Annotated in this window: 49 protein-coding genes (1 of these 49 running past the window's edge); 45 read left to right on the forward strand and 4 right to left on the reverse strand. The window is 35.2% G+C overall.

The features are described from left to right. The 10 genes from essC to BMW29_RS05985 form a co-directional block, all read left to right on the forward strand. A partial coding sequence (gene essC / locus BMW29_RS05940) for a type VII secretion protein EssC (RefSeq protein ID WP_143047337.1) occupies positions 1 to 2,315 on the forward strand: 2,315 nt, incomplete at its 5' end. Positions 2,316 to 2,398: 83 nt separating this feature from the next. Further along, complete coding sequence (locus tag BMW29_RS05945) at positions 2,399 to 3,247, forward strand: DUF1672 family protein (protein ID WP_177165693.1); 849 nt, start codon at positions 2,399 to 2,401, stop codon at positions 3,245 to 3,247. Positions 3,248 to 3,249: 2 nt separating this feature from the next. Next, on the forward strand, positions 3,250 to 5,280 hold the full coding sequence (locus tag BMW29_RS05950) for an SA1320 family protein (protein ID WP_092651383.1): 2,031 nt from the start codon (positions 3,250 to 3,252) through the stop codon (positions 5,278 to 5,280). Positions 5,281 to 5,615: 335 nt separating this feature from the next. Next, positions 5,616 to 6,218, forward strand: coding sequence for a hypothetical protein (locus BMW29_RS05955; RefSeq protein ID WP_092651385.1), 603 nt, complete (start codon positions 5,616 to 5,618; stop codon positions 6,216 to 6,218). Positions 6,219 to 6,230: 12 nt separating this feature from the next. Next, a complete protein-coding gene (locus BMW29_RS05960; protein WP_092651387.1) occupies positions 6,231 to 6,626 on the forward strand; it encodes a hypothetical protein in 396 nt (131 codons plus the stop codon). A 312-nt stretch (positions 6,627 to 6,938) separates the two neighbouring features. Next, complete coding sequence (locus tag BMW29_RS05965) at positions 6,939 to 7,643, forward strand: DUF1672 family protein (protein ID WP_092651390.1); 705 nt, start codon at positions 6,939 to 6,941, stop codon at positions 7,641 to 7,643. A gap of 178 nt (positions 7,644 to 7,821) precedes the next feature. Next, positions 7,822 to 8,451, forward strand: coding sequence for a hypothetical protein (locus BMW29_RS05970; RefSeq protein ID WP_092651393.1), 630 nt, complete (start codon positions 7,822 to 7,824; stop codon positions 8,449 to 8,451). Positions 8,452 to 8,549: 98 nt separating this feature from the next. Further along, positions 8,550 to 8,927: a hypothetical protein gene (locus BMW29_RS05975; protein ID WP_092651395.1), complete on the forward strand. Its 378-nt coding sequence runs from the start codon at positions 8,550 to 8,552 to the stop codon at positions 8,925 to 8,927. A 130-nt stretch (positions 8,928 to 9,057) separates the two neighbouring features. Continuing rightward, positions 9,058 to 9,417, forward strand: coding sequence for a hypothetical protein (locus BMW29_RS05980; protein WP_092651398.1), 360 nt, complete (start codon positions 9,058 to 9,060; stop codon positions 9,415 to 9,417). A 29-nt stretch (positions 9,418 to 9,446) separates the two neighbouring features. Beyond that, positions 9,447 to 10,142, forward strand: coding sequence for a DUF6612 family protein (locus BMW29_RS05985; RefSeq protein WP_092651401.1), 696 nt, complete (start codon positions 9,447 to 9,449; stop codon positions 10,140 to 10,142). A gap of 63 nt (positions 10,143 to 10,205) precedes the next feature. Here the strand turns inward: BMW29_RS05985 and BMW29_RS05990 are convergent, their stop codons facing one another. Next, a complete protein-coding gene (locus tag BMW29_RS05990) occupies positions 10,206 to 10,991 on the reverse strand; it encodes a helix-turn-helix domain-containing protein (RefSeq protein ID WP_092651404.1) in 786 nt (261 codons plus the stop codon). A 422-nt stretch (positions 10,992 to 11,413) separates the two neighbouring features. Here BMW29_RS05990 and rpsB point away from each other — a divergent pair, with 422 nt between their 5' ends. From rpsB to BMW29_RS06110, 24 genes are all read left to right on the forward strand, one after another. After that, positions 11,414 to 12,208 carry a 30S ribosomal protein S2 gene (gene rpsB / locus BMW29_RS05995; protein WP_092651407.1) on the forward strand — a complete coding sequence of 265 codons (795 nt, stop codon included), beginning with the start codon at positions 11,414 to 11,416 and terminating at the stop codon, positions 12,206 to 12,208. Positions 12,209 to 12,340: 132 nt separating this feature from the next. After that, on the forward strand, positions 12,341 to 13,225 hold the full coding sequence (tsf, locus tag BMW29_RS06000; RefSeq protein WP_092651410.1) for a translation elongation factor Ts: 885 nt from the start codon (positions 12,341 to 12,343) through the stop codon (positions 13,223 to 13,225). 92 nt (positions 13,226 to 13,317) lie between these two features. Next, on the forward strand, positions 13,318 to 14,124 hold the full coding sequence (locus BMW29_RS06005) for a hypothetical protein (RefSeq protein ID WP_092651413.1): 807 nt from the start codon (positions 13,318 to 13,320) through the stop codon (positions 14,122 to 14,124). Between the two features lie 115 nt (positions 14,125 to 14,239). Next, the gene (pyrH, locus tag BMW29_RS06010) at positions 14,240 to 14,962 is read left to right on the forward strand and encodes a UMP kinase (protein ID WP_092651416.1); all 723 of its coding nucleotides are present in this window, start codon (positions 14,240 to 14,242) and stop codon (positions 14,960 to 14,962) included. Position 14,963: 1 nt separating this feature from the next. After that, complete coding sequence (frr, locus tag BMW29_RS06015) at positions 14,964 to 15,521, forward strand: ribosome recycling factor (protein WP_092651419.1); 558 nt, start codon at positions 14,964 to 14,966, stop codon at positions 15,519 to 15,521. A 51-nt stretch (positions 15,522 to 15,572) separates the two neighbouring features. Continuing rightward, entirely contained in the window at positions 15,573 to 15,896 is a 324-nt protein-coding gene (locus BMW29_RS06020; protein ID WP_092651422.1) for a CHY zinc finger protein, read from the forward strand. A 234-nt stretch (positions 15,897 to 16,130) separates the two neighbouring features. Further along, the gene (locus tag BMW29_RS06025) at positions 16,131 to 16,913 is read left to right on the forward strand and encodes an undecaprenyl pyrophosphate synthase (protein WP_281241506.1); all 783 of its coding nucleotides are present in this window, start codon (positions 16,131 to 16,133) and stop codon (positions 16,911 to 16,913) included. A 13-nt stretch (positions 16,914 to 16,926) separates the two neighbouring features. Further along, positions 16,927 to 17,715: a phosphatidate cytidylyltransferase gene (locus tag BMW29_RS06030; RefSeq protein ID WP_092651427.1), complete on the forward strand. Its 789-nt coding sequence runs from the start codon at positions 16,927 to 16,929 to the stop codon at positions 17,713 to 17,715. A 104-nt stretch (positions 17,716 to 17,819) separates the two neighbouring features. Then, the gene (gene dxr / locus BMW29_RS06035) at positions 17,820 to 18,971 is read left to right on the forward strand and encodes a 1-deoxy-D-xylulose-5-phosphate reductoisomerase (protein WP_092651430.1); all 1,152 of its coding nucleotides are present in this window, start codon (positions 17,820 to 17,822) and stop codon (positions 18,969 to 18,971) included. A 20-nt stretch (positions 18,972 to 18,991) separates the two neighbouring features. Continuing rightward, a complete protein-coding gene (gene rseP, locus BMW29_RS06040) occupies positions 18,992 to 20,263 on the forward strand; it encodes an RIP metalloprotease RseP (protein ID WP_092651433.1) in 1,272 nt (423 codons plus the stop codon). Between the two features lie 104 nt (positions 20,264 to 20,367). Next, a complete protein-coding gene (locus BMW29_RS06045) occupies positions 20,368 to 22,083 on the forward strand; it encodes a proline--tRNA ligase (protein ID WP_092651435.1) in 1,716 nt (571 codons plus the stop codon). An 83-nt stretch (positions 22,084 to 22,166) separates the two neighbouring features. Next, positions 22,167 to 26,510 (forward strand): PolC-type DNA polymerase III, encoded by a 4,344-nt coding sequence (locus BMW29_RS06050; protein WP_092651438.1) that lies wholly within the window; start codon positions 22,167 to 22,169, stop codon positions 26,508 to 26,510. A 260-nt stretch (positions 26,511 to 26,770) separates the two neighbouring features. Further along, positions 26,771 to 29,215 (forward strand): MucBP domain-containing protein, encoded by a 2,445-nt coding sequence (locus tag BMW29_RS06055; RefSeq protein WP_092651440.1) that lies wholly within the window; start codon positions 26,771 to 26,773, stop codon positions 29,213 to 29,215. A gap of 231 nt (positions 29,216 to 29,446) precedes the next feature. Next, positions 29,447 to 29,920: a ribosome maturation factor RimP gene (gene rimP / locus BMW29_RS06060; protein ID WP_092651443.1), complete on the forward strand. Its 474-nt coding sequence runs from the start codon at positions 29,447 to 29,449 to the stop codon at positions 29,918 to 29,920. Positions 29,921 to 29,948: 28 nt separating this feature from the next. After that, the gene (gene nusA, locus BMW29_RS06065) at positions 29,949 to 31,064 is read left to right on the forward strand and encodes a transcription termination factor NusA (RefSeq protein WP_092651446.1); all 1,116 of its coding nucleotides are present in this window, start codon (positions 29,949 to 29,951) and stop codon (positions 31,062 to 31,064) included. A 12-nt stretch (positions 31,065 to 31,076) separates the two neighbouring features. Further along, on the forward strand, positions 31,077 to 31,364 hold the full coding sequence (gene rnpM, locus BMW29_RS06070) for an RNase P modulator RnpM (RefSeq protein WP_092651449.1): 288 nt from the start codon (positions 31,077 to 31,079) through the stop codon (positions 31,362 to 31,364). After that, positions 31,361 to 31,663 (forward strand): YlxQ-related RNA-binding protein, encoded by a 303-nt coding sequence (locus tag BMW29_RS06075; protein WP_092651452.1) that lies wholly within the window; start codon positions 31,361 to 31,363, stop codon positions 31,661 to 31,663. Before rnpM ends, BMW29_RS06075 begins: the two co-directional genes overlap by 4 nt. 18 nt (positions 31,664 to 31,681) lie before the next feature. Further along, positions 31,682 to 34,141, forward strand: coding sequence for a translation initiation factor IF-2 (infB, locus tag BMW29_RS06080; RefSeq protein ID WP_092651455.1), 2,460 nt, complete (start codon positions 31,682 to 31,684; stop codon positions 34,139 to 34,141). A 37-nt stretch (positions 34,142 to 34,178) separates the two neighbouring features. Continuing rightward, positions 34,179 to 34,526 carry a 30S ribosome-binding factor RbfA gene (gene rbfA / locus BMW29_RS06085; RefSeq protein ID WP_092651458.1) on the forward strand — a complete coding sequence of 116 codons (348 nt, stop codon included), beginning with the start codon at positions 34,179 to 34,181 and terminating at the stop codon, positions 34,524 to 34,526. A gap of 103 nt (positions 34,527 to 34,629) precedes the next feature. Beyond that, positions 34,630 to 35,232, forward strand: coding sequence for a histidine phosphatase family protein (locus BMW29_RS06090; protein WP_092651461.1), 603 nt, complete (start codon positions 34,630 to 34,632; stop codon positions 35,230 to 35,232). Between the two features lie 63 nt (positions 35,233 to 35,295). Next, positions 35,296 to 35,589, forward strand: coding sequence for a putative quinol monooxygenase (locus BMW29_RS06095; RefSeq protein ID WP_177165694.1), 294 nt, complete (start codon positions 35,296 to 35,298; stop codon positions 35,587 to 35,589). Between the two features lie 41 nt (positions 35,590 to 35,630). Next, complete coding sequence (locus tag BMW29_RS06100; RefSeq protein ID WP_143047338.1) at positions 35,631 to 35,930, forward strand: hypothetical protein; 300 nt, start codon at positions 35,631 to 35,633, stop codon at positions 35,928 to 35,930. A 45-nt stretch (positions 35,931 to 35,975) separates the two neighbouring features. Continuing rightward, positions 35,976 to 37,037, forward strand: coding sequence for a leucine-rich repeat domain-containing protein (locus tag BMW29_RS06105; protein WP_092651470.1), 1,062 nt, complete (start codon positions 35,976 to 35,978; stop codon positions 37,035 to 37,037). Positions 37,038 to 37,072: 35 nt separating this feature from the next. After that, on the forward strand, positions 37,073 to 37,408 hold the full coding sequence (locus BMW29_RS06110) for a hypothetical protein (protein WP_092651473.1): 336 nt from the start codon (positions 37,073 to 37,075) through the stop codon (positions 37,406 to 37,408). A 129-nt stretch (positions 37,409 to 37,537) separates the two neighbouring features. On the opposite strand, the gene trhO is transcribed toward BMW29_RS06110, so the two are convergent. Beyond that, complete coding sequence (gene trhO, locus BMW29_RS06115; protein ID WP_092651476.1) at positions 37,538 to 38,503, reverse strand: oxygen-dependent tRNA uridine(34) hydroxylase TrhO; 966 nt, start codon at positions 38,501 to 38,503, stop codon at positions 37,538 to 37,540. Positions 38,504 to 38,651: 148 nt separating this feature from the next. Between trhO and BMW29_RS06120 the strand changes: the two genes are divergently transcribed. After that, a complete protein-coding gene (locus tag BMW29_RS06120) occupies positions 38,652 to 39,200 on the forward strand; it encodes a DNA-3-methyladenine glycosylase I (RefSeq protein ID WP_092651479.1) in 549 nt (182 codons plus the stop codon). A gap of 73 nt (positions 39,201 to 39,273) precedes the next feature. Here BMW29_RS06120 and BMW29_RS06125 read toward each other — a convergent pair whose 3' ends face one another. After that, a complete protein-coding gene (locus BMW29_RS06125; protein WP_092651482.1) occupies positions 39,274 to 39,624 on the reverse strand; it encodes a hypothetical protein in 351 nt (116 codons plus the stop codon). A gap of 244 nt (positions 39,625 to 39,868) precedes the next feature. Between BMW29_RS06125 and BMW29_RS06130 the strand changes: the two genes are divergently transcribed. From BMW29_RS06130 to BMW29_RS06160, 7 genes are all read left to right on the forward strand, one after another. Then, positions 39,869 to 40,222 carry a DUF6176 family protein gene (locus tag BMW29_RS06130; RefSeq protein ID WP_092651484.1) on the forward strand — a complete coding sequence of 118 codons (354 nt, stop codon included), beginning with the start codon at positions 39,869 to 39,871 and terminating at the stop codon, positions 40,220 to 40,222. 108 nt (positions 40,223 to 40,330) lie between these two features. Next, positions 40,331 to 42,325, forward strand: coding sequence for a transketolase (gene tkt / locus BMW29_RS06135; protein WP_092651486.1), 1,995 nt, complete (start codon positions 40,331 to 40,333; stop codon positions 42,323 to 42,325). A gap of 548 nt (positions 42,326 to 42,873) precedes the next feature. Next, positions 42,874 to 44,064: a quaternary amine ABC transporter ATP-binding protein gene (locus tag BMW29_RS06140; protein WP_218139650.1), complete on the forward strand. Its 1,191-nt coding sequence runs from the start codon at positions 42,874 to 42,876 to the stop codon at positions 44,062 to 44,064. Continuing rightward, on the forward strand, positions 44,057 to 45,772 hold the full coding sequence (locus BMW29_RS06145; protein ID WP_092651488.1) for an ABC transporter permease/substrate binding protein: 1,716 nt from the start codon (positions 44,057 to 44,059) through the stop codon (positions 45,770 to 45,772). The genes BMW29_RS06140 and BMW29_RS06145 overlap by 8 nt, the downstream gene beginning before the upstream one ends. A 246-nt stretch (positions 45,773 to 46,018) precedes the next feature. After that, positions 46,019 to 46,243 (forward strand): YneF family protein, encoded by a 225-nt coding sequence (locus tag BMW29_RS06150; RefSeq protein ID WP_092651490.1) that lies wholly within the window; start codon positions 46,019 to 46,021, stop codon positions 46,241 to 46,243. Positions 46,244 to 46,431: 188 nt separating this feature from the next. Continuing rightward, positions 46,432 to 48,183: an ABC transporter ATP-binding protein gene (locus BMW29_RS06155; RefSeq protein ID WP_092651492.1), complete on the forward strand. Its 1,752-nt coding sequence runs from the start codon at positions 46,432 to 46,434 to the stop codon at positions 48,181 to 48,183. Beyond that, the gene (locus BMW29_RS06160) at positions 48,183 to 49,964 is read left to right on the forward strand and encodes an ABC transporter ATP-binding protein (RefSeq protein ID WP_092651494.1); all 1,782 of its coding nucleotides are present in this window, start codon (positions 48,183 to 48,185) and stop codon (positions 49,962 to 49,964) included. The genes BMW29_RS06155 and BMW29_RS06160 overlap by 1 nt, the downstream gene beginning before the upstream one ends. A 206-nt stretch (positions 49,965 to 50,170) precedes the next feature. Here the strand turns inward: BMW29_RS06160 and BMW29_RS06165 are convergent, their stop codons facing one another. Beyond that, a complete protein-coding gene (locus BMW29_RS06165; RefSeq protein WP_092651496.1) occupies positions 50,171 to 50,803 on the reverse strand; it encodes a lysophospholipid acyltransferase family protein in 633 nt (210 codons plus the stop codon). A gap of 260 nt (positions 50,804 to 51,063) precedes the next feature. Between BMW29_RS06165 and BMW29_RS06170 the strand changes: the two genes are divergently transcribed. The 3 genes from BMW29_RS06170 to BMW29_RS06180 all read left to right on the forward strand — a co-directional run. After that, entirely contained in the window at positions 51,064 to 52,350 is a 1,287-nt protein-coding gene (locus tag BMW29_RS06170; RefSeq protein WP_092651498.1) for a DUF2130 domain-containing protein, read from the forward strand. A gap of 191 nt (positions 52,351 to 52,541) precedes the next feature. Continuing rightward, positions 52,542 to 55,766: an SNF2 helicase associated domain-containing protein gene (locus tag BMW29_RS06175; protein ID WP_092651500.1), complete on the forward strand. Its 3,225-nt coding sequence runs from the start codon at positions 52,542 to 52,544 to the stop codon at positions 55,764 to 55,766. 466 nt (positions 55,767 to 56,232) lie between these two features. Continuing rightward, positions 56,233 to 57,671: the 5' portion of a MucBP domain-containing protein gene (locus BMW29_RS06180; RefSeq protein ID WP_092651502.1), read on the forward strand. 658 nt of this gene lie beyond the right edge of the window; 1,439 of the gene's 2,097 nt are visible here — the first part of the coding sequence; it begins with the start codon at positions 56,233 to 56,235; its stop codon lies off the right edge, out of view.

Below are 57,671 nucleotides of genomic sequence, written 5' to 3' on the forward strand. Positions count from 1 at the left end.
CTCATTTATTAGGTAGTATTACCAACTTAGATGGTGCTCAAAGTATGCGTGCCTTAATTTCGATTAATGCCGAATTAAAGCGTCGCCAGCGCTTATTCTCAGAAAACAATGTGAATCACATTAACCAATATCAAAAGCTTTATAAAGATGGCGATGTGAGTGAACCAATGCCACATTTATTCTTGATTAGTGATGAGTTTGCGGAGTTAAAATCTGAGCAACCAGAATTTATGAAAGAGCTCGTTTCAACGGCTCGTATTGGACGTTCACTAGGTATTCACTTGATTTTAGCAACTCAAAAACCAAGTGGTGTCGTAGATGACCAAATTTGGAGTAACTCAAAGTTCAAATTGGCCTTAAAAGTAGCGGATAAATCAGATTCAATGGAAATGCTCAAAACCCCAGATGCGGCGGAAATTACCCAACCAGGACGTGCTTATTTACAAGTTGGGAACAATGAAATTTATGAGCTGTTCCAAAGTGCTTGGAGTGGGGCAGATTACCTTCCAGATCAGTCTGATCAAGAAGAAGTGGATAATACAATTTATGCGATTAATGACTTAGGTCAATATGAAATTTTAAGTGAAGATTTAAGTGGCTTATCCGATGGCAAAGAAGTCAAAACGGTGCCAACTGAATTGGATGCGGTGATTGATGGCATTCATGCGATTACTGAAGAAGCAGGGATTGCACCATTACCAAGACCATGGTTGCCACCACTTGCAGAGCGTGTGTATTTACCTGAGTTGGATACGGTAGATTATAAGGTGGCTTGGCAAGAGAAGTCGGAGCTTGAGCCAATGCTAGGGATTGCAGATATTCCAAGTATGCAGGCGCAGGAAAGCTTTAGAATTAATCTGTCGAAGGATGGGCATATTGCCTTGTATTCAAGTCCAGGTTATGGGAAGTCGACTTTCTTACAAAGTATTTTAATGGGCTTAGCAAGACAGCATAATCCAGAACGATTACACGCTTACCTGCTTGATTTTGGGACAAACGGTTTGCTTCCACTAAGAGGATTGCCTCATGTGGCGGATACGATGAATATTGATGAAGAAGAGAAGATTGGGAAGTTTATGCGTCGCATGATGACGGAAATGAAGCGTCGTAAGAAGCTGTTGAGTAATTTTGCGGTGGCGAGTCTTGAAATGTATGAGAAGGCTAGTGGTGAGGAAGAGCCACGTATTTTAGTGATGATTGATGGTTTTGAAGGATTCAAGAATGCAAAATTTGAATCAGATTTAGAATTAGTCTTCAATCAAATTGCTAGAGAAGGTGCAGGAATTGGGATGCACTTGATTGTGACCGCAGGTCGCCAAGCAAGTATGAAAGCAAATCTTCAAAGTAATATTAAGGTTCAGATTGCATTGAAAATGATTGATGATAATGAAGCGCGTGGGATTGTTGGGCGTACGACATTGTCGATTGAAGATCTGCAAGGTCGTGGGATGATTAAGTTTGATGAACCGACAATCTTCCAAAGTGCCTTACCAACGATGGGTGAGGGAACATTGGAGATTATTGAGGGGATTCAGAGAGAAGCGAGAGAGATGGATGAGGCTTGGGATGGTAAGAGACCTATAGCATTGCCAATGGCACCTGATGAGTATAGTATCTCTGACTTAATGAATTGGGATGGTATGGCAATAATCAAGGAAGAAAAACAATTACCATTGGGAATTGATTCAGAATCAGTTGAAATTGTAACTGCGGATTTTGAAAATGAAGGAAACTTGGTCATTTCTTCTCCAATAAAAGAATCATTAGAAGCTTGTGTAACAAGTGTTGTAGCACTTGTTTCATCATTAGATTACTTTACAACATGGGTAATGGATAGTAAGAAGAAAAAACTTTCTGCATTTGAAAAAACTTCAGCAAGTTATTTCAATAACACAGATAAATTTTATGATTTCTTAGATCAAATTGAAGATGAGATTGATGCAAGAAAAGAAACGGCTACAGACGAACTTGAAAAACAAGAAACACTCGTAGTTGTAATCGCCAATATTTATGAAATAATTGCTCAAGTAGATGAAAAACAAGTGACAATTTTAGAAGAGCTATATACAACTGCAAATAAATATAAAATATACTTCATTATTGGCGCTGACTTTAGTACACTAGAAAGTAAGTATGATAGTTTCACGAAAAAACTAAAGAATACCGGAATGGTTATGTTGTTAAGAAGAACTTCAGGACAAAGTGTATTTGAAGTTAATAATAAAGATTTAACTAACACAGTGATTGAAGGAAACGAAGCAAGTTTTATCATTGGTAGAATGGGAAGCAAAATGAAATTCCCACTGTTTTCATAAGTGATACGAGGAGGGAAAGCATGGGAAAAAAACGAATAATACTAGTTTTAATGTCAATCTTAATAGTTATAGGAGGATGTACAATGAATAAAAAAGATGAAGCAACAAAAGAAGAAAAGAAAAATGATAATGCAGAAATAGTAAGTGTTCAAGACTATACAGGTGAAGGATTTCATGGCGAATATAATCAAACAACAGACCGAATTGTGAAAAGAAATTATGAAGAGTTAGAATTAATAGCAAATGAATATATGCAAGAAAATTTCAAAACAGATGTAGAAATTACAAGCTATATTCCATTAGAGAATATTGCAGTTGTGTTGTTTAAGACAAAAAAAGAACCAGTAATACACTCATCATTCTATGTGATGGTTGATCATAAAGATCGTTCATTAATCCATCAGTTTAATGCGCATGAAGGAGAAGTCGAACAGTCTATAGTATCTGGATTGTATCATTATGCTTATGAAGAAGAATTTAATAAATTTAATGAGAAAATAGAAGAATTAAAAGATAAGTATCCAGTAGTAAGTTTGACAGAAGAGGCACATGAGAAAACTTATATTTCTATGTATCGAGAGAAAAATTATTATATAAGCATGTCTAGTTTGAGTGTTCCTTCAGTATTAGATTTCTATAAAGAAACAAATGAAGTTATTTCTAAAGAAGAAGTTCGAACTATGTTTGAATTAATTGAAAGTTCAGAAGAAATAAGTAAAGGAATCGTTATTCGATTATACATGAAAGAAGCTGGAACACATTCAGATAAAAAGTTACTAAATAATCTGATAGATGATATGTCTAAGTTTAGTTTTTTATTAAAAGGGAGCTATACAATCAACTTAATGTCAAATGATGTGCTGAAAAAGAGTGGCCATGGTGTAGAAAATGAAGACTTATCTATTATTTTTGAAAATAAAGAGGAGAAATAAGAATGGCAAAACAACAAATAAGTCATGAAGACCTCATTAGACTTGGTGGAGACACAGTATATAAAGAGTTGGAAATACACGAGCGAGTTGAAATAAATGGCAAAATATTTGTCATTAAGGATATTATAAGTAATCCAAAGACTGGTTTACAAGCAATTACAGTAAGTCTTGACGGTACAGATGAATATGCAGTTATCTATCAAGGGACACAACCAGGAGACGGTGGAAATGATTATTTAACAGATGCTTCTTTGCTTACTGATAAAATCCATCCACAGTTAGATGCAGCAAGTCAGTATTATAATGATATGTATAAGAAATATGGCAATATTAAATATGTTGGTGGAAACTCATTAGGTGGAGGTCTAGCCAATTATGTTACCTATAAAAATGGCTGGTCAAATGTTCATTCAGTTGTATTGAATCCTGCAATTATTCCTGAAATTGGGGATGTAGATGATCCTGAACGCTATACAAACTATTTAACACAATATGATCCCTTGACACTTGCAGAAAAAGGGATTGGATTGAAAGACCGAATACCAGGTCATATTCATGATCTTGTTTATGGTATCCCTATATTTGGAAGGCTTGTTTCAAATCATGTTGGCTATGTTAAAGATGATGATGGTAATTTAATCGGAGTAGAAATTGAAACACCAGATGGACAAAAAGTGTGGCTTAATCTTCAAGTAGATGCATTTTTACCAGTTAGTATATTTAGTGGGAATATACTTGGGAGAGGAAATGGTGAAAAAGTTGAAATTACACCTGATATTTTAGCTCTTCTTTCAAATCAAATTACTGATAAGTTACTAGAGTGGTTTAGACAAATAAGTCGAAACAACGAAACGGTTAGTATTCTGATTGGAAATGAAAAAAATAAATTTGAAATTCGTGTTGATGAATTGAAAGGTGAAGTAGAGGCTATTTTTTCAAGTGGTGGGATGAATTTTTTTGAAACATGGGCAAATGTAAAAGAGAGTTTAGGTGTAATTGGAGATGGTTTAATTGGTGGTATGGGAATACTGTCTGAAATTCCTAAATTAGCTCCAATTAAGATTCCATTTATAACGGATGTAGCTACTGTTCTCCCTTCATTGATACAACTGATAGACACGTTATCAGATTTTTTCAATGAAATTAAAACGAAGCATGTTCCAGCCTTATTTGAAGATGTAGATAGGGGTTTTAGTGATGGAGTTGTTTCTAATTTATCCAAACATCACAGAATGCTTGAAGGCAATATAAGTACATTAGACACAAAAGTAAGAAATTATGCCTCACAGATTGATGGTGTAAGAATCACAATGGTAGAAATGGATAGGGCGTTAGCAGCAGGAATTGAACCGCAAATTATTGGTATACCAACATTTACTAATACTGTTCTTAAGGAAGAAAAATATTTAGAAGGATGGAAAGCATTAAATGAAACCTTAGATAAGAATTATAAAACTTTCACAAAGAATATAGAGGGTAGGTTTGTTTCTTTACTAACACAAATAAAAGATAAGGTAGAAGGACTTTTAGATATTGCAGAAACGATTGAGTCTTCTCTAAATACAGTAGCAAATATGATAGATATTCCTTGGTTTGAGTTCGATGATAACTTGAGAGAAAATGCCAGAGAGTTTAATTCTTTTACAGTAAGACCAATTAAAAGTTCTATAGAAGGAATCATTACTGGTATAGCAGCAATGATTGCTAATTTTCCTAACTTACTTGAAAATTTCAAACCTTATGTTAAACATGCCTTGTTTATAAATTCAAATTATGAAACTGTATTGATATTGAATGAATACAATTATGGCATATTGGAATCGATTTACTTAACATTTAATGATATGCAATACCATTTACAAGAAAATAAAGCTGAGGCTATATCAAGATTAGGGAATGTGGCAATGCATATTAGTAATGATTTTGGAACAGTCCAATATCAAATGGGACAATCAACATTAACAAAACATAATCGTCCTAAAAAAGTAAATAAACATCCAGCATTTTCAGGTGCGAGACCTATTGCTACATAATAGGGAAATAAAGATGGAGTAGAAACTATTTTTGATAGTTTCTACTTTGTTTATTTAATCGTATTTTTCTATATTAGAAAAACGTATTTATATATTTAGTTGATTTAAATAAAGCTAGATCTAAGTAATGTATAGTAGCTTCATGAAAAATTTTAAAATGTTGAAATGGTTATGCTGTTAAATAAAGTGAAGTAACCTTGGTTAAAAAAATAGTAAAGAATAATATAGAATAAAATATGGTTACACCAATATTGAATGGTATGGAAAAGAAAAATTGGAGCCTTAATTTCAATAGGTAGAGGTTTTTTATTCATATATAAAGGGGATAGACAGTTATGAAAAAGAGAATATCCATACTTTTGTTAAGTATTTTACTATTAGTAGGCTGTGCAGAAACGAAAAAACAACCAGCTCAAGAAAAAGAAAGTTCTAATCAAATGGTAAAAATTGAATCAAATATTCCTAAAATAAAAGAAACTAAAAATATTGATGTTGTTAAATTATATAAGCAAACAGATAACACTTATGAGGAAAAGGAAAAAGAACTCATTGATAGCACCTTCTCTTTGTTTAATAATACTGAACAAGTTGTTTATAGGGATTCATTAACGTTTATTCCCGCTAACACTTTTTATGAAGAGGATGGGGTAGTGTATTTTTATGGTATTTTATACAATAATACGGGAAATAGCATAAAAAGTATTAAATTTGGATGTGATGTCAACATTGTGACTAACGAAACAATCATTCAATTAGAAGGAGCATTTGAATTGAAAAGTACCTATTATCCGTTTATGAATTCTGATGAGGGATTAAATGTAGTACTAGGATTTGAAAGAAGTGAAGAAAATAATTTGGATGCACTAAACTCTAACACTGTTATAGATGATATAGAAGTAAAGCTAAAAAATATTGAATTTTTTCAAATAAACAATTAAGAAGGATAGAGTATGAAAAAAATAATAGAAAACATATTGGAACAAAATCAACTAAAAGAAGAGAATCAAATATCCGTATTTAGCATAAAAAGACCATCATATGGTTTGAGATTAATGATGTCAGTTTTTGTATCATTTTTTACAAAAAACTATATTACCTGTTTTGGTGAAAAAGGAGTTTCTATACTAAGTACAAGTAGTATGGGTGGAAAACCAGATGGAGAATATGAATTTATTCCAGCAGAAGATATCGAACATATCTTCATAGAGAAGAAAGGTTTGTATTATTTGTTGTCAATTCATCAAGAAGATGATGAAGTTTTTCATTTAGAAATACCAGCTAGATATGGTACAAAAAAATGGCATAATGAGGGATTTAAAAAGTTGCAAGACCTTTATGGAATTTAATTTTTTATCATTAGAATGAGAAAGAAGAAAAATGATGACAGTGATTGAAGGAAACGAAGCAAAATCAAATTCTTACAGTTTTCAAAAATGAGATGTATTAAGAGAGGAAAATCATGAGGAGAAAACGATTAATCTTAGTTCTAATAACAATCTTAATAGTTATAGGTGGATGCGCACCAAATAAAAAAATAAGTCAAAAGGTGAAGATAAAGAAACAAATAACTCCGAAATAGTAAGTGTTCAAGACTATACGGGTGAAGGTTTTCATGGTAAATATAATCAAACAACAGATAAAATTATGAAGAGTTAGAATTGATTGCAAATGAATATATGCAACAGAATTTCAAAACAGATGTAGAAATCACAAGCTATATTCCATTAGAAAATACCGCAGTTGTTTTGTTTAAGACAAAACAAGAGCCTGTCATTCATTCATCTTTTTATGTGATGATTAATCATCAAAGCCATTCGTTGTTTCATCAGTTTAATGCGCATGAAGGTGAGATAGAGCAATCTATAGTGTCTGGATTATATCATTATGCGTATGAAGACGAATTCAATCGATTCAATGAGAAAATTGAAGAACTAAAAGATAAGTATTCAGTAGTAAGTTTGACGGAAGAGGCGCATGAGAAAACTTATATTTCTATGTATCGAGAGAAAAATTATTATATTGGAATCTCTAGCTTAGATTTGCCATCTATATTAGAGTTTTATAAAAATAAACAAACTAATATTTCTAAAGAAGAAATATTACCATTAATTAAAGAATATGAAAATAATCCTGCTGTATACAGAGGAATTGTGATTCGTTTGTATATGAAAGAAAACGAAAGTGAAGCAGATGGTAAAATATTGAATGACATGATTAATGATATGAAAAAACTCAATATTCAATTAAAAGGAAATTATTATATAAATTTAATGTCAAATAATTTAATTAAAGATAGTGGTCATGGTGTTAAAAATATAGACTTGCCAATTATTTTTGATGACTCCTTGTCGCATAGTAGATAAAATGAATATTTACAACTGACATAAAGAGATTAGAAGGAACCAAAAGGACAAATTTAGTTGATGATGGTTATTCTGAATTGAATTGGAAAAATTACTTAAATAAAGATAATTCTTACTCAAAAGAATGGGTAAGGTAGAACATTTCAAATAAATTATAAAGATCAATGAGGGAAAGTGCATGAAAAAAATAATGACACTGATGTCACTAACAGTTTTATTTTTGACAGGATGTATTGATACTTCTAATAAAAAATCAGATGAAGAAAGAGAAAGTAGAATAGAAACAGTTAAAATAGATTCAAATATGCCAAAAATAAAAGAAACTAAAACAATTAATGTCTTTAAATTGTACGAAAGAGGAAATGGTGCTTATACAGATGCTGATAAAAAAATGATTGATCACACATTTAGTACATTTAATCATACTGAGCAGATGGTTTATGAAGAGTCTTTGACTTTCTTGATAGATAAAGATTATTCTAAAGCGATATCGCTAGAACCTGAATATGCTTCTAGTGGTATTGTCTGTGTGGTTGGTCTACTATATAACGATACATCAAATCAAATTAAAAGCATAAAGTATGAAGCAAATTTAAAACTGATAATTAACGGTGACGAAGTTGTTTTAAAGAATGCTTTTGAATTAGATTCTCCATACTATTCTTATATTAATCCTAATGAAGCTATAAACATTTTTATGGAATTCGAAGCAGGAGACTATACAGAGACGCTATCTTCCATTTCAGATATTGTAGATGAAAATACTGAAGTTAATTTAAATAATATTGAATTTTATTATAAAAAATAAAAGTTCTAGTTAGGAAAAAATTAAAGATACTAAATAACAAAATCAACTAATCAGGTAGCACAGTATAAAAAATAAATAAAAAAATTAGGAGCAATAACATGAGCAGATACAATCGCAATAATAGAACCGCAACAATGTGTTATTTAATGATCATTACCCAAATAATAGCAACCCTATTGGCTCTAACACCCAATCTTGACATTCTTTTAGCAAGTAGTACAGGTCTAATTTATAGTTTTTTCTTTACCAAACTAATGCAAGCAGGAATCAACTTGTTTTTACTCTTTAGACAACAAAAATATCCAACATTAATCAAAAGTATATTAATCATATTTGCCTCTGTAGCAATTGGTACTTTTAATTCTTCTAGTCATAGTTGGAGTGCCTATTATTCATATGTAGATATGTTATTGGTTCTTTTGAGTGTCATTTTACTAGTTATCCAAATAAAATATAGTTACGCTGGGAAAAAATGAGCTATTGCCAGAAATGAATGAATTTTAGGCATTTAAAATATCATTTATCCAAAATCTTAATTCATTTCCATAAAAAATATGCTACTATAAATCAAGCACAACAAATAAAAAGACACAGGTGTACATATTCATGAAAATTACAAGAAAAACAGGCTTCGCTGGAAAGCTAGCGAAAGTAAAAGTAAAAATAGATAATCAAGTCATCGCTATTAACAATAACGAAACGCAGCAGTTTGAAGCACAAAATAAAATTGTCACATTTAAAGCTAGCCAAGCTTATTTCGGCTCACCAAAAATCCAAGTTGAGGATCCAAAAGAAATCGAAATCACGAGCAATCCAATAGCATCTTGGTTGCTAATCATTTCATTTTTCCTAGCTTTCATCTCAATACTAACAAACGCACTTATTTTTAGTTTAATCAGTTTTGTTTTCGTAGCATCCTTCATTATCTATTCAACCAAAAATTGGTTTAAATTAGAAATTAAATAAATATCTCAACAAAAAAGGAGCAAAAAAAAATGAAAAAAAGTTTACCACTCATCCTAACAGTGATTGTGCTGCTAACAGGCTGTAGCGCCCCCTTAAACAAAGATGGCGTGCTTAAAAAAATAGAAGAACACCAATCCAAAATCGACAGCTACCAACTTGAGTTGGGCATGAGTGTTGATGTCAAAGGAAACAATGGCGAAAAAGCATACTCAGAACTCAATCTTTCCGCCGACATTCAATCTAAAAAAGAAGCTTATCAAATCAACATGTCAAATGATCAAGAAGCAAAAGAAATCGTAATAAAAGATGATAAGGCCTACTTAAAAAATGGGGATGACTCTTGGGAAGAGGCTGAAAAAAAAGAAGCAAAAGCACTGATTTCTCAAACGGACTATCAGGTTTTTACTAAACTAATCAACGCTGTTTCTGATGAGCTAAAGCTAAATAAAAAAGATGCAGACTATCTTTTATCCTATGAAGGTGATAGCCAAAAGTTATTTAAATTGCTACAGAAATACTATAATGTTTCCTTCACAGGTGTGGATGTTGAAAAAGATGTGACCATTAACTTAGATGCTAAAGTAGATAAGAAAACATTCAATCTTAAAGAACTAGCAATCGTCTTAACGGCATTGAATGATAGTGGTAAGGTTGTCATTGAAATTACAATAGAGCTAGATAAATTTGGTCAAATTAAGGATATTAAAGCACCAACTAGCAAATAAATCATAAAAGAGCACTAGCTGATTGGATTTCAGTTAGTGCTCTTTTACTACTATTTTAAATAGTTATTTCATCACAAATTTACAAATCGGTAATTCTAATTCATAAGCAACTTTTTTGACCTTGCTACTAAATGACCATTTTTCTTTTAGGTTACTAAAGTAAAATGCTTGAAGTAAGTCATGATCTGCTTGAGTAATGTTACCAATCAGATATTCAACTTGTGACTTTTCAAAGAATAATTTTTCAATGGCCGTCATTTTATCATTAGAAACAGTTAAGGTAATCCCATTTTTCAAGGTATCTAAGGCATTTAAATAGTTTCCGCATTTTATTTCTGTTTTAGCTGCATGGATAAAGAATTGTGCAACATCAATATGATAAAAAAACTTTTGCTCATTTAAGAGAAGTGTACAGCAGTCATTAAAATAACTGCTAGCTTTTTGATACGCTTCGATTTCAAAATAACATTGACCAATCATTGCCATCAGATTTAACTCTGAGCTCATTGGTGGTCGTCCTGGTTTAAAGGTTCGCTGCAGCTCTTCTTCTAAAATAGCGGCATGCTCTGCAATATCCAGTTGTTCATCCTTTATAAAAATAGTTGGAAAGGCTGAATAGTTTTGCTGCTGATTGATGGCATCCATTTCAAGGGTTAAAAATTCAATTAAAGGTAAGTTTAACCGCTGTGAAATTTTGGCTAAGGCATCAATTGGAATATCTGTTTCACCATGCTCCATCTTGCTTAATTGCGATTGGGCACAGATACCATATGCTAATTCTTCCTGTGATAGTTTCTTTTCAATTCGCAAACTCTTTATCTTTCTGCCAATTTCTTTGTTTGTAATCATTGCTGCATCTCCTTGTTGTGTTGAGTTTAGTCTTTATGTATATTCACATTATAAGCTATCTTACCTAAGAAACAATATATTTTTTGAAAAATTATAATAAATTAATAATATTACAGGCTTTTTTTAATCAAATAGGGGATGTTTTTTCTGATTTAGAAAAAATAGTTTTTGTTAAACGACTTGACCATTTTCTTTTTTAGAAATATCACAAAATCAATTTTTTAAACGAAAACAAAATAATAGTAGATTGTTATTGAATTTTAAGTGAAAGTACTATATAATACTAGAGGTGTGATTTAACCGTCGCGCAAAATCCACATCCATGCTTGATTTATAAGGTGGTGCTACTTGATGGTAGTTTCTTATAAAGGTGAGAGCTGGAGAGGGAAACAAAATAAAAACCAAATTGGAGGAAACAAATCATGGCAGTAATTTCAATGAAACAATTGCTAGAAGCAGGGGTTCATTTTGGACACCAAACACGTCGTTGGAACCCAAAAATGAAGAAATATATCTTTACAGAAAGAAACGGAATCTACATTATTGACTTACAAAAAACAGTTAAAAAAGTAGACGAAGCTTACAACTTTATGAAAGAAGTAACTGAAAATGGCGGCGTTGCCCTATTTGTAGGTACTAAAAAACAAGCACAAGATGCAGTGAAAGATGAAGCTATCCGCTCTGGTCAATACTTTGTAAACCACAGATGGTTAGGTGGAACTTTAACAAACTGGGATACAATCCAAAAACGTATCAAACGCTTAAAAGAAATTAACAAAATGGAAGCTGACGGAACTTTTGAAGTATTACCTAAAAAAGAAGTTGGTATCTTAAATAAACAACGTGAACGTTTAGAAAAATTCTTAGGCGGTATCCAAGATATGCCAAGAATTCCAGATGTAATGTTTATCGTTGACCCTCGTAAAGAGCGTATCGCTGTTCAAGAGGCGCATAAATTAAATATTCCAATCGTTGGTATCGTAGATACAAACTGTGATCCAGACGAAATTGATTACGTAATTCCAGCAAACGATGACGCTATCCGCGCGGTTAAATTATTAACTGCTAAAATGGCTGATGCTGTAATCGAAAGTAATCAAGGCGAAGAAATGGCTGTTGAAGAAGCGATGGTTGAAGCTGCTGCTGCAACTGAAGAAGTAGCTGCTGAATCAATCGAAGAAATCGTTGCTGCTGTTGAAGGCGACAACGCTGAATAATTAAAGAATGAAGAGGCTGTCTCTAAGTAAAAGAGAAGTGAGTAGCGACTTTTTGCGAAGCGGCATCATTTCAATAGACTTTGAGAGAGCCTCTTTTTGAAGATTAAAAACAACTATTAGGAGGAATTTAAAATGGCAGATGTAACAGCCGCTTTAGTTAAAAAATTACGCGATATGACAGGCGTAGGTATGATGGATGCAAAACGTGCATTAGTAGAAGTTGAAGGCGATATCGATGCAGCAGTTGACCACTTAAGAGAAAAAGGGATGGCAAAAGCAGCTAAAAAAGCTGACCGTATTGCTGCTGAAGGTCTTGCAAGTGCACAAGTTGAAGGAAACGTTGCTGCAATCGTTGAAATCAACTCTGAAACTGACTTTGTATCTAAAAATGAGCAATTCCAAACACTTGTTGCTGAAATCAACCATCAAGTTGTAGAAGCAAATCCAGCTGATTTAGAAGCTGCATTAGAAGTGAAAACTGCTAATGGCAAAACAATTGCAACTGAAATTGCTGAAGCAACAACAGTTATTGGTGAAAAATTAAGCTTCCGTCGTTTTGCACGTGTTGAAAAAACAGATAACCAAGCATTTGGCGCATACCTACACATGGGTGGACGTATTGCTGTCTTAGTTCTTTTAGACGGTACAACAGATGAAGAAACTGCAAAAGACGTTGCGATGCATGTTGCTGCAATCAACCCTAAATATGTTTCTCGTGATCAAGTTTCTCAAGATGAAATCGAACATGAGAAAAAAATCTTAACAGAACAAGCATTAAACGAAGGCAAACCAGCTAACATCGTTGAAAAAATGATTGTCGGTCGTTTAAACAAATATCTTGCTGAAATTAGCTTGAATGATCAACCATTCGTTAAAAACCCAGATCAAACAGTTGCTGAATTTGTTGCATCTAAAGGTGCTACAGTGAAATCATTTGTTCGTTTTGAAGTTGGCGAAGGTATTGAAAAACGCGAAGATAACTTTGCAGATGAAGTAATGAGCCAAATGGGTAAATAATCCATTCAAATAGAAGAGCGCACCCGATTCAATTGTGGGCGCTCTTTTTTTAAAGCTATTTTTGTTACATAAAAAGGAGCCTACATATTATAATGCGAAAAATGAGACAGTATCTTTTACTTAGTTGTACCTTCCTATTAGTATTCAGTTTTATCTCAGGCTGTGGTGGAACTAAAACGAAGCAAGCAGACACAGAAAAAAATAAAGTAAGCAACAAAGAAGATTTTAAAACTGAAAAAGATGCGCTGACTTATGTTTATAATAAATATATGAATTCATTAGAAGATCATCAGCCAATTCGTTACTATTTAGAAGATCACACAATGCCAGGTGTTCTTACGCCTTATAGTGTAACGGAATTCATTTATGACCAAGATAAGAATGCCAAAAGTTTTCAAATGTCTGGTGAAATCTATTCGATTGATGGTATCGTTTATTCTAGAGAAATAGCTAAGAGTTTACAACATAACCTTTTAACCATCATTAGTGATGAATTAGTCGAAACCTCAACACCTACAGACTATTTCATTAGAAATTCAGCAATTGTCAATGAATTAAGTAGAAATATCTTAATGGGCTACTTAAAAGTGACACACACGACAGAGATTGAAGTCGAGGGGGAAAAGGATGATTTAGTGATCACACTCAAAAATATTACCTTTGAAGATGAAGCCTTCAATGAAAAAATGAAGAGTGGTACAATCGTGCTTGAAGAAATTGTGATTACAGATCAGGAAAATGATTTAACCCTTCAACTTGTAACAAAAGACTATACGAATAAAGTTGTATTGACGCCTAATTACCAAGGGAAGGTTGAAAAGCCCCAACTTTACCAAAAAGGAGATACCTTAGATTATGATATGTCAGAAATGAGAGAAATCCTGCAGAACAAGGATTAAAAATTTCTGATAAAACCGTTTTGTTTCCATTCTTTTACTGAGAAATGAAAAATTCTATGCTATAATGGATTAGATAAAATAATAAGATTTGTCAAATATCGGAGGGTAATAGATAATGGTGGATTCAAAATATAAAAGAGTGGTACTGAAAATTAGTGGCGAAGCCTTAGCAGGAGATGAAGGATTTGGAATTAAACCTCCTACAATCCATGAAATCGCAAAAGAAATTAAAGAAGTGCATGATTTAGGAATTGAAATTGCCATTGTTGTTGGCGGTGGAAATATCTGGCGTGGACAAGTTGGCGAACAAATGGGCATGGAGCGCGCACAAGCAGATTATATTGGCATGCTAGCAACGGTTATGAATGCTTTAGCCTTACAAGATAATCTTGAAAATATTGGTGTTCCAACTCGTGTGCAAACCTCTATTGAAATGCGTCAAATTGCTGAGCCTTATATTCGTAGAAAAGCAGAGCGTCATCTTGAAAAAGGACGTGTGGTCATTTTTGCCGGAGGTACAGGAAATCCTTACTTCTCAACTGATACAACGGCAGCTTTACGTGCAGCTGAGATTTCAGCTGATGTCATTTTAATGGCAAAAAATAATGTGGATGGTGTTTATTCTGCTGATCCAAAAACCAATGAAACAGCAACTAAATTTGAACAATTAACCCATCTTGAAATTATTAATAAAGGCTTACAAGTAATGGATACAACTGCAAGTTCATTAAGTATGGATAATGATATTCCATTAGTTGTCTTTAATTTAAATCAACCAGGTAATATTAAACGCGTCGTTTTAGGCGAAAACATTGGAACAACCGTAAGGGGGAAATAAGATGTCTCAAGAGATTTTAACAACAGCAAAAGAAAAAATGGGTAAGGCGGAAGCTGCTTTACAAAGAGAACTAGGTAGTATTCGTGCGGGTCGTGCCAATGCTAGCTTACTTGACCGTATTCAAGTTGAGTATTATGGTACAGCAACACCTTTAAATCAAATTGCGCAAATCACAGTGCCGGAAGCACGTGTTTTAATGATTTCACCATTTGATAAAACCAGTTTACAAGATATTGAACGTGCAATTATGATGAGTGATATTGGCATTAGCCCAACAAATGATGGGACAGTGATTCGTCTAGTGATCCCACAATTAACAGAAGAGCGTCGTAAAGAGCTAGCAAAAGTCGTTCGTAAAGAAGCTGAAAACGGAAAAGTAGCTGTTCGTAATATTCGTCGTGATGCGATTGATGAATTGAAGAAATTAGAAAAAAGTAAAGATATTTCAGAAGATGAGTTACGTGGCTTAGAAGCAGATGTGCAAAAATTAACAGATGCAAGTATCAAAAACATGGATGCTATTTCAGCTGAAAAAGAAAAAGAATTATTAGAAGTTTAATCAAAGACATCATCATTCTTAAAATAGTTTTTAAGCAGAGGAGCTGGCAAGATGACGCAAATATTTGGTTTAACAATCGATTCATTTGGTCGCTGTGTGCACTATCACTCTGCTGTCGATATTGTGGCAAATAAGTGCTATTCATGTAAAAAGTATTATGCTTGTTTTAGCTGTCATAATGAGCTAGAAAACCATTCATTTGAGCCTTGGCCAATTGAAAAAAAGACAATGGATAAAGTTGTACTTTGTGGTGCTTGTCAGCATGAAATGACTTATTTTGATTATCAAAGCAGTGAAAAATGTCGCCAATGCCAACAACCTTTTAATCTGAATTGTATGAAGCATCACGCGATTTATTTTAGTGAAAAAAACTAAAAGTTTCTGTATTGATACCACATTTTTAAGACAATGAATCAAGCAGTTTAAGGGATTTCTCTTAAGCTGCTTTTTATGTTTAATTTAGAAACGAAGCTCCTTTTAAGTAATCCCTTAATTTTTCTTTAAGAAAAGCTAGATTTACATAAAAAAAACGCCTTTTTTCTCATTTTCCATATCCATTTTAGCTCCTTTTTGCTACAATAGATTCAGTGTAAAAATGGAGGGATGAGCTTGTTTAACCTTTTTAGAAAAAAAACAAATACACAAAAACAACAAGGAATGTCTACATTTGATACAAATGGAGAAATCCCCAAGCATATCGCCATCATTATGGATGGAAACGGTCGTTGGGCTAAAAGAAGAATGATGCCACGGATTGCCGGTCATAAAGAAGGTATGAATACGGTTAAAAAAATTACAAAGCATGCCAGTAATCTAGGTGTGAAAGTCTTGACATTATATGCTTTTTCAACAGAAAATTGGAAAAGACCAACAGATGAGGTTTCATTTTTAATGCAGTTACCAGTGGACTTTTTTGATACTTTTGTACCAGAATTGATTGAAAATAATATTCGTGTAGAAGTGATGGGCTATATTGAGCAATTACCAGATCACACAAAGAAGGCTGTCCAGAATGCAATGGCGCAAACTGCTCAAAATACAGGCATGGTATTAAATTTTGCTTTGAATTATGGCAGTCGTGCAGAAATGATTACCGCAACAAAAAATATTGCTCAACAGGTAAAAGATGGCACCTTAGAGGTAGAGGCAATTGATGATGCATTATTTAGCAATCATTTAATGACTGCTGATTTAGGAGCGTATCAAGATCCTGATTTGTTAGTACGAACAAGTGGCGAAGAACGCATTAGTAATTTTTTGATGTGGCAAATTGCTTATAGTGAATTATACTTTACTGAGGTTGCTTGGCCTGATTATAGTCCAGAAATGCTGGAGCAATCCATTGGTGTTTATCAAGGACGACAAAGAAGATTTGGTGGGTTAAAAGCATAGGAGGCTTTACTTTATGAAACAGAGAATTATGACAGCAGTGGTGGCACTTATTTTATTTGTCCCTGTTGTTTGGTATGGTAGTTGGGTCTTAGAATTATTAATGGCCATTTTAGGTGTAGTGGGCTTACATGAGCTCTTTAAGATGAAACAAAAAAGTATTTTCTCGCTAGAGGGTGTGATTGCCTCTGTTGGGATGCTGAGCATTTTGTTACCAAGTGAGCGATTAGCTTTTCTTGCAGACTATGGCATCGAAGCAAGCTTTATTTTCTATATTTGCGTGATGCTGTTATTAGTAGCGATGGTATTTTCAAAGAACAAATTTAACTTTGATGATGCAGCAGTTGCAGTTTTAGGCAGTTTATATGTTGGTTATGGCTTTCATTATTTCTTAGTAGCCAGAGAAGCAGGATTAGCAGTGATTTTATATATGCTCTTTCTTGTTTGGTCAACAGATTCAGGTGCTTATTTCTGTGGGAGAAAGTTTGGTAAAAATAAATTGGCACCACATATTAGTCCCAATAAAACCATTGAAGGTGCATTAGGCGGCGTGGTTTGCGCTTTAGTTGTAAGCGTGCTTTTCCTTTACTTTAACCCGATGCAATATGCTTTAGTGCCGATGCTTGGTTTAACCGCATTATTCTCCGTTTCTGGTCAATTAGGAGATTTAGTAGAATCAGCTTATAAACGTCATTATGATGTCAAAGATTCTGGCAATTTATTACCAGGACATGGTGGGATTTTAGATCGCTTTGATAGCTTATTATTCGTTTTACCTATCATGCATTTAGTTGGATTAATCTAGGGTGTGTTTGAAAACTACGGTCGCATCCAAATTTTTCAGACGCATCCTACTATTGAAAGGATGTGCCTTGTAGTTGTCATCATCATGGCAGCTACTTTTATACAATGAAAAAGATTAGTTTATTAGGCATTACTGGCTCCATTGGTAGTAGTACTGTTGATGTGATTTCAGCCAATCCCGATTTATTTCAATTAGTCGCATTTTCCTTTTATTCAAATATTGAAAAGGGAAAAGACTATATCAGACAATTTTCACCTAAAATGGTTTCGGTAAAATCTGAAGCAGTGGCGGTAGAATTAGCCCAAGAATTTCCTCAGACTACCTTTGTTTCAGGTGTTTCAGGCTTATGTGAGATTGCTGCTTTACCAGAGTTAGATATTGTATTAACTGCTGTAATGGGCAGTATTGGCTTGCGTCCAACGCTGGCTGCAATTGAGGCAGGACACGATATTGCCTTAGCCAATAAAGAAACTTTAGTGACAGCAGGACACATAGTGATGGCAAAAGCCAAAGAAAAAGGGATTAAAATCTTACCTGTTGATAGCGAACATGCGGCTATTTTCCAATGCCTCCAAGGCGAAAAAATGTCACAGGTTGATCACTTATTGATTACTGCATCTGGTGGTAGTTTTAGGGATAAAACAAGAGAAGCCTTAAAACAAGTCACAGTAGAAGACGCCTTGAATCATCCCAATTGGTCAATGGGGGCTAAGATTACTATTGATTCAGCAACCATGATGAATAAAGGCTTTGAAGTCATTGAGGCCCATTGGTTATTTGATTTAGATTATGATAAAATAAAGGTAGTTTTGCACAGAGAAAGTATTGTCCATTCAATGGTTGCGTTTATTGATGGAAGTGTGAAGGCACAATTAGGGCCAAGCGATATGCGTGAACCGATTCAATATGCCTTAACTTATCCAGATAGAGCCTACTTAAAAGAGCAACAACCATTTGATTTAACAAAAATTGGTGCGCTTCATTTTGAACCATTAGATTTTCAGCGCTTTCCGATGATTCGTTTAGCTTATGAGGCTGGAAGAATAGGTGGTAGCCTACCTGCAGTGATGAATGCTGCAAATGAAGTGGCGGTGGCAGCCTTTTTAGCAAAAAAAATCACCTTTTTACAAATTGAAACAGCTGTAGAAAAAGCGATGGCTCAGCATCAAGTGGTGCCTCATCCATCTTTAGAAGACATTCTTGAAATTGATCAGTCAACTAGAACACTTGTTGAAAGTTGGATTTCACAGAAATAACAAGTGAAGGAGCGAAATATATGATTCAAACAATTCTAACGTTTATTATTATTTTTAGTATATTAGTCATTGTTCATGAATTTGGACACTACTATTTTGCCAAAAAATCAGGCATCTTAGTGCGAGACTTTTCAATTGGTTTTGGACCAAAAATTTTTTCATATAGAAAAAACGGCACAGCTTATACCTTGCGTATCTTACCTATAGGTGGTTATGTCAGAATGGCTGGTATCGGTGAAGAAGAAACAGAAATCAAAGCAGGAACACCTGTTGGGATTGTCTTAAATGAAGCCGGTGAAGTCATTCGTATCAATATGAATGGGAAGAAGCAACTAACCAATGCGATTCCAATAGAAGTTGTGACTGTTGATTTAGAAAAAGACTTATTCATTGAAGGTCAAACGGCTGCATCAGATGAAGCGCTGGTTCGTTATTCAGTGAACCGAGAAGCAACTGTGATTGAGCCTGATGGTGTCGAAGTCCAAATTGCACCAATTGATGTCCAATTTCAATCTGCTTCTTTACCGAAGCGAATGATGACCAACTTTGCTGGTCCAATGAATAATTTTATTTTAGCGATTATTGTCTTTTCAATTCTAGCCTTTGTTAGAGGTGGCGTAGCTTCTAATGAAAGTATTATAGGAACGATTAAAGAAGATAGCATAGCAGAAAAAGCTGGCTTAAAAGAAGGCGATAAAGTTGTGGCGATTGATGAACAGAAAATTTCATCATGGCTTGAAATGACGGAGCAAATTCATCAAAGTGCGGATCAAGAAGTCGTCTTAGAAGTAGAAAGAGATGGCAAAACTTTTGAAGCAAAAGTAACACCTGAAGCAGTAGAGCAAGAAGATGGAAAAACAATTGGTTTGATTGGTACCACTCAATATGTGGATGATTCATTCACTGCTAAACTCATGTATGGCTTCACACAAACTTGGTTTTGGATTCAACAAATCTTTGTTGTTTTAGGTCGTATGTTTACAAAAGGCTTCTCTTTAGATAACTTATCAGGGCCTGTTGGTATTTATACAGCAACTGGACAATTCGCAAAAATGGGCTTTTTATATGTAGTAAATTTCTTGGCCATTCTGAGTGTCAATTTAGGTGTGATGAATCTATTGCCAATTCCAGCAATGGATGGTGGTAAATTAGTGCTAAATGTTCTTGAGGGAATTAGAAGAAAGCCACTTGATCCAAAAAAAGAAGGGATTATTACATTGGTAGGCTTTGCATTCATCTTTATTCTCATGATTTTAGTGACATGGAATGATATCCAACGTAGTTTCTTTTAGCATGTGCTTGAAAACGCCAGTGATGACGATTTTCAGATATGCTTAAGCATAAATGGGGAAAAGTTCAAATTATTGAAAAAGGGTTAAAAGGAGACAAATAAAATATGAGACAATCAAAAGTATTAGTACCTACATTACGTGAGGTGCCAAGTGATGCAGAAGTACGTAGTCATCAACTATTATTAAGAGCAGGATATATCAGACAAACATCAAGTGGGGTTTATACTTACTTACCTCTTGCAGTTGTTGTACTTGAAAAAATCAAACAAATTGTTAGAGAAGAATTAGCTAAAATTGATGCAGTTGAAATGCTTATGCCTGCACTCTTACCTGCTGAGCTTTGGATTGAATCAGGTCGCTATGACACATATGGTCCAAACTTAATGAAATTAAAAGATCGTCATGAACGTGATTTTATTTTAGGACCAACACATGAAGAAGCGATTACTGCGATTATTCGTGATGAAATTACTTCTTATAAAAAATTACCGTTATCACTTTACCAAATCCAAACAAAATATCGTGATGAAAAACGCCCTCGTTCAGGCTTACTACGTGGTAGAGAATTCTTAATGAAAGATGGATATTCTTTCCATGCTTCTTATGATAGTTTAGATGAAACCTATGCCCAAATGTCTAAAGCTTATGAACGTATTTTTGAACGCTGTGGCTTAGAATTTAGAGGCATTATCGGTGATGGTGGCGCTATGGGTGGAAAAGACTCAAAAGAATTTATGGCAATTTCTGAGATTGGCGAAGACGTGATTTGTTATTCTGATGCCAGTGACTATGCGGCCAATTTAGAAATGGCTTCAAGCTTCTATATGCGTAAGAAATCTCATGAAATCGAAAAAGAGTTAGAAAAAGTCAGCACACCAAATGTGAAAACGATTGAAGAGGTAGCCAATTTCCTAGAAGTAGAAGAAAAACGTGTGATTAAGAGCCTACTATTTATAGCAGATGAAAAACCTGTTTTAGTTTTAGTTCGTGGTGATCATGAAGTGAATGATGTCAAACTTAAAAACTTCTTAGAAGCAGATTTCCTTGATTTAGCAACCCCTGAGCAAGCACAAGCATTATTAGCTGCTGATTTTGGCTTTGTTGGACCAATTGGTATTTCTGAAGAGGTGCGCATTTTAGCTGATTTACATGTCCAAGATATGGCAAATGCAGTTTGTGGTGGCAATGAAACAGATAGCCACTATATCAATGTCAATCCAGAGCGTGACTTGAAAGTAGAGACTTATGATGATTTCCGTTTTGTGAAGGAAGGCGACTTATCTCCAGATGGACATGGCGTGATTAAATTCACTAAGGGGATTGAAATTGGTCATATCTTTAAATTAGGGACGCGTTATAGTGATAGTATGCATGCAACCATTTTAGATGAAAATGGTCGCTCACAGTCTGTTATTATGGGATGTTATGGGATCGGGATTAGCCGTTTAGTAGCAGCCATTGCTGAGCAACAATCAGATGAAGCTGGCTTAGTTTGGTCAAAAGAAATTGCACCATATGATGTTCATTTAGTTCCAATTAATATGAAATCAGCTGAACAAGTGACTTTAGCTGAAGAGCTTTATGAAACATTGCAACAATCCAACCTTTCTGTTTTATTAGATGACCGTAATGAACGAGCAGGCGTGAAGTTTGCTGATTCTGATTTAATGGGTTTACCAGTACGTGTAACTGTTGGTAAGAAAGCAAATGAAGGAATCGTTGAAATTAAATTGCGTAAAACAGGAGAAACAGTTGAAGTGAGAGCTGAGGAATTAGTGAACACCGTCAATATTTTATTAAACCCTGAAAACAACGTATAATCAAACAGCATATTGAAAAGGGTCACTTATTTAAAAGGAGACCCTTTTCCGATTTTCTAAAATAGAAAAGGAGGGATAGTAGCGTGAGTTTAGACAAAAAAGAACTGTTTCAAAAGCTGCTAGAGCAAATCAACTTACACCATGAAGTCAGCTATGCGCCTTATTTTATAGATGGCGCAATTGAAAAAGTTGAAGTGAATAAGCAACAAAAGTCTTGGCACTTTACCTTTCAATTTTTTGATATTCTACCTTTTGAAGTTTACCAAAATCTACAACAACATTTACAAATCGCTTTTAAAGAGATTGCAGCCATTAGCTATCATGTTGAAGTTAAAGAGCCCTCATTAACTGAGGAAAAAATTCAAAACTATTGGCATGAAGCGATTAAAGTCAGTGGCGTTTCTTCTCCAATTGTCAATAAAACCTTTAGAGAACAATACCCAACCTTAAATGACCGAAAAATTCAGTTATTAGTAGAAAATGAAGTGGTTAAAGAGCATTTATTAAATCAATATTTAGCACCAATTGAAGTGGCTTATACCCAATTTGGTTTTCAAAAATTTCAAATTATGCCAGTAATTGACCAAGCTGCAACTGAAGCAGTTTTGGCGGCATTCCAAGCGAAAAAAGAAGAAGCAGATGCGGCACTTGCCATCAGAGCAGCTGAGAATCTAAAAAAAGCTGAATCTGAGAAAAAACGCAATGAAAAAAGTGGAATGGCAGCCTTACCAGCTGGTCCCATTATCTTGGGAAGAGAAATCAATGCGAAAGAAGAAGTCAAACGGATGGGCGATATCCTTGAGGAAGAACGTCGTGTGACCATTGAAGGCTATGTATTTGATAAGGAAATTCGTGAGTTACGTTCAGGTCGTCATATTATGATTTTGAAAATTACCGATTATACCTCTTCATTTTCAGTCAAAATGTTTTCTAGTAATGCCGAAGATGAAGCAGCTTTTGCGGCTTTAAGCAAAGGCATGTGGGTTCGTGCTAGAGGTGGTGTCCAAGAAGATAGCTTTATGCGTGACCTTGTCATGAATGCTCGAGATATTACAGAGTGGAAGCATGACTCTCGTAAAGATACTGCACCAGAAGGACAAAAAAGAAGTGAGCTACATTTACACACACCAATGAGTCAAATGGATGCTGTTTCTAGTGTCGAAGCGCTTGTTGGTCAAGCGGGTAAATGGGGACACCCAGCAATTGCCATTACGGATCATAGTGGTGCTCAATCATTTCCCGATGCTCACTGGGCAGGGAAGAAGCATGGCGTCAAAATTCTTTATGGTTTAGAGGCCAACTTAATCGATGATGGGGTACCTATTGCTTATAATGATGCCCATCGGTTATTAAAAGATGAAACTTATGTGGTCTTTGACGTGGAAACAACAGGTCTTTCTGCGGTTTATGACACAATTATTGAGCTTGCAGGCGTTAAAATGCATAAAGGCAATATTATTGATACCTTTGAACAATTCATTGATCCAGGTCATCCATTGTCTCAAACGACAATTAATTTAACAGGGATTACAGATGATATGGTACGAGGTTCTAAATCAGAGGAAGAAGTGCTTCGCTTATTTAAAGAATTTAGTGAAGGCACTATTCTTGTGGCGCATAATGCAGCCTTTGATATGGGCTTCTTAAATACATCCTATAGTCGTTACAATATTCCAGATGCAGATAATCCAGTCATTGATACCTTAGAATTATCTCGTTTCTTACATCCTGAATTTAAAAATCATCGTTTAAACGTGTTAGCGAAAAAATTTGGTGTTAGCTTAGAACAACATCACCGTGCGATTTATGATTCAGAATCTACAGGACATCTTTGTTGGATTTTCTTAAAGGATGCAGCAGAGCGTTATGAAATAGACTATCATGATCAGCTAAATGAATATATTGGTGAAGGGGATTCCTATAAGCGCGCAAGACCTTTCCATGCAACGATTTTAGCAACAACTCAAGTTGGACTTAAAAACTTATTTAAGCTAATTTCAATGTCCAATATTGATTATTTCTACCGTGTACCAAGGATTCCGCGCTCAAAATTAAAACAATTACGAGAAGGCTTAATTATTGGCTCAGCCTGCAGTAAAGGTGAGATTTTTGAGGCAATGATGCAAAAAGGGTACGATGAAGCTAAACGTAAAGCAGCCTTCTATGATTATTTAGAAGTTCAGCCGAAACCAGTTTATGCCCCCTTATTAGAGCAAGAGCTCGTTAAAAACGAAGCCGATTTAGAAGATATTATTCGCAATATGATTCGAATGGGCGAAGAGTTAGGTAAAGTAGTGATAGCAACAGGGGACGTGCATTATTTAAATGAAGAAGATGCGATTTATCGTAAAATACTGATTCATTCCCAAGGTGGGGCGAATCCGTTAAACCGTTCTACCTTACCAGCAGTTCATTTTAGAACAACCAATGAAATGCTAGATGAATTTTCTTTCCTAGGAAAAGAACTGGCACAAAAAATAGTAGTGGAAAATCCAAAAAAAATTGTGGATATGTGCGAAGAACTAACCCCTGTTAAAAGTGATCTTTACACACCAAAAATTGAAGGCTCAGAGGAAGAGATTCGGAAATTAAGTTATGATGAAGCACACCGTTTATATGGTGATCCTCTACCTGAAATTGTTGAGAAAAGAATTGAAAAAGAACTGAAAAGTATCATTGGGAATGGCTTCTCAGTTATTTATCTGATTTCACAAAAATTGGTGCATAAGAGCTTACAGGATGGGTATTTGGTTGGTTCACGTGGTTCCGTTGGTTCAAGCTTTGTTGCGACTATGACAGGAATTACAGAAGTGAATCCAATGCCGCCACATTATCGCTGTCCAAATTGTAAATATTCTGAGTTTTATGAAGATGGTTCTGTTGGTTCAGGTTTTGATTTACCTGAAAAGCAATGTCCTAATTGTGACCATCGCCTCATGAAGGATGGACATGATATTCCGTTTGAAACATTCTTAGGTTTCCATGGAGATAAAGTACCCGATATCGATTTAAACTTCTCTGGAGATTACCAAGCCAAAGCCCATGATTATACAAAAGTGCTATTTGGTGAGGAATATGTTTATCGAGCTGGAACAATCGGTACAGTTGCTGATAGAACAGCTTATGGCTTTGTTAAGGGCTATGAAAGAGATTTTAATTATCATTTTAGAGCAGCTGAAATTGATCGTTTAGCGAAGGGATCAACAGGAGTGAAGCGGACAACAGGTCAGCATCCAGGGGGGATTATTGTTATCCCTGATTATATGGATGTCTATGATTTTACACCGATTCAATTCCCAGCAGATGCACAAGATTCAGAATGGAAAACAACACATTTTGATTTCCATTCAATTCATGATAATGTGTTAAAACTGGATATCCTTGGTCATGATGACCCAACAGTGATTAGAATGCTCCAAGATTTATCAGGAATTGATCCAAAGACCATTCCAACGGATGATCCTGATGTCATGCAAATATTTGGTGGTCCAGAGGTTTTAGGTGTCACCAGTGAACAAATTGAATCAAGAACAGGAACGCTAGGGATCCCTGAGTTTGGAACAAGATTTGTGCGAGGAATGCTAGAGCAAACTAAGCCAAACACTTTCTCAGAGCTTCTACAAATTTCTGGTTTATCTCATGGGACAGACGTTTGGCTTGGGAACGCAGAGGAATTAATTAGAAATAATAATATTCCCTTATCTCAAGTAATTGGTTGTCGTGATGATATTATGGTTTACCTCATTCATAATGGTTTAGATGATGGGATGGCCTTTAGTATTATGGAAAGTGTGCGTAAAGGGAAAGGGATTCCAGATGATTGGCAAGCTTCTATGCGAGAAGAGAAGATTCCTGAATGGTATATTGATTCTTGTTTGAAAATCAAGTATATGTTCCCTAAAGCCCATGCGGCAGCTTATGTCTTAATGGCTTTACGTGTAGCTTATTACAAAGTGCATTTTCCAATTCTTTATTATGCAGCGTATTTCTCAGTTCGTGCAGATGATTTTGATTTAGTTGCCATGAGCCAAGGAAAAGATGCAGTAAAAGCTAGAATGAAGGAAATTAATGATAAAGGTTTAGATGCTTCAACCAAAGAAAAGAATTTGCTAACGGTTCTTGAATTATGTAATGAAATGATTGAACGAGGCTTTAACTTTAAAATGATTGATTTATATAAATCAGATGCTGAAAACTTTGTCATTGATGGCAATACATTAATTGCACCATTTAGAGCCGTTCCAAGTTTAGGTGCCAACGTTGCCAAACAAATTTGTATTGCAAGAGAAGAGAAGCCTTTCCTTTCTAAGGAAGATCTTGCAAATCGTGGGAAAGTTTCAAAGACTTTGATTGAATATATGAACGAAAATGGCGTCTTGAAAGATTTGCCAGATGAAAACCAATTGTCATTGTTTGATATGATGTAACTCTAAAGAATAACGAATAGAAAACTGCACATGATTTCATTGGGAATCATGTGCAGTTTTTATTTTTTTGAAAAAATAAAGATATGTTTAGAAAGTTTCTGTTCGTTTTATAAATAAATGGAAATAAGCTAGAAAACCTTTGCATTATTTAAATTTAAGGATAAGAATAAATTAATTATGACTATTTGAAATCTGTTTGTACAGCACTTAATTATTGTGATATAATAAATAAAAGTTTTTAATGAAATGGAGAGAATAGTGTGACATCAAAAATTAAATGGAAATATGTTGGGTACCTAGTTGCAATCGGTATTTTTATATTTTCTTCTTTTTCAACAATAGAGGCTAAAGAATCACCAAATAGAACCGCATCAGCAAAAGAAGAATTATTTGAAAAAGATTTACTACAAGCCTATCTTGCTTCAGCACATACATATACTAGTTTACCAAAAAAAAATCTGCTATTAGAAAAACAAATGGTGCCTTATAATGACACAGGTGTGGCAGGTGGCAATATTACGATTAAATATCAAGATGAGGGTGGCAATACCCTTGCCAAAGAGACCATTCTTAAAGAAAATATTGGTGTAAGCTACCAAACAGAACCGATAGAGATTGAAAACTATGAGATCACAAAAACGCCAGACGGAGCAACAGGTACCTTTCAAGCAGAAGCACAAACTGTTATTTATACTTATCGCTTAAAAAGAGGCGGGGAGATTACGGTTGAATACATAGACGTGGAAGGAAATGTTGTCTCTAAAAATAAGCGTTTAATCGGATCAATTACTGGCTATTATCAAGTGAGCCCCAATAAAATTGCCGGCTATCGTTTGGTGAACTCACCCGCAAATGCAAAGGGATATTTCACTAAAGACCCACAAACTGTCACCTTTATTTATGAGAAAGAAACTATAGGGCATGTTTGGGTTACCTATCAGACAGCAGCTGGTCAAGAAATTGAAGAAAAGGCTTTAGTTCGTGGCGAAATTGGTACCCCTTATGAAACCGAAGCAAAAGAAATTGCTGGGTACCGTCTACTCACTAAACCAAACAATGCAACAGGTACCTTTCAAGCAGATGCACAGCATGTTTCTTATCAGTACGAGGAGATTCAGTATGGGGATGTTATTGTAAAATATCAAGATACAGCAGGAAAACAGCTGATGGAACCAGTTGCATTAACTGGAGAGCTTGGTACACCCTATGAAAGTGCGATGCAGGAATTTAGAGGGTATCGTCTAACCACTACTCCTGAAAATGCAAAGGGTATGTTTAAAGTCAATCAGCAAGAAGTTACTTATATCTATGCACAGATCATCGCTGGAGATGTGATTGTTCATTACCAAGATACAGCGGGCAAAACAATAGCTGAGGATGAGGTGTTAAAAGGCAAATTTGATGCGCCTTATACTGCTGAAGCTAAGCCCGTTTATGGTTACCAATTATTAACAGAGCCAACGAATCAAACGGGTTTTTTTACTGAAAATATTCAGGAAGTTACCTATCTCTATGAACCAATCAAAGCAGGAGATGTAACGATTCATTATCAAGATACAACAGGTAAAGCGTTAAAGGAAGATCAAATCCTAAATGGCTATGTCAACCAACCTTATACGACTACTGCAACAGACATTACAGGTTACCGTTTGATTGCTACGCCAGAAAATGAAAAAGGCCTCTTTAAAGTGGAAGCCCAAACCGTTCTCTATCTCTATGAAATCAATCCATCTGCTGGTGTTTTAGTGCACTATCAAGATCTTACAGGGAAGCAATTAGCAGCAGATATCCTGTTAGAAGGTGGCATTGATTTACCCTATGAAGCAACAGCACTACCCATTGCAGACTACCATTTGGTAGAAACCCTTGGTGAAGCAGTAGGAACCTTCACGGATACCTTACAAGAAGTCACTTATCGTTATGAAAAAGACCTTGTACAGGCAGCAGACGTGGTCATACATTATCAAGATATGAATGGTCGTTTATTACAAGAGGAAGTCATTTTAAGTGGTTATGTTGGTGAACCTTATGAAAGTGAAGTTAAAGCATTTCCTAACTATGTATTAACTAGCTTACCAGAAAATCGAGCGGGTACATTTGGCACAACACCTCAAGCCGTGACTTATCAATATACTCAATTAATGGGCCATACGCTTGTGACCTATCAGACCGATAAGGGACAAGTATTAGCAACTGAACCGTTAACAGGACAAGTAGGAGAGCCCTTTGTCACAACAGCTAGAGATTTTCAAGGGTATCAATTAATTCAAGCACCTATGATTGCTGAGGGCAGTTTTACAAACAGCCTACAACACTTTATCTATCTTTACCAAAAAGAAGTGCCTTCTGAACAAGTAGTTGTCAAGTATCACAATCAATTAGGAGAAACAATCGCTGAAGAAACGCTTCTTGAAGGCGAATTAGGTACTCAATACACAACGCAACCTAAAGACATTGCGGGCTATCAATTGTATCATGTGGAAGGCTCTGAGCAAGGTTTTTACCAAAGTGAAGCGCAAACAGTGATTTATATCTATGCTGAAGCAACAAGTGAACAGCCTAAGCCATCAATAGATGAGCCAAGTACAATCGCACAATTACCTGCTACTGGAGAGCAGAAAACCCATTGGTTGTTCTTTGCTGGTATTTTTCTGCTTGGAATCAGCTGGTTTATGAAGAAAAGAAATGTATCAGAAAGTAAGTAGATAAGGGAAAAAATTGCCAGACTTACTGAATCGATATTTTCCTAGTAGCAGTCATTTGTGGTAGAGGGCTTAGCAAACCGAGAATGGTTGCAATAATCCTGTATTTATAGTATAATAACAACAGATTTAGATATCTTGGTAAAAGAGTGAGCAGCGATGCTCACTCTTTTTCGGCAGTAGAATCAGGATGGCTACCTAAATATCTGAAGTATTCTAAAGGAGGCGATAAGGTTGAGTAGTGTCACTGAAAACGTCACTCAAATTGTTCAACCAATTGTAGATGAGCTCCAATTTGAACTCGTTGAAATTGAATTTGTAAAAGAAGGTAAGAACTGGTTTTTACGTATCTATATTGATAAGCCAGGAGGCATTGACTTAGAGGATTGCGCGCTTCTTAGTGAACGTGTGAGTGATACAATGGATAGTTTAGATCCTGATCCAATTCCTCAAGCCTACTTTTTAGAGGTTTCTTCTCCTGGAGCAGAACGCCCATTAAAAAAAGAAGCCGATTATGAAGCCGCTATTGGTTCATATATTCATATTTCTTTATATGAGCCTGTTGAAGGACAAAAAGTTTATGAAGGTGACTTAGATGAAGTCACAGCAGAAACGTTAACCTTAACTTTCCGTGTAAAAACAAGAACAAAAACCTTAACATTTGATCGCAAAAAAATTGCAAAAGCAAGATTAGCTATTAAATTTTAAAAACAAATAGAACAGGAGCGAGTGAACAATGAGCAAAGAAATGTTAAATGCTCTAAATGCCTTAGAGACTGAAAAAGGTATTGCAAAAGAAATTGTGATTGAAGCATTGGAGGCCGCATTAGTTGCAGCCTATAAACGAAACTACAATCAAGCACAAAACGTAGAAGTGACGTTTGATTTGAAAAAAGGCAATATTCATGTTTTTGCTAAAAAAGAAGTAGTAGAAGAAGTATTTGACTCACGCTTAGAAGTCGGCATTGAAGAAGCACATACCATCAACAACGCCTATGAGCTTGGGGATGAAATTAAATTTGAAGTCACACCAAAAGATTTTGGTCGAATTGCTGCACAAACTGCAAAGCAAGTGATTATGCAACGTGTGCGTGAAGCAGAAAGAAGCATTATCTATAATGAATTTGTGGGTTATGAAGAAGACATTATGCAGGGAATTGTTGAAAGACAAGACAACCGTTTTATCTATGTTAATCTTGGTAAAATCGAAGCTGTTTTATCTAAACAAGAGCAAATGCCAAATGAAGTATATCAACCACATGATCGTATTAAAGTATACGTAACCAAAGTGGAAAACACATCAAAAGGACCTCAAATTTTTGTAAGCCGTACCCATCCTGGATTATTAAAACGTTTATTTGAGCAAGAAGTACCTGAAATCTATGATGGTACAGTTGAAATTAAATCCATTGCTCGTGAAGCTGGCGATCGTTCAAAAGTTGCGGTCTTCTCTCGTGATGAAAACATTGATCCAGTTGGAACCTGTGTCGGACCAGAAGGCCGTCGTGTCCAAGCGATTGTGAATGAATTAAAAGGCGAAAAAATGGATATTGTGGAATGGGATGAAGATCCAGCAGTATTCGTTTCAAATGCTTTAAATCCAGCACAAGTACTGACCGTACAATTTAATGAAGAAGATGGTTCTTGTATTGTGGTCGTTCCTGACTATCAATTATCATTAGCCATTGGGAAGCGTGGACAAAATGCACGTTTAGCTGCCAAACTAACGAGCCGTAAAATTGATATCAAATCAGAATCAGATATGATTGCAATGCTTGAAGAACAAGAAGCAGCAGCTGAAGCCATTACTGAGGAAGCTATTGAAGAAATCAGTGAGCAAGTAGAAGAATAAGAGGTGATTTAGATGCAAAAACAGCGGAAAATCCCAATGCGTAAATGTGTTGTTTCAAATGAAATGAAACCTAAAAAAGAAATGATACGTGTCGTGAAAAATAAAGAAGGCGAATTAGCCATTGATCCAACAGGAAAAATGCCTGGTCGAGGTGCTTATGTATCCATTGATCCAGTTGTTGCCAAGAAAGCCATGGAGAAACAACTATTAAATCGACCCTTAGAAACCAAGGTACCAGAAGCATTTTACCAAGAGTTATTGGACTATGTGACCCATCAGAAAGCACGGATGAGCTTATGACAAATCAAGAAAAAGCCCTAAACCTATTAGGGATGGCAATGCGTGCAGGCAAAATTGTCACTGGAGAAAGCCTTTCATTGAAAGAAATTCAGCAACAAAAAGCCAGATTTGTGATTGTCGCAACAGATGCAAGTGAGCGTACAAAAGAAAAAATGCAAAATAAATGTACCTATTATAAAATTCCAATAACTGTTCAATTTACAACTGCAGAATTAAGTCATGCAATTGGGAAAGAACGAGTAATCTGCACTGTGATGGATCAAGGATTTACCAAAAAACTGAAAGAATTATTAGCATGATAAATGGAGGTAGATTACATGGGAAAAACAAGAGTGTATGAATACGCAAAAGAACATAATATGTCCAGCAAGCGTGTCATTGATAAAGCTAAAGAACTTGGAATTGACTATAATAGTCATATGTCTTCTATGGACGCAGGCCAAGTGGAAAAGTTGAATCGTGTTTTCACACCAAAAAAAGAAAGTTCTAAAAATGAAGCAAAACCAGCTAGTCAAACAAAACCAGTAACAACAACTGCCAAACCGGCAGCAAAAACACAACAAAATACAAATAAACCCATGACAAAACCGTCAACTGGGCAAAATCAAGGTGGTCAAAAATCAGTGCAACAAAAAACAAATGGACAGCGCCCTGCACAAAGCGGGCAACAAAATAACCAGCAAAAAACTGGACAACAACGTCCGAACCAAACAAATGGACAAAGACCACAACAGAATCAAAATAAAACAACGCAACAACGCCCTGCGCAAAGTAATCAAAAACCAACGCAAAGCAACAACCAAAGGCCTCAAACAACTCAAGGCCAAGGTCAAGCTAAAACAACTACCACTTCAAACAACAACAATCGTGGTGGACAAGGTGGCGGCAACCGCTTTAACAACAACCGTGGCGGTTATGGTGGTTATAATAACAACAACCGCTTTAACAACCGTCGTAAAAAAGGCAAACGTGGTGAAACAAAACCAGTAGCACCACCCGTACCACGTAAATTTAAAGAATTACCAGAAGTCTTGGTTTATACAGATGGCATGACTGTGGCGGAATTATCTAAGAAAATTTACCGTGAGCCAGCAGAGATTATTAAAAAATTATTCTTGCTAGGTGCAATGGCGACTCAAAACCAAGCCTTAGACAAAGATACTATTGAATTACTTGCAGCTGATTATGGCATGGCTGCTGAAGAAAAAGTTCAAATTGATGTATCAGATTTAGATGTTCATTTTGAACAAGAAGAAAATCCAGAAGCATTAACAGCTCGTCCACCAGTTGTGACCATCATGGGGCACGTTGACCATGGTAAAACAACTTTACTTGATTCACTACGTAATACTAAAGTAACCTTAGGTGAAGCAGGTGGGATTACTCAGCATATTGGAGCTTATCAAGTTGAAATTGATGGCAAACCAATCACATTCTTGGATACACCAGGACATGCTGCGTTTACAACCATGCGTGCTCGTGGAGCTGGCGTGACAGATATTACCATTTTAGTTGTTGCGGCAGATGATGGTGTGATGCCACAAACTGTTGAAGCGATTAACCATGCTAAAGCAGCAGAAGTACCGATTATTGTTGCAGTAAACAAAGTCGATAAACCAGCTGCAAACCCAGATAAAGTGATGCAAGAATTAACCGAGTATGGTTTAATTCCAGAAGCTTGGGGTGGCGATACGATTTTCGTTCCAATTTCAGCTAAATTTGGTCAAAATATTGAAGAATTATTAGAAATGATTCTATTAGTTGCAGAAGTCCAAGAATTAAAAGCTGATCCAACGAGAAAAGCAATTGGAACAGTGATTGAAGCACGTTTAGATAAAGGTAAAGGAACCGTAGCGACTTTACTTGTTCAAGATGGTACCTTACATGTTGGCGATCCAATCGTTGTAGGGCATACCTTTGGACGTGTTCGTGTGATGGCAAATGATATTGGGCGTCGTGTAAAAGTTGCTGGACCAGCAACACCTGTTGAAATTACAGGATTAAATGATGTGCCTCAAGCAGGCGATCGTTTTGTTGTCTTTGAAGATGAGAAAACAGCTCGTGCAGCAGGGGAAGAGCGTGCGAAGCGAGCGGCTGTTGAACAACGTTCTGCAACCAACCGTGTAACCTTAGATAACTTGTTTGAAAGCTTACAAGAAGGCGAATTAAAAGAAGTAAATGTCATTATTAAAGCAGATGTCCAAGGTTCAGTTGAAGCACTTGCCGCTAGCTTGCAAAAAATTGAAGTCGAAGGCGTACGTGTGAAAATTATTCATACCGCAGTTGGTGCAATTAACGAAAGTGATATCACATTAGCCGCAGCAAGTAATGCAATTGTGATTGGCTTTAATGTTCGCCCAACACCACAAGCAAGACAACAAGCAGATCAAGAGAAAGTAGATATTCGTTTACACCGTATTATCTATAAAGCAATTGAAGAAATTGAAACAGCCATGCAAGGGATGTTAGATCCTGAATTTGAAGAAAAAATCATTGGACAAGCAGTTGTTCGTGAAACCTTCAAAGTATCAAAAGTTGGTACAATTGCTGGTGGATATGTATTAGAAGGCTTTATTGCGCGTGATAGCGGCGTTCGTTTAATTCGTGATGGTATTGTTATCTTCGAAGGCGAATTAGCTAGCTTGAAGCGTTTCAAAGACGATGCAAAAGAAGTGAAGCTTGGTTTTGAGTGTGGCTTTATGATTAAAGACTTTAATGATTTAAGAGTAGATGATGTGATTGAAGCTTATCGTATGGAAGAAATCAAACGTAAATAAGCGATTCATCATGTTGTAAAGAAAGTAGGGGAAAAGTATGGCAAACTTTAGAGTTGGACGTGTCTCACAAGAAGTACAAAGAGAAGTAAACGATATTTTAGCAAAAAAAATCCGTGACCCTCGAGTGAAAGACGTAACGATTACAGATGTTCGTGTAACTGGTGATTTACAACAAGCAAAAGTATTCTATAGCATTCTTTCTGACAAGGCATCTGATTTAAAAGCAGCACAAGAAGGACTTGAAAAAGCAAAAGGCTTAGTTCGTAAAGAATTAGGAAGCCGCTTAAGCTTATATAAAGTACCTGAGCTGATTTTTGAAAGAGATGAATCTGTCGCATATGGGAATCACATTGATGAGCTATTGCGCGGATTAAATAAGGATTAATAGAATGAGAGTGCCGAATTTCGGTACTCTTATTTTTTTGTTTATGCTATGATAATAGTGAGAAAACTTTGGCTGATAGTCATTATAAAGGAGCGGATGAGCAATGAAGCAAACACTATACTTAATGCGCCATGGACAAACCTTATTTAATGTCAGAAGAAAAGTTCAAGGCTGGTGTGATGCACCATTAACTGAATTAGGCATTGCACAGGGGAAAACAGCTGGTGCTTACTTTAAAGCACAGCACATTATTTTTGATCATGCGTATAGCTCTACATCTGAGCGTGCATGTGACACCCTTGAGCTGGTTACAAATCAGCCTTATACAAGATTAAAAGGGTTAAAAGAATGGCATTTTGGTACCTTTGAAGGAGAAAGTGAAGATTTAAATCCACCACTACCTTATCAAGACTTTTTTGTTAAGTATGGTGGAGAAGAAGAAAAATCCTTTCAAAAACGCGCAGTAGAGACTTGTACAACAATGATGGAACAAGGACATCAAACGGTCTTAGCCGTCAGTCATGGCGCTTTTTGTGGGCAATTTAGAAAGTTTTGGGACGAGACCTGTGAAGCTGAGTATAAAATAGCTAAAAATCATGGTGGAATTGGTAATTGTTGCATTTTTAAATATGAAGTTGAACAGCAAAAATTTAAATTAGTAGAGATTGTAAACCATGAGGCTCAGCTGGCTTTTATTGAAGCTTAATGGTTTAAGAATAAGCAATATGCGAACATGTCAGACAATTTTAAACTTACTGGAGGAATCAAAATGATTATTTACCATGCTCATTTAAAGGTCAAACAAGAAGCGATTTCAGCTTTCAAAAAAGCTACAAAAAAAGTTGTTACAGGTTCGCAAAAAGAAGCTGGAAATCTCCAGTATGATTTATATCAAGATGTGACAAATCCAACGATCTTTGTTCTAATTGAAATTTGGCAAGATCGAGAGGCGATTGCCTTTCATAAAGAAACCAGTCACTATAAGGAATTTAAAGAGAAATTACCTGATTTATTAATAGCACCTCATGATGTTGATGCATTTGAAGGGGAGAAATTAAACTAAATATGAATACAAGTCTTATGATAAAGGAAACCATCAATTTTTTGAGGGAAATCCAAGTATATCCAGGGATGTATGTGGCTCAGGATGAGCCAGCGTATTACGCTCGTTTCACTTCGTTTATTGAAGGCTATCTAGTTGCATTGAATCAATTTGATGCAAAAGTCTTTAATTTAGCCAATATGACTAGGTGGTATGGTAAAAAATATCAACATAAAAAACTAAATATTCCTCTTTCAACATATTTAAAAAATGAAAATCAAGAGAAAACTGATGAGCAGCTAAGTTTACTATTTAGTGATCTTTTAGTCGATTATTTTGAAGAAAAATTAATAAATGAGTAACTAAAGCAAGTCATAAAAGCTGACGCAAAAGAAGGAGAAATTGATGTGATTCAATATACTGGCCATTGTGCAAATATAAAAAAAACAACTGGGCAAATAAGAAACAAAGATATAATCGAAATAATGAGAACAAAAAATATTGAAACGATTCAATTATTTCGACCAATAACATTAGAGGAAGCTGCTTTACTCAATGAACTATTTATCAAGCAACCAAATAAAAAATTACATATTTGGTGTTTAGATGTATCAGCCCCAGCTGATTTAGATTATTTAGAAAATTTAACAGCTTTAGGATACTTATCAATTTTAGGTCATGACATTGAAGTGAAAAATATAAAAATTCTTGAGCAGCTACAATGTTTGAGTACCTTGAAGTTATGTCAGCTAAAAAATGTTGATTATGCTTTTCTAAAGCATCTTACAAAACGCTTAGTATCCTTACACCTTGAATTACCAAAAAGAAAAACAAAGATTGATTATCGCTGGCTACAGAGCTATCCACAACTTGAAAAATTATCTATTCAAGGAAATAAAAGAGACATTGAACAGCTACAATACTTAGATAGAATCAAATCACTTACGTTACGAGGAATCACGATTGACTCTTATGAATTTATTCATCAAATGACATCACTTGAAAAATTATCAATTAGGCTTGGAGCAAGTAAAGACTTTAGTGCCCTAAAAAACCATGCTAACATAAAGGTGCTAGAGTTTTGGTGTGTGCAGAAGTTAAGTGATCTTAGTTTTGTTAGCTCAATGAAAAATTTAGAATGGTTGTATTTACATGAACTACCTCATGTAGAAAAAATGCCGGATATGTCTGAGTTGTATCATTTAAAAACGATTATGATAGATAGCCTGAAAAATCTGAATGATTTTTCAGCTTTAAAGCATGCACCTGCGCTGCTTGAATATATAGAAGGTGGCAATCAATATGTATCAATTGATGCTAGACTACCAATCTTTGAAAATAAACAAGTTGAAACAATTTATTGTCGACCGTTAGCAAATAAAGATGATGAAAAGTTTGCAATGTATTTGCAGAAATATGCTAAGAAATTAAATGAGCATCATCCGATTATGCCTAAATGGGCAATTTAATTTTGTATTAATAACTATACAAAGGAGAGAGAAAAATGGATTTCCAATATTTATCTGAAGTACAAAATTATCTAACAGCATTCTGTGCAAATCATCAATTAACGATAGAACAAAGAATCAATAAGAATGAATCAGGAACAGCATTAGTAGCGACAATTTTCCTGTTAAAATATGAAATAGAAGTGATTGTACGAGGTGCCTATAATACGGATTATATTGTAGCAGATACAGAGCTATTGAAGGAAATTTATTATCATTATGTATTTTATGGTGAAAGTGGGCGCATTCACTTTAGTGAGGAAGCAATTTTTGCTAAATGGAAAAAAGATTTTGAAAATATGATTGCGTTAATTCGTACGACAGTAATCTGATTTTGTTGTCTATTCTTAACGTTAAATGAGTCAGAAAAACAGTATTTATTTGTAGCCTTGGTCTAATTTTCAATATGAAAGATACAAAAAAAGTCTCGTTACGATTGAATGTAACGAGACTTTTCACGATTATACAGTTGCTTCTAACGATTCACCAATTGCAGCAAGACGATCCATTACATCCTGTGTAGACAGCTGATGTTTGACCACATAACGATTTGCTGGATGGACACGACATTCATGAGAGCATCCACCTAAATAACGGTGTTCATTTTCCTCAGAAGTCAGCATTTGACGGTTACAATATGGATTTCCACAGTTACAGTAACGTTCACAAGGTGTACCATCAAACCAATCTTTTCCAACAATCACATGCTCTTTTCTGTTAATTGGAACCGCGATTCTTTCATCAAAGACATACATTTGACCATCCCATAAATCACCTTGCACCTCAGGATCTTTTCCATAGGTTGCAATGCCACCATGAAGCTGGCCAACATCTTTAAAGCCTTCGCGAACTAACCAGCCAGAAAACTTCTCACAACGAATACCACCTGTACAATAAGTCAAGACACGTTTTTCCATGAATTGCTCTTTGTTATCACGAATCCATTGTGGCAATTCTCTAAAGCTACGAATTTCAGGACGAATCGCTCCTCTAAAATGTCCTAAGTCATATTCATAATCATTTCTAGCATCAATCACAACTGTATTTTCATCTAACATAGCCTCTCTAAAATCAGCAGGATCTAAATAAGCACCAGTTAACTCTAGCGGATTGATATCTTCCTCTAAATCTAAAGAAACGATTTCTTTGCGGTAACGCACATGCATCTTTTTGAAAGCATGTCCCTCAGCAGGGTCTTCTTTGAAAACCATGTCTTTAAAACGGCTATCTTGATGCATTTCATCGATATAAGCTTGCGTTTGTTCATAAGTACCAGATACAGTGCCGTTGATTCCTTCATCGCCAACTAAAATTCTTCCTTTAATACCAATTTTTTTACAAAATGCTAAATGCTGTTTTGCAAATACTTCACCTTGTTCAATTGGGACATATTGATAATATAATAACACACGATAATTTTCTGTCATGTTTGTTCCTCCTTTTATCCATACATGAATCATTTTATCCATAAATGAACCAATGAAGCAAAGTATTTGCTTGTACATTTTTGCACAAAAGAACAGCTAGTCAAAAGGGAACGTATGTGCTATTATGAAAAGAAAAGGAGGTCGTTAGATGACTGAGATACGTTGTGCATGGGCAAAGCTCCCATTAGATATTGACTATCATGACAAAGAATGGGGCAAGCCTTTAAAGGATGAACAAAAATTATTTGAATTATTTATTCTAGAAACCATGCAAGCTGGCTTAAATTGGCATACTATTTTGACCAAACGAGAAAATTACCGTCAAGCCTTTGATCAATTTGATCCTGCCAAAATAGCCAATTATGATGAGGCAAAGTATGAAGAATTATTGCTAAATGAAGGCATTATTCGCAATAAGCTAAAGATAAAATCAGTGATTAAAAATGCACAAGCTTATCAAAAGTTGCTAGAAACGCAGACCTTTGTAGATTATATTTGGCGTTTTGTAGATCATAAGCCAATCATTAATGAATATGCAACAATTTCTGAAGTGCCTGCTGTGACAGAACTTTCAGAACAGATGAGTCAAGATATGAAAAAGAAAGGTTTTTCTTTTGTTGGACCGACAACTTGCTATGCATTTATGCAAGCAGCAGGTTTAGTCAATGATCATACATTAGATTGTACTTTTCGTTAAAAAGCAGAGGCTCAGCTAAAACGATATATCCGTTTTAGCTGAGCCTCTAATGCTTTATCAAGATAACCTATTTCTAAAGCGTAAACATGGAATACAGTAAATTTAGAAAGAGACCTTTTTGTTTTTTTTCAGGAACATTAAATTCCTGTTTATTTTGGGTAATTCGTACATCAGTTATCAAAATATCGTCTGGACTTTTTTCTGTAATTGAAGCAATAAAAATACAAGAACCAGTCCAGCTACGATGAAAATAAAGCTGATTGTTTTCAAAATAAATGAACCACCTATCATCCATATCCTTTGGCTTTACACCTAACTTTAAGCAATGGAATTCTTCTTCAGTAATCCGCATATTAATAGGAATTAATCGTGTTTCATTAGACATTTCTTTGACTTTCCAAGCTGATTTTTGCACGCTCTTCATAGGAACCACATCCTTTTTATGTATGAAATCAATTTTATTTATTATACCATGTAGAATGAGTAAAAAAATAGTTTCCATCAATTAAACCTTGCTGTTTTTCTGTTTGCATCATTTGAACTTTGTTGTGAATCATTCTTTGGAAAATTGTCAGCTCAAAATGATTTTGATATACTGAATCTACTGGTTGAGATGCGTGAATATCAGCTTCTTAATTGCAAAAAAATAAAAATGAGGTGCTTGAAAGATGGAACCATTAGCAGTTGAATGCGGACGTTTTCGGGTCAAAAAAGGGATGTCTGACAAGGTAGATGAATGGATGCAATTCTTAAATGACCATATGGCAGATGTCTTATTAACATTAGCTGATGAAAAAATGTATGTTGAAACCATTTTTAGAGAAGTCAAAGATGGAGAAGAATATCTTTATTGGTACTCGATTCAAGGACCAAATGGACAAGCAGTAGAAACTTCAAATCATGAAGTTGATCAAATACATCTGCAATTTTGGGAGGCCTGTATTGACCCAACCTTTAAAGAAGAGTTATTAGCGCCTCAAGTTGTGATGATACCTCATCCTATAAGAAGTCAAATGAAATGATAAGAAAAAAAGAATTATGAGGAGAATCAAAGAATTTACCTGAAAAGCATTGCGGTTTCTCTGACAAAACATTAAAATGAAGGTATTAACCCTGAAAGGATGATTATATTGTTTGACAAGACAGATGAATTAGCAGTAAACACGATTCGCACATTGAGTATGGACGCTATCCAAAAAGCCAACTCAGGACACCCTGGATTACCTATGGGGGCAGCGCCAATGGCTTACGCATTATGGACAAAATATTTGAAAGCGAATCCAAAAAACTCAAAATGGCTAGATCGTGATCGCTTTATTTTATCGGCAGGACATGGTTCAATGCTACAATATAGCTTGTTACATTTAGCAGGTTATCAAGTAAGCATGGATGATTTAAAACAATTTAGACAATGGGACAGCTTAACACCTGGACATCCAGAAGTACATCATACAGATGGCGTTGAAGCAACAACTGGGCCTTTAGGTCAAGGAATTGCGACAAGTGTTGGTTTTGCAATGGCAGAAGCGCATTTAGCAGCAACTTACAACAAACCTGATTTCAATATCGTGGATCATTACACTTATGCACTTTGTGGTGATGGCGATTTAATGGAAGGTGTTGCAAGTGAAGCAGCGAGCTTAGCAGGTCACTTAAAATTAGATAAATTAATTGTCCTTTATGATTCAAACGATATTTCATTAGATGGTCCAACTTCAAAAGCCTTCACTGAAAATGTTGGTAAACGTTTTGAAGCTTATGGTTGGCAACATATTTTAGTGAAAGATGGCAATGATTTAACCGCTATTTCAAAAGCCATTGAAGCAGCAAAAGCTGAAACTGGAAAACCAACTTTAATTGAAGTGAAAACAGTGATTGGCTATGGCGCGCCACTAGAAGGAACATCAAAAGTTCATGGTGCACCACTAGGAGCAGAAGGAATTGCAGTTGCTAAAAAAGCTTATGGCTGGGATTATCCTGAATTTACAGTGCCAGAAGAAGTTGCAACACGTTTCAAAGAAACAATGATTGACAAAGGCGCAGCTTCAGAAAATGCTTGGAATCAATTATTTGCAGACTATACAGCAGCTTATCCAGAATTAGCAGCACAGTTCAAAACAATTATGGCAAATGAATTACCGGCAGATTGGAAAAACGCTTTACCTAGCTATGATTTAGGAACAAGCGCAGCAAGCCGTGTTACAAGTAGCGAAATGATTCAAACAATTTCGAAAGAAGTGTCAAACTTCTGGGGCGGTTCTGCCGATTTATCAGCATCAAACAATACAATGGTCGCTGGTGAAAAAGATTTTGAACCTGGACAATATGAAGGACGTAACATTTGGTATGGTGTACGTGAATTTGCAATGGGTGCTGCAATGAACGGAATTGCCTTACATGGTGGCTTAAAAACTTATGGTGGAACATTCTTCGTCTTTACAGACTATTTACGTGGTGCCATTCGTCTTGCAGCAATTCAAAAAGCACCAGTAACTTATGTCTTTACACATGATTCAGTAGCAGTTGGAGAAGATGGCCCAACTCATGAGCCAATTGAACAACTTTCAAGCTTACGCAGTATTCCTAACTTATCTGTTTTAAGACCAGCAGATGGAAATGAAGTAGCAGCAGCTTGGGAATTAGCTTTAGAATCAAATGACCACCCAACAATGCTTGTTTTAACCAGACAAAACTTACCTGTTTTACCAGGAACAAAAGAAAATGCTCGCAACAATGTTCGTAAAGGTGCTTATGTGATTTCTCCTGCTAAAGGTCAAACACCAGAAGGTATCTTAATTGCGACAGGTTCTGAGGTTGCACTTGCGATTGCAGCACAGGAAGAGCTTGCAAAAGCAGGAAAAGATGTTTCTGTTGTATCAATGCCAAGCTTTGATTTATTTGAAGCGCAAGATGAAGCCTACAAAGAAAGCGTCTTACCAAAAGCAGTTCGTAAACGTGTATCTGTCGAAATGGGGGCAACATTTGGCTGGGAACGTTATGTTGGCTTAGACGGTATTGCTTTAGGAATCGATCACTTTGGCGCAAGCGCACCAGGAAATACAGTAATTGAGAAATTTGGCTTTACAGTCGAAAATGTTGTAGCAACATTTAACAAATTAGGCTAAGCATTCTCTAAAAATAAGACAATTTATCATTTGATAAAGGAAGGGCAATCATGTTTCATTGTGATGGCTCTTCCTTTTCGATATTTGACAAAGTGAGGAGAGAATGTTAACCTTAAATAGTCGATTTTTACAGAAAAAGAAAATAATTTGTCTTCACGTGTAAATCAAATCTTGGCAATAGAATGCAACACTTTATTGCTTTTGAAACAGATTAGCAAGATGAAATCATTACACTTTATATGATCTAGCTATATAGGCTAGCACCTCGGATAACAGATAAGAATGGGTGAGACACTTTTAGTCTCACTCATTTTTTATTATTTTCCTGTCAGAGTAGCAAGCGCTCATTTCAACATTACTTTTAGAAAATAAATGATGGTTGATAAAGTGAAGACAATGAAAACAGCATGAATGATGTGTTATCAAGCTTTATGAACTAGTACCTCGAAATAAGATTAATTTGATTGTGGAAAAGAGCATCACTTTCTAATTATTCTGTTGGTGCTGAACAAGTTCGTTTAGCTTTAAAAATAAGGAGGAGTTTAGTTTTGCCCAAAGTAAAAGTATCACATTTAACGAAAATATTCGGTAAAAAATCAAAGCAAGCACTGGATATGATCAAAGAAAACAAAGATAAAACTGAAATTTTGAAAAAGACCGGGGCAACGGTTGGGGTTTATGATGTCAATTTTGAAGTAGAAGAAGGAGAAATCTTTGTGATTATGGGACTTTCTGGTAGTGGGAAATCAACCTTAATTCGTTTATTGAACCGTTTGATTGAACCAACCTCTGGAAGTATTTACATTGATCAGCAAGAAATTGCTAAATTAGATAAAGAAGGATTACGTGAAGTTCGTCGGAATAAAATGAGTATGGTTTTCCAAAACTTTGGTCTCTTTCCTCATCGTACCATCTTAGAAAATACTGAGTATGGTTTAGAAATCCGTGGTGTACCAAAGGAAGAACGAACTGCTAAAGCAGAAAAAGCCTTAGAAAATTCAAGCTTATTAGCTTTTAAAGACCAGTTTCCAAATCAATTATCAGGTGGGATGCAACAACGTGTTGGGTTAGCAAGAGCGTTAGCCAATGATCCTGAAATCTTACTAATGGATGAAGCCTTTTCGGCTCTTGATCCATTAATTCGTAGAGAAATGCAAGATGAGTTAGTTGATTTACAGGAAAATGTGAAAAAAACCATTATCTTTATCACCCATGATCTAAATGAAGCTTTACGAATTGGTGATCGTATTGCACTCATGAAAGATGGTCAATTGATGCAAGTTGGTACAGGAGAAGAAATTTTGACAAACCCAGCCAATGAATATGTTCGTACATTCGTTGAAGATGTGGACCGCTCTAAAGTTTTAACTGCGCAAAATATCATGGTTCCTGCCTTGACAACAAACATTGAAATTGATGGTCCAACAGTTGCATTAACACGAATGCGTCAAGAGGAAGTGAGTATGCTTTTAGCTGTTGATAAAAAACGTCAGTTAAAAGGGGTTGTACGTGCTGAGCGTGCATTAGAAGCTAGAAAAGCTGGTAAGCTCTTAACGGACTATGTCGATACAGATATTACAACAATTGATAAAGATATGCTGGTGAATGATATTTTTCCAATTATCTATGATTCACCAACACCAATTGCCGTAACAGACAACAATAAATTAGTTGGTGTTGTGATTCGAGGCAGTGTACTTGAAGCATTAGCAGAAACAGAGGTGACAAACAATGACTAATTATCAACTGCCAGTAGCAGAATGGGTTGAAACAATTACAGAGTGGATGACGAATACCTTTTCAGGTGTTTTTGGTTTCTTCCAAACAACAGGTCAAAGTTTAATGGATGGGATTACCTCTCTTTTAGTTGCGATCCCGCCACTTCTATTTATTGTTTTACTGACAGCCATTGCTTTCTTGATTTCAAATAAGAAAATTGGGTTAACGCTATTTACCTTTATTGGCTTACTTTTTATCTATAACCAAAATTTATGGACAGATTTAATGAGTACTGTCACATTAGTTTTACTTTCTAGTGTGGTATCGATTGTGATAGGGGTGCCCCTTGGTATTTTAATGGCCAAAAGTAATAAAGCCAAAAGTATCATTACACCTATTTTAGATTTCATGCAAACAATGCCTGGTTTTGTCTATTTGATTCCAGCAGTTGCCTTCTTTGGAATCGGTATGGTGCCAGGAGTCTTTGCTTCTGTAATCTTTGCTTTACCACCAACAGTTCGTTTTACAAATCTTGGGATTCGCCAAGTACCAAAAGAGCTAGTTGAAGCTTCTGATTCATTTGGGAGCACGAGCTGGCAAAAATTATTCAAGCTTGAGTTACCTTTAGCAAAAAGTACCATTATGGCAGGGGTCAATCAAACAACCATGCTGGCACTTTCAATGGTAGTCATTGCATCAATGATTGGTGCACCAGGACTTGGTCGTGGCGTTCTTTCCGCTTTACAGCGTGCGCAAGTTGGTAATGGTTTTGTGAATGGTGTCGCTTTAGTTATTTTAGCGATTATCATTGATCGTTTTACCCAAAATTTAAATAAGAAAAAGACTGCTCCAGCTTCAACGAAGCAATCTAAAAACAAAAAAATTGGTGGGATTATTGTTGCCGTTGTTGCCATTATCGCTTTAATAGCTAGTTCTACACTATTCTCTGTTTCTAAAGACAATGAGAAAAGAATTGCTCTTGCTTATGTAGAGTGGGATACAGAGGTTGCCTCTACTCATGTAGTTGCTGAAGTTTTAAAAGATCTTGATTATGAAGTTTCTGTCACACCTTTGGATAATGCCATTATGTGGGAATCTCTTTCAAAAGGAGAAACGGATGCAATGGTTTCTGCTTGGCTTCCAGGCACACATGGGGAGCAATATAAACAGTATAAGGACCAAGTAGAGGATCTAGGTGAAAATCTAAAAGGCGCTAAACTCGGTATCGTTGTACCACAATATATGGATGTTAACTCAATTGAAGAGTTAAAAAATCAAGCAGATAAAAAAATTACAGGAATTGAGCCTGGTGCAGGTGTTGTTGCTGCTGCTGAAAAGACACAGCAAACTTACAATAACCTAAAGGATTGGACAATTGAAACCTCTTCTTCTGGTGCGATGACTGTTGCTCTTGGTCAAGCCATTAAAAATAAAGAAGACATTGTAATTACCGGTTGGTCTCCTCATTGGATGTTTGCTAAATATGATTTAAAATATTTAGAAGATCCAAAAGGAACAATGGGAGATGAAGAAGCCATTCATACAATGGCTAAAAAAGGTTTAGAAAAAGAAAATCCTGAAGCGTACCAAGTATTGAAAAACTTCCATTGGACAAAAGAAGATATGGAATCTGTGATGTTAGAAATTAATAAAGGAACAGATCCTACAGAAGCAGCTAGAAATTGGATTGATAGTCATCCAAAAGAAGTTGCTGAGTGGAAAGAATAATTGAAAAACTGTTAATCCTAGAGGGAATTTCCTCTAGGATTTTCTTTTTAATTAAAAAAGCGCAATTCCTAGTCTAAAGAAATATACAAGCTAAAATGAGCCTGAAATTTAGAGGAAACTACTAAAAAATAGCCAAATTCAAAAGATTCTATTTTTATTCCATGAAAACGCTAGAAACTTCTTTTCTTTTCCGGCAGAATCTAGTAAAATGATTAATTGAGAAGTCTTGAAAGGAGAAGAGTAGATATGAATATTTTAATACCAATTATCACACTAGTTTTAGGATTAGTTGGCGGTTTCTTTATCGCCAGAAAATATATGATGGATTACTTTAAAAATAATCCTCCCGTTAACGAAGATATGCTACGTACAATGATGATGCAAATGGGGCAAAAACCATCTGAGAAGAAAATTAAGCAGATGATGGCTTCAATGAAAGTTCAATCTGAACGAGCAAATAAGAAAAAATAGTGATACAATCATTATTTGACTTTAGAGAAAGGCGGGCAACTATTGTTCGCCTTTTTTCTGTCATCTAATGTTGTGTGTACAAAAATAAAAAGACTTCCTGTATACGCAAAAGTTGGCCTATTTCTCTTGAGTTTTCTAAATGGGAATAATCATATAGCAAAGAAAATGAATGAAGGTGAACATTTAGAATGGGTATTTTTAGAAAGTTAGGCTGGTTTTTTAAACAAGAAAAGAAATCATACTTTATTGGGGTTTTGTTTTTAATTCTAGTAGCAATTGTACAATTAGTACCACCTAGATTAATTGGCTTTTTAGCAGATGAAATTGGTGGTAACAGGTTAACTGTTATTATTTTAGTACAAACATTAGTAGCGATTTTTTGTGTCGCTATTTTACAATATGTATTTCGTTATATTTGGCGTGTGCATATATGGGGGTCGGCAGCACGCTTAGAAAAAGTGTTGCGTTCAAATTTATTTAAACATTTTACTGATATGGATCAAAAGTTCTTTCAAACTTATCGAACTGGGGATTTAATGGCTCATGCAACCAATGACCTGTCAGCGATTCAACAAGTAGCAGGAGTGGGAATTTTAACCTTAGTTGATTCATTGGTCACTGGTGGGGTAACCATTATTGCCATGGCGGTTGTCATTGACTGGCGCTTAACCTTGATGGCCTTGATTCCTTTTCCTTTTTTAGCCTATGCGTCTAAAAAATTAGGGGACCGCTTACATGATGCCTTTAGAGATAGCCAAGAAAGCTTTTCCAAAATGAATGATAAGGCTCAAGAAAGTATTTCAGGGATGAAAGTCATCAAGACTTTTGGACAAGAAAAACAAGATTTAAATGATTTCAAAACAAAAACGGACTATGTTGTTAAAATGAATCGCAAAGTATTTTTCCTTGATTCATTATTTGATCCAGTAATCACCATCATTATTGGTATCTCCTACATTTTAACAATTATTGTAGGGGGTCGTTTTGTGATGAATCAAAGCATTTCAATTGGACAGCTGATTTCCTTTATTAACTATTTGAATATGTTAATTTGGCCAATGTTAGCGCTAGGTTATTTATTTAATATCTTAGAGCGTGGCAGTGCCAGCTATGATCGAGTGAATGAATTATTGATGGAAAAATCAACCATTGTTGAGGATCCATTTGCCATTCAAGAACCTGCTAAAGGAGATATTCATTTCCATGTGACTGATTTCCACTATCCAGAAGATGAAAAAGCAGCTTTAAAACAGATTGATTTTGAGATTAAAGAAGGCGCAACACTTGGAATTGTTGGGAAAACAGGGGCTGGTAAAACTTCTATTTTGAAATTGATGCTAAGAGAACATGATAGTTATCAAGGCAACATTATTTTTGGTCAATATCCTGTCATGGACTATTCCTTAGATGCTTTAAAGAAATCCATTGGTTATGTTCCACAAGATCAATTTTTATTCTCTACGAGTATTGAAAATAATATTCGCTTTTCTGAGCCAGATTTATCGCATAAGGAAGTAGTAAAATTTGCAGAAATGACGGCTATTCATGAGGATATTTTAGGATTTCCAGAGGGCTATGAAACTGAAGTAGGAGAACGTGGCGTTTCACTTTCTGGTGGACAAAAGCAACGCATTTCGATTGCACGTGCCTTAGCCACTTCACCTGAATTGTTGATTTTAGATGATGCGCTATCAGCTGTGGATGCCAAAACAGAAGAAGCCATTTTAAAAGCGTTAAAAAATGAACGTGCCAATAAAACAACTATTATTGCGGCGCATCGTTTAAGTAGTGTGATGCATGCAGAAGAAATTATTGTGGTAGACAATGGGGAAATCATTGAGCGTGGCACCCATGATACCTTACTTGCACTAGGTGGCTGGTATCATGATATGTATCGTAGACAGCAACTGGAAAGTAAGCTAGATGGAGGTGAGGCTTAATGGAAAATAAAAATGAATGGTCTGAATCCATCCCAGTAAAAGAGCAAATAAAAATTATGAAACGTTTATTTGTTTTTGCTAAACCATTTAAAAAGCAATTTTATAGTGCACTTTTCTTTGGTTTCTTACTGGCACTTACCAATATTATGCTACCAAAAATTATTGAAATTTTTATTGACACCTATTTGGTTCCTCAAAAAGCCACACAACAGATTTTATTATTATTTGCAGGCTTATATTTTGGCACAATATTGATTAAAAGTGTCTTTTGGTTCCTCTCCCTTTATATTTACCGCTTAGGTTCTGAGAAAACAGTGAAGCACATTCGCGATACTTTATTTGGTAAATTGCATACATTAGGGATGCGTTACTTTGATCAAACTCCAGCAGGCTCTATTGTGTCAAGAGTAACCAATGATACTGAAGGAATTAAAGAGTTCTTCCAAGTTTTCCAAGCCGTTTTACAAGGCTTATTTGCGATTATGACGGCCTTTGTTGCCATGTTCTTTTTAGATATCCGGTTAGCTTTTAGTTGTTTAATTTTCCTACCAGTTTTAGGGTTTATTATTTGGTATTATCAGCACCAAAGCTCAAGAATCTATCGTGGCATGCGTGAAAAATTAAGCCAACTAAATACCAAGCTTAATGAATCCATTTCTGGTATGAGCATTATTCAACAGTTTAGACAAGAAAAAAGGCTGCAAAAAGAATTTGGTGTCACAAATGATGAATATTTAGCGTCAAGATATTCTATGATTAAAATTAATGCACTCTTTTTGGGGCCAATTATTAGTTTGCTTTATACCTCTTCATTAGTGGTTATTTTAGGATTCTTTGGTTATGATTCTTTCACTCAGCCAATCAGCGTAGGGGTCATTTATGCATTTATTACCTATGCACAAAATTTCTTTAATCCAATGACGAATATGATGGATTATCTAAGTGTTTTTCAGGATGGAGTCGTTTCTGGAAGCCGTATTTTAAAAATCTTAGATAATGAAGAATTAGCACCTGGGCAAACGGGTGAAGGTAAGCACCTCATTCAAGATGCTAAAATTGAGTTTAAACAGGTTAGCTTCTCATATGATGGCGAGCATGATGTGTTACATGATATTAGCTTTACCGCCAATCCTGGTGAAACCGTTGCGCTTGTTGGACATACGGGGAGTGGTAAAAGCTCAATTATTAATGTGATGATGCGATTTTATGAATTTAATCGTGGAGATATTTTGATTGATGGTGTATCGATTAAGCAATATCCTACAAAAGAATTGCGTCATAAAATGGGACTTGTTTTACAGGATTCGTTTATGTTTTATGGTGATATTAAAGGAAATATTCGTTTAATGGATGACAGTATTTCAGGAGAAGCCATTCGAGATGCTGCTAGCTTTGTCCAAGCTGATCGCTTTATTGAAGCGTTGCCAGGTGCTTATGATGCAAAAGTTATTGAGCGAGGTGCAAGCTATTCAAGTGGACAAAGACAGTTACTATCATTTGCGAGAACAATTGTAACCGATCCTAAAATTCTTGTTTTAGATGAAGCGACTGCGAATATTGATACAGAAACAGAAAGCTTAATTCAAGAAGGCTTACGCAAAATGCGTAAAGGTAGAACCACCATTGCGATTGCCCATCGCTTGTCTACCATTAAGGATGCCAATTTGATTTTAGTTCTTGATAAAGGGCAGATTATTGAACGAGGCACTCATGATGAGTTACTAGCGAAACAAGGGACTTATTATGATATGTATCAGCTTCAAAGTACTGAAGGAGAATAAAATAAGTTTGATTTTTGACAGTATTGATGATGCAAGGATGCTAAAATTTACAGGTGAAAGAAATCGAATCAATGATGATTTCTTTCACCAAATTTACAATTCCCTTTGTTTGAGCTAGATACGAAATAATTTTAACGATAAAAAACACCTCTGTTTTTTCATTTTACATGAATGAAGGCAACAGGGTGTTTTTATATTTGTTAAGTTTATTGTTTATTTTTTTCTTTTGGGACATAAACAAATTTTGGATTAAGCTCAGTATCCAATTGCTTAAACGCATCATGCATTTTTTGATCAAATAGTTGAATATTTTCTTTATCTAACTTCGTTTTTCGCTCAACAATAATAGGATCACCAAAACGGACGCTGGTTTTTTTTCTTGAAAATAAACCACCAATACTTAATGGACCTTGATAAACAACTGGAATAATTGGTGCACCAGATAGCTTTGCAATTGTAACTGCGCCACCTTTTAAATCCTCACTATGTCTTGAACCACTTGGGAAAATAATCAAATTTCTGCCTTGATCCTTTAAACCCTTAACAGGGATTTTTAAAGCACTTGGTCCAGGATTGTCTCTATTAACTGGAAACGCGCCTAATTTTGCAATAAACCAGCCTAACAGCTTATGCTTAAATAATTCTTCCTTTGCCATAAAAGTAAAGGGTCTCGGATAAGCTGCAAGTGCAAAAAAGACAGGATCAAGAATGGAGCGATGTGGTCCAACTAAAATAAAAGTTCCCTCTTTAGGTAATTTGTCTATATTTTGAACAGTAGTTTTGCCATTAATAATAAAAATCAAACCTTTTACAATTCCTGCAACAACTCTATAAAACACGGAAATCAACCTCTCAATAACTCATTAAATTATGATACTAACAAGTATAAGTATGCAAGAAATTTCAAAATAAGGCAAGGAAAAAATTCTCCTTTAAAGATAATATCTATAAACAAAAAATACTAGAAACTGTTATAATAAGAAGAAGTGGGCTGATTCAAACAGAACAACACAGATTTAGCCTCAAATAAGATGATAGAATCAAATAAAATGCCCTAAAAGATAAAATATAATGGATTAAAATAAAAGGAGAAATGGCTATGCGTGAAATAAAATGCCCTCATTGTGGAAAAGCATTTACGATTGATGAAGCAAGTTATGCTGATATCCTAAATCAAGTTCGAACAAAAGAATTTAATGATGAAGTACATGAAAAATTGGAACAATCTAAGGCGCAGCATAAAAGTGAGCTTGCTTTAATGGAACAACAAACCAAAAGTAGCTTTGACCAACAGCTTTTCCAAAAAGAAAAAGAAGTTGCTGATCTTAAAGGAATCATCAATGGGAATAAACAAGAAAAAGAACTAGCAATATCTCAGGTTGAAAGTACCATGAAAGAAAAAATTGCTGAACAAGATCAAAAAATTGCAGCGTTACTTGAACAAATAAAATCAGCTGAAAATGAAAAGAAATTTGAGGTCTTTCAAGCAAGTGCTGAAAAAGAAAAAGAGATTGCTGCACTCCAAGTAAAAATGACCCTACAAGAAAAAGAAAAAGCCTTAGAAAAAAATGCCATCAAAGAAAAATATGAAATTGAGCTAAAACAAAAAGAGGAAACCATTGCTTTTTATAAAGACTTTAAAGCGAAACAATCGACTAAAATGATAGGGGAAAGCTTAGAGCAGCATTGTGAAATCGAATTTAACCGATTAAGAATGACAGCTTTCAAAAATGCAGAATTTGGCAAAGATAATGATGCAAAAACTGGGAGTAAAGGCGACTATATATATCGCGAATTTGATGAACAGGGTACAGAAATTATCTCAATCATGTTTGAAATGAAAAATGAAGGCGATGAAACAGCGACTAAAAAGAAAAATGAGCACTTCTTTAAGGAGCTAGATAAAGACCGTAAAGAGAAGAAATGTGAATATGCTATTTTAGTCAGTATGCTAGAAGCAGAAAATGAGCTTTATAATAATGGCATTGTAGATGTTTCATATGAATATGAAAAAATGTATGTGATTCGCCCTCAATTCTTTATTCCAATGATTACATTGTTGCGAAATGCAGCCCTTAACTCACTAGCATATAAACAAGAAATTGCTTTAATGCGTGAGCAAAACATTGATATTACAAATTTTGAAGAGGATTTAAATTTATTTAAAACGGCCTTTGCTAAAAATTATGATTTAGCAAGTCGTAAGTTTAATACTGCGATTGATGAAATTGATAAAACGATTATCCATTTACAAAAAACCAAAGAAGCTTTATTATCATCAGAAAATAATTTGCGTTTAGCAAATAATAAAGCCGAGGACTTAACCGTTAAAAAATTAGTGCGAAAAAATCCGACTATGAAAGAAAAGTTTGAGGCATTAGATTAGATCAAAGACAAAAGGAATCTTCAGCTATTCGTTGTGAAGGTTCTTTTTTGTTGGATACTAGTCATCAGATACTGCTTAATCATCATTTTCATAAAAATAACCAAAAGAACTATTTATAAAAGTTGAAAAATGCAGTACAATATAGGGATGGATAAAAAGTAAATGGATTGAATGGAAAGTAGGCTAAGGAAATGAAGTGGAGTATCCCCGAAAGAATTGTTGAGCGAGCAAGAAGCTATGTAAATGAAAAACGTGTATTTGATATTTCTGCGAACCCAAACAAAAAAATCTGGACAGCTAAAGTCATGGGAAATGAAATCTATCATGTTGAACTAGATGGTGCACCAAAAGAAGAGGACTTTTGTGAATGCCCCTATTGGGTAGATCATGGCTACTGTAAACATACAGTGGCAGTTGAGCTGGCGATGCGTGATCAAGGAATTGGTAGAGTGATGAATCAACATGAGCTCTCTAAACTCAGTATGGATCAACCTGATTCAGGCGATGAAATTACAGAAGCTTTTAGCCGTCTTTATCTGAAGCAAAATGACATGACCCAGCTTCTTACTGAGCCTGCTCAAAAACTATCCATTTTTTACAAATTAGAATTACAGCCCATTACCAAACAAAAATTTCGTCAAGCCAAAGAAGTGTTTGTTCTTAGCTTAAAAATAGGCTTTGATCGCTTCTACATTGTAAAAGATTTAGATGCTTTCTTTCAAGCTTACTTCCAAAAAGGAACCTATGAAATCAATCAAAAATTAGTCATTGATTTTAATCAACTGATGATTGAACCACAACATGAAGCGATTCTAGCTGAATTAAAAAAAGTACATGTCTCTAACCAAACGATGATGAGCTTTTTGAAGGATAATAAATCCATCTTTGGCAATAAAAAGTATCTAGTTTTACCTGTTGTGATTGCTGAAGAAATGATTTCAACACTAAAAGAAGTTGGAAAATTAACCTTAGAAGTAGATGGTGCAACCTATCATGAGATTGCTTTTGTGCAAAATCAATTGCCACTTTCTTTTGATTTATTTCAGGATCAAGACAGCTTTATTTTATATATTCAAAATCATGATATTCATTACCTCGAAGGCTATGATTGGTTGCTCTTAAAAAATATGATTTTCCAACCAACACCAGAGCAAATGAAAAACTTTCAAAGTATGAATTATTATATTGAGCGTTATGGGAATCAAGAAATTCCAATTTCTGCTACTAATGCGCCAAAATTTACGAATTATGTTCTTCCTTTATTAAAAAAAGTAGGAACGGTCCACTTAGATGAACAATTACAACAACAATTTATTGAAAAAGAATTAGCAACAGAACTCTTTATTTCCTTAAAAGATGATGTGTTGCAGTTGGTCTTAGATTTTATCTATGGAGAGGTTCGGATTTCAACTGATCCAAGCAGAAACGAAAACAATCAGCTAAATTTTATTCGTGATACGCAGCAAGAGCTGCAAATCAGCGGGCAAATTGAAGCTCTTGGCTATCAAAAAATAACTGGAAATTATGTGAAAAATGGTGCAAATCCAGAGGTGCTTTATACCTTATTTACAAAAGAAATCCCTTTATTAGAAAGCTTAGCAACCATTCATGTAGATCCAACACTTGAAAATCTGTTTTTAGAAGAAATCGAACCAGTTACCACAATTGACATTCAAAATGAAGGTTCTTTATTAGATGTTCAGTTTGATGTTGCTGGTATTACACCAGATGAAGTAGATGAGGTCTTGATTAGTCTAATTGAGAAGAAGGCCTTTCATCGCTTTGACAATGGGACGATTTTATCACTAGAAACAATGGCCTTTCAAGAAGTTGCAGATATTTTAAGAGAGCTTAGAGTAGATGCAACACATGCCAGTCATGAAGGAAAGGTTAGCATTCCAAGCTATCAAGGGTTAGCCTTACATGAAAAATTAGAAAAAGAAACACATGGCAAACGCGTGTTAACTAGAAAATTCCATACTTTATTAGAAGACTTAAACCATCCAGATGCCATGGAAGTGACTGTTCCAAAACAATTAAATGCTACCTTAAGAAGCTATCAGCTCTTTGGCTTTAAATGGTTAAAAATGCTAGCTAAATATGGCTTTGGTGGTATTCTAGCAGATGATATGGGACTAGGAAAAACCTTGCAAACCATTACCTTTATTTTATCTGAAATCGAAGAAGAAAAAGCTGAAAAACCGTTTTTAATCCTAGCACCTGCTTCTTTAATTTACAATTGGGCGCATGAGTTTGAAAAATTTTCCCCACAATTAAGGACGCAAGTTGTCACAGGAAATGCAGCAGAACGTAAAAAAATGATTACTGCTGGAGAATCAGCACAAATTCTGATTACTTCATATCCAAGCTTTAGACAAGATGCAGCCATTTATGAAACCATTCAATTTGATACGTTAATTTTAGATGAGTCACAAATGGTAAAAAATTATCATACCAAAACAGCACAAGCGATTACAACCCTAAGAAGTTATCGCAAGTTTGCTTTAAGTGGTACACCAATTGAAAATAAAATCGAAGAATTATGGGCGATTTTCCAATTGATTATGCCTGGCTTTTTCCCAAATCTACGAACATTTAAAAGCATGACGCATGAGCAAATTGCCAAAATGGTACAGCCTTTTATTTTACGGCGCATCAAAAAAGATGTCTTAAAAGATTTACCGGATAAAATTGAAACGAACCTCTATAGTTCACTAACAAAAGAGCAAAAAACGATTTATTTAGGCTATTTAAAACGAATTCAAGAAAGTGTTCAAGGCATGAATCATGATGACTTCAAACGCAACCGAATTGAAATCCTAGCAGGCTTAACGAGATTGCGCCAAATTTGCTGTGATCCACGTTTATTTGTTGAAAATTATGAAGGTGAATCAGGTAAGCTTGAGCAATTAAAAGAGCTGCTTCAAACAGCTAAAGAAAATGGCAAGCGTGTGCTATTATTTTCTCAATTCACATCGATGCTTAGCTTGATTCAAGAAGAGTTAACGGAATTAGGCTATGAGATGTTTTATTTACATGGTGGAACCAAACCAAAAGAAAGAATTGAGATGGTTAATCAATTTAATGCTGGTGAAAAAGATGTGTTCTTAATCTCACTAAAAGCAGGAGGTACTGGTTTAAATTTAACTGGTGCAGATACCGTTATTCTTTATGATTTATGGTGGAATCCTGCAGTGGAAGAGCAAGCAGCAGGAAGAGCGCATAGAATTGGTCAAAAAAATGTAGTGCAAGTGATGAAGCTGATCGCTACAGGAACCATTGAAGAGAAAATTATGAAAATGCAACAAGAGAAAAAAGATTTATTCGATCAAGTGATTGAATCAAGTGGAGATGGTAGCAGCTTCTCAAGCTTTACTGAAGAAGATATTCGAGAAATTTTAAGTTTAAACGGCTAATCAAAAAGTAGATTGAAAGGGAAAGGTTGTCTTTTTCTTTTTAATCTGCTTTTTTATGTTTCAAAAATAGAGCAAGTTCAGTAATGATAGGAGCTAGCTATGAAATAAAAGGTGAAAGTATTTAAAAGGGGATTTAGTATGAATTAAAAATAAAAAGAGGTAGGAAATTAGTAAATGAGAAATTTTATTTATTATGACATAACAAATAGCCCAAATGCTTGATGTCAACCTAATTTAAACGGATTGACAATGTAGAAAAGATACCTTAGTATTGTGATTGCAAGTAACATCTGTTTTTTACATATTTTCAATTTAAAATAGAGTAGAATAAAAAAAAGCTCCAAAAAGTTGTTCTCACAACATTTTGAAGCATACAAATTTATAATGTTTTATCATTTTAGGTACAGATAAACAGTGGTGCAATAAACAGATGTTTTTTGCGGAATTTACAAGGAGGGACAGTCACATGTTTCATCAAAATAATAGGATAAAAAAAGGAACAATTGCAAAATTAATAGGGCTGACATTATCAATCGGTTTCTTTTTTCAATTAAGCCATCCAACAGCATCTACAATTAAAGAGAATGGCGATTTCCGTTTAACAGCTGAAAACAAATGGGATACAGCTTCAGAAAAAAATTATGCTGCCCTAAATTGGGATAAAGTAGCCAATCTTACAACTAATGGTTATACTTTATATCAATCTAAAGATTCAGGGCTGACTTGGACGACAGTATCTATGAATTATCAAAAACAAATTAAGGTGCTAAACATCCATCCAGATGATGTGAATTTTGATAACTTAAAAAAATGGATGGAAATGGACACCCCAGCAGCAGGAATGGGCCTAATTAATGTTTCTTCAGTATCTGTTGCAGCTTTCAATGCCAACCCAAATTTATATTTAAAAAATGCGAGTGGCGCGTATCAATATGATGTGATTATGTTTGGCTCAAAGGACTGGTATGGTTTTAAAGACTTAAGTATGACATCAGCAGCGGCTTTGCAAGGGCATGTTGATTCTGGTAGAGGCGTACTTTTTGGTCATGACACCGTTACAGGTATGTCAACGCCATCAAATCCAGGAGGTGGCTCACATCCTAATTTTAATACATTTGCCCCTCAATTAGGAATTCAACTATCAAATAAAACTTCAGTTGGCTCAACCAAAGTTCGTGTAGATAATAATGGCTATATGATGAAATATCCGCATCAACTAGCAAACTCAGTCGAGTTGACCATCCCATTAGCACATTCTTGGGGACAAATTATTGATACTACTAGCACAACAACTAAATGGTTATCATTCATTCCTCCTTATGCATTTGGTAGTTTATCTGAAAGTGGTACATTAACCAATAATTTTTATTTAATTACAAAAGGAAACTTAGGAATGATTCAAACAGGACATTCAGGAGGCGCATCAACACCTGATGAACGAAGAATTATTGCAAATACCTTATATAATTTAGCTCAGGTTTCTTTAGATAATTTTGCCTCTGATTATACGGTTAAAGATGAAGTTGCGCCACCTAAGCCAACTTTAACTCTAAAGACTGGTGGCACAATAGAAAATCAAATCTTTGATATTGGTGCGATTGATAAAGGCTCAATGTATCAATGGTATGTTGAAGCAGATACAAAATCAGGTAAGAAAAAATCTGATACAGTAGAAGAAGAGATTGTGAGTGGTACAAAGGGGTTTATTCATATCGTCGATAATCAGCCGAATACCTTAGTTGCTGCAGAAAAAGATAGTTTTGGTAAAGTAACCAATCTAACCCTACAAGGAACAGATGCAACCCTATCTTTTAATGGATTAACAGATGGTGAAAAATGGTTACATATTCGTGCGGTTGACCGTGCCGATAATATTGGAGAAATACGCCATATTCAAGTCAAAGA

The organism is Isobaculum melis, from assembly GCF_900111355.1.
Lineage (GTDB): Bacteria > Bacillota > Bacilli > Lactobacillales > Carnobacteriaceae > Isobaculum > Isobaculum melis.

Excerpts from the sequence above, each read along its gene's own strand:
- BMW29_RS05945 (WP_177165693.1), top strand. The coding sequence starts at position 2,399 with ATGAATAAAAAAGATGAAGCAACAAAAGAAGAAAAGAAAAATGATAAT.
- BMW29_RS05950 (WP_092651383.1), top strand. The coding sequence starts at position 3,250 with ATGGCAAAACAACAAATAAGTCATGAAGACCTCATTAGACTTGGTGGA.
- BMW29_RS05955 (WP_092651385.1), top strand. The coding sequence starts at position 5,616 with ATGAAAAAGAGAATATCCATACTTTTGTTAAGTATTTTACTATTAGTA.
- BMW29_RS05960 (WP_092651387.1), top strand. The coding sequence starts at position 6,231 with ATGAAAAAAATAATAGAAAACATATTGGAACAAAATCAACTAAAAGAA.
- BMW29_RS05970 (WP_092651393.1), top strand. The coding sequence starts at position 7,822 with ATGAAAAAAATAATGACACTGATGTCACTAACAGTTTTATTTTTGACA.
- BMW29_RS05975 (WP_092651395.1), top strand. The coding sequence starts at position 8,550 with ATGAGCAGATACAATCGCAATAATAGAACCGCAACAATGTGTTATTTA.
- BMW29_RS05980 (WP_092651398.1), top strand. The coding sequence starts at position 9,058 with ATGAAAATTACAAGAAAAACAGGCTTCGCTGGAAAGCTAGCGAAAGTA.
- BMW29_RS05985 (WP_092651401.1), top strand. The coding sequence starts at position 9,447 with ATGAAAAAAAGTTTACCACTCATCCTAACAGTGATTGTGCTGCTAACA.
- BMW29_RS05990 (WP_092651404.1), bottom strand. The coding sequence starts at position 10,991 with ATGATTACAAACAAAGAAATTGGCAGAAAGATAAAGAGTTTGCGAATT.
- rpsB (WP_092651407.1), top strand. The coding sequence starts at position 11,414 with ATGGCAGTAATTTCAATGAAACAATTGCTAGAAGCAGGGGTTCATTTT.
- tsf (WP_092651410.1), top strand. The coding sequence starts at position 12,341 with ATGGCAGATGTAACAGCCGCTTTAGTTAAAAAATTACGCGATATGACA.
- BMW29_RS06005 (WP_092651413.1), top strand. The coding sequence starts at position 13,318 with ATGCGAAAAATGAGACAGTATCTTTTACTTAGTTGTACCTTCCTATTA.
- pyrH (WP_092651416.1), top strand. The coding sequence starts at position 14,240 with ATGGTGGATTCAAAATATAAAAGAGTGGTACTGAAAATTAGTGGCGAA.
- frr (WP_092651419.1), top strand. The coding sequence starts at position 14,964 with ATGTCTCAAGAGATTTTAACAACAGCAAAAGAAAAAATGGGTAAGGCG.
- BMW29_RS06020 (WP_092651422.1), top strand. The coding sequence starts at position 15,573 with ATGACGCAAATATTTGGTTTAACAATCGATTCATTTGGTCGCTGTGTG.
- BMW29_RS06030 (WP_092651427.1), top strand. The coding sequence starts at position 16,927 with ATGAAACAGAGAATTATGACAGCAGTGGTGGCACTTATTTTATTTGTC.
- dxr (WP_092651430.1), top strand. The coding sequence starts at position 17,820 with ATGAAAAAGATTAGTTTATTAGGCATTACTGGCTCCATTGGTAGTAGT.
- rseP (WP_092651433.1), top strand. The coding sequence starts at position 18,992 with ATGATTCAAACAATTCTAACGTTTATTATTATTTTTAGTATATTAGTC.
- BMW29_RS06045 (WP_092651435.1), top strand. The coding sequence starts at position 20,368 with ATGAGACAATCAAAAGTATTAGTACCTACATTACGTGAGGTGCCAAGT.
- nusA (WP_092651446.1), top strand. The coding sequence starts at position 29,949 with ATGAGCAAAGAAATGTTAAATGCTCTAAATGCCTTAGAGACTGAAAAA.
- rnpM (WP_092651449.1), top strand. The coding sequence starts at position 31,077 with ATGCAAAAACAGCGGAAAATCCCAATGCGTAAATGTGTTGTTTCAAAT.
- BMW29_RS06075 (WP_092651452.1), top strand. The coding sequence starts at position 31,361 with ATGACAAATCAAGAAAAAGCCCTAAACCTATTAGGGATGGCAATGCGT.
- infB (WP_092651455.1), top strand. The coding sequence starts at position 31,682 with ATGGGAAAAACAAGAGTGTATGAATACGCAAAAGAACATAATATGTCC.
- rbfA (WP_092651458.1), top strand. The coding sequence starts at position 34,179 with ATGGCAAACTTTAGAGTTGGACGTGTCTCACAAGAAGTACAAAGAGAA.
- BMW29_RS06090 (WP_092651461.1), top strand. The coding sequence starts at position 34,630 with ATGAAGCAAACACTATACTTAATGCGCCATGGACAAACCTTATTTAAT.
- BMW29_RS06095 (WP_177165694.1), top strand. The coding sequence starts at position 35,296 with ATGATTATTTACCATGCTCATTTAAAGGTCAAACAAGAAGCGATTTCA.
- BMW29_RS06110 (WP_092651473.1), top strand. The coding sequence starts at position 37,073 with ATGGATTTCCAATATTTATCTGAAGTACAAAATTATCTAACAGCATTC.
- trhO (WP_092651476.1), bottom strand. The coding sequence starts at position 38,503 with ATGACAGAAAATTATCGTGTGTTATTATATTATCAATATGTCCCAATT.
- BMW29_RS06120 (WP_092651479.1), top strand. The coding sequence starts at position 38,652 with ATGACTGAGATACGTTGTGCATGGGCAAAGCTCCCATTAGATATTGAC.
- BMW29_RS06125 (WP_092651482.1), bottom strand. The coding sequence starts at position 39,624 with ATGAAGAGCGTGCAAAAATCAGCTTGGAAAGTCAAAGAAATGTCTAAT.
- BMW29_RS06130 (WP_092651484.1), top strand. The coding sequence starts at position 39,869 with ATGGAACCATTAGCAGTTGAATGCGGACGTTTTCGGGTCAAAAAAGGG.
- BMW29_RS06145 (WP_092651488.1), top strand. The coding sequence starts at position 44,057 with ATGACTAATTATCAACTGCCAGTAGCAGAATGGGTTGAAACAATTACA.
- BMW29_RS06150 (WP_092651490.1), top strand. The coding sequence starts at position 46,019 with ATGAATATTTTAATACCAATTATCACACTAGTTTTAGGATTAGTTGGC.
- BMW29_RS06155 (WP_092651492.1), top strand. The coding sequence starts at position 46,432 with ATGGGTATTTTTAGAAAGTTAGGCTGGTTTTTTAAACAAGAAAAGAAA.
- BMW29_RS06160 (WP_092651494.1), top strand. The coding sequence starts at position 48,183 with ATGGAAAATAAAAATGAATGGTCTGAATCCATCCCAGTAAAAGAGCAA.
- BMW29_RS06170 (WP_092651498.1), top strand. The coding sequence starts at position 51,064 with ATGCGTGAAATAAAATGCCCTCATTGTGGAAAAGCATTTACGATTGAT.
- BMW29_RS06175 (WP_092651500.1), top strand. The coding sequence starts at position 52,542 with ATGAAGTGGAGTATCCCCGAAAGAATTGTTGAGCGAGCAAGAAGCTAT.